General features: G+C 71.6%; 47 protein-coding genes and 2 pseudogenes (2 of these 49 running past the window's edge). 17 read left to right on the top strand and 32 right to left on the bottom strand.

What is annotated here, in order from left to right:
* The 5 genes from LXN57_RS03385 to LXN57_RS03365 form a co-directional block, all read right to left on the bottom strand.
* On the bottom strand, positions 1–685 hold the 5' portion of the coding sequence (locus LXN57_RS03385; protein WP_251796505.1) for a carbohydrate ABC transporter permease. It extends 344 nt beyond the left edge of the window; the window shows 685 of its 1029 coding nt (coding positions 1–685); its start codon is at positions 683–685; the stop codon falls past the left edge of the window.
* Positions 678–1910 (bottom strand): sugar ABC transporter substrate-binding protein, encoded by a 1233-nt coding sequence (locus tag LXN57_RS03380; protein ID WP_251796504.1) that lies wholly within the window; start codon positions 1908–1910, stop codon positions 678–680. The genes LXN57_RS03385 and LXN57_RS03380 overlap by 8 nt, the downstream gene beginning before the upstream one ends.
* 158 nt (positions 1911–2068) lie before the next feature.
* Entirely contained in the window at positions 2069–3115 is a 1047-nt protein-coding gene (locus LXN57_RS03375) for a LacI family DNA-binding transcriptional regulator (protein ID WP_251796503.1), read from the bottom strand.
* Positions 3116–3676: 561 nt separating this feature from the next.
* Positions 3677–4897, bottom strand: coding sequence for an alpha/beta hydrolase (locus LXN57_RS03370; RefSeq protein ID WP_251796502.1), 1221 nt, complete (start codon positions 4895–4897; stop codon positions 3677–3679).
* Positions 4898–5005: 108 nt separating this feature from the next.
* Positions 5006–5884 carry an RpnC/YadD family protein gene (locus LXN57_RS03365; protein WP_251796501.1) on the bottom strand — a complete coding sequence of 293 codons (879 nt, stop codon included), beginning with the start codon at positions 5882–5884 and terminating at the stop codon, positions 5006–5008.
* A 146-nt stretch (positions 5885–6030) separates the two neighbouring features.
* On the opposite strand from LXN57_RS03365, the gene LXN57_RS03360 reads away from it, so the two are divergent.
* Complete coding sequence (locus LXN57_RS03360) at positions 6031–6828, top strand: class I SAM-dependent methyltransferase (RefSeq protein ID WP_251796500.1); 798 nt, start codon at positions 6031–6033, stop codon at positions 6826–6828.
* Between the two features lie 45 nt (positions 6829–6873).
* Here the strand turns inward: LXN57_RS03360 and LXN57_RS03355 are convergent.
* The 5 genes and pseudogenes from LXN57_RS03355 to LXN57_RS03335 form a co-directional block, all read right to left on the bottom strand.
* A pseudogene (locus tag LXN57_RS03355) lies at positions 6874–7074 on the bottom strand (M4 family metallopeptidase); the annotation flags it as partial.
* Positions 7075–7135: 61 nt separating this feature from the next.
* A complete protein-coding gene (rph, locus tag LXN57_RS03350; RefSeq protein WP_251796499.1) occupies positions 7136–9676 on the bottom strand; it encodes a rifamycin-inactivating phosphotransferase in 2541 nt (846 codons plus the stop codon).
* A 154-nt stretch (positions 9677–9830) separates the two neighbouring features.
* The gene (locus tag LXN57_RS03345) at positions 9831–11213 is read right to left on the bottom strand and encodes a cellulase family glycosylhydrolase (RefSeq protein WP_251796498.1); all 1383 of its coding nucleotides are present in this window, start codon (positions 11211–11213) and stop codon (positions 9831–9833) included.
* Between the two features lie 141 nt (positions 11214–11354).
* Entirely contained in the window at positions 11355–12020 is a 666-nt protein-coding gene (locus LXN57_RS03340; protein ID WP_251796497.1) for a response regulator transcription factor, read from the bottom strand.
* Positions 12017–13306 (bottom strand): sensor histidine kinase, encoded by a 1290-nt coding sequence (locus tag LXN57_RS03335; protein WP_251796496.1) that lies wholly within the window; start codon positions 13304–13306, stop codon positions 12017–12019. The genes LXN57_RS03340 and LXN57_RS03335 overlap by 4 nt, the downstream gene beginning before the upstream one ends.
* An 87-nt stretch (positions 13307–13393) precedes the next feature.
* Between LXN57_RS03335 and LXN57_RS03330 the strand changes: the two genes are divergently transcribed.
* The 6 genes from LXN57_RS03330 to LXN57_RS03305 all read left to right on the top strand — a co-directional run bounded on the left by LXN57_RS03330 (position 13394) and on the right by LXN57_RS03305 (position 19748).
* Positions 13394–14110, top strand: coding sequence for an ABC transporter ATP-binding protein (locus tag LXN57_RS03330; protein ID WP_251796495.1), 717 nt, complete (start codon positions 13394–13396; stop codon positions 14108–14110).
* On the top strand, positions 14107–15591 hold the full coding sequence (locus LXN57_RS03325; RefSeq protein ID WP_251796494.1) for a DUF1349 domain-containing protein: 1485 nt from the start codon (positions 14107–14109) through the stop codon (positions 15589–15591). The genes LXN57_RS03330 and LXN57_RS03325 overlap by 4 nt, the downstream gene beginning before the upstream one ends.
* A gap of 136 nt (positions 15592–15727) precedes the next feature.
* Entirely contained in the window at positions 15728–16474 is a 747-nt protein-coding gene (locus LXN57_RS03320; RefSeq protein ID WP_251796493.1) for an ABC transporter permease subunit, read from the top strand.
* Between the two features lie 808 nt (positions 16475–17282).
* The gene (locus tag LXN57_RS03315) at positions 17283–17951 is read left to right on the top strand and encodes a response regulator transcription factor (protein ID WP_251796492.1); all 669 of its coding nucleotides are present in this window, start codon (positions 17283–17285) and stop codon (positions 17949–17951) included.
* Complete coding sequence (locus tag LXN57_RS03310; RefSeq protein WP_251796491.1) at positions 17944–19233, top strand: sensor histidine kinase; 1290 nt, start codon at positions 17944–17946, stop codon at positions 19231–19233. The genes LXN57_RS03315 and LXN57_RS03310 overlap by 8 nt, the downstream gene beginning before the upstream one ends.
* Complete coding sequence (locus tag LXN57_RS03305) at positions 19230–19748, top strand: PepSY domain-containing protein (RefSeq protein WP_251796490.1); 519 nt, start codon at positions 19230–19232, stop codon at positions 19746–19748. The genes LXN57_RS03310 and LXN57_RS03305 overlap by 4 nt, the downstream gene beginning before the upstream one ends.
* A 42-nt stretch (positions 19749–19790) precedes the next feature.
* On the opposite strand, the gene LXN57_RS03300 is transcribed toward LXN57_RS03305, so the two are convergent.
* From LXN57_RS03300 to LXN57_RS03280, 5 genes are all read right to left on the bottom strand, one after another.
* On the bottom strand, positions 19791–20102 hold the full coding sequence (locus tag LXN57_RS03300) for a DUF4387 domain-containing protein (RefSeq protein ID WP_251796489.1): 312 nt from the start codon (positions 20100–20102) through the stop codon (positions 19791–19793).
* Positions 20095–21447, bottom strand: a complete 1353-nt coding sequence (locus tag LXN57_RS03295) for an acyclic terpene utilization AtuA family protein (RefSeq protein ID WP_251796488.1) — start codon at positions 21445–21447, stop codon at positions 20095–20097. Before LXN57_RS03295 ends, LXN57_RS03300 begins: the two co-directional genes overlap by 8 nt.
* An 8-nt stretch (positions 21448–21455) precedes the next feature.
* Complete coding sequence (locus LXN57_RS03290) at positions 21456–23075, bottom strand: FAD-binding dehydrogenase (protein ID WP_251796487.1); 1620 nt, start codon at positions 23073–23075, stop codon at positions 21456–21458.
* Complete coding sequence (locus tag LXN57_RS03285) at positions 23072–24031, bottom strand: NAD(P)-dependent oxidoreductase (RefSeq protein WP_251796486.1); 960 nt, start codon at positions 24029–24031, stop codon at positions 23072–23074. The genes LXN57_RS03290 and LXN57_RS03285 overlap by 4 nt, the downstream gene beginning before the upstream one ends.
* Before the next feature lie 61 nt (positions 24032–24092).
* Positions 24093–25346 carry an MFS transporter gene (locus LXN57_RS03280; RefSeq protein WP_251796485.1) on the bottom strand — a complete coding sequence of 418 codons (1254 nt, stop codon included), beginning with the start codon at positions 25344–25346 and terminating at the stop codon, positions 24093–24095.
* 95 nt (positions 25347–25441) lie between these two features.
* Between LXN57_RS03280 and LXN57_RS03275 the strand changes: the two genes are divergently transcribed.
* Both LXN57_RS03275 and LXN57_RS03270 read left to right on the top strand, forming a co-directional pair.
* Positions 25442–26131: a GntR family transcriptional regulator gene (locus tag LXN57_RS03275; RefSeq protein WP_251796484.1), complete on the top strand. Its 690-nt coding sequence runs from the start codon at positions 25442–25444 to the stop codon at positions 26129–26131.
* Complete coding sequence (locus LXN57_RS03270) at positions 26128–27225, top strand: tartrate dehydrogenase (protein WP_251796483.1); 1098 nt, start codon at positions 26128–26130, stop codon at positions 27223–27225. The genes LXN57_RS03275 and LXN57_RS03270 overlap by 4 nt, the downstream gene beginning before the upstream one ends.
* Here LXN57_RS03270 and LXN57_RS03265 read toward each other — a convergent pair.
* From LXN57_RS03265 to LXN57_RS03255, 3 genes are read right to left on the bottom strand one after another with little or no spacing between them, the layout of a single operon-like run.
* The gene (locus LXN57_RS03265) at positions 27210–27683 is read right to left on the bottom strand and encodes an NUDIX domain-containing protein (RefSeq protein ID WP_251796482.1); all 474 of its coding nucleotides are present in this window, start codon (positions 27681–27683) and stop codon (positions 27210–27212) included. The two genes, LXN57_RS03270 and LXN57_RS03265, sit on opposite strands and share 16 nt — an antisense overlap.
* A gap of 45 nt (positions 27684–27728) precedes the next feature.
* On the bottom strand, positions 27729–28220 hold the full coding sequence (locus LXN57_RS03260) for an alcohol dehydrogenase catalytic domain-containing protein (RefSeq protein ID WP_369077271.1): 492 nt from the start codon (positions 28218–28220) through the stop codon (positions 27729–27731).
* Positions 28189–29463, bottom strand: a complete 1275-nt coding sequence (locus LXN57_RS03255; RefSeq protein WP_251796480.1) for an MFS transporter — start codon at positions 29461–29463, stop codon at positions 28189–28191. The genes LXN57_RS03260 and LXN57_RS03255 overlap by 32 nt, the downstream gene beginning before the upstream one ends.
* Before the next feature lie 78 nt (positions 29464–29541).
* Here LXN57_RS03255 and LXN57_RS03250 point away from each other — a divergent pair, with 78 nt between their 5' ends.
* Together LXN57_RS03250 and LXN57_RS03245 are read left to right on the top strand one after the other, a co-directional pair.
* Positions 29542–30189, top strand: a complete 648-nt coding sequence (locus tag LXN57_RS03250) for a GntR family transcriptional regulator (protein ID WP_251796479.1) — start codon at positions 29542–29544, stop codon at positions 30187–30189.
* Positions 30190–30340: 151 nt separating this feature from the next.
* Complete coding sequence (locus tag LXN57_RS03245; RefSeq protein ID WP_251796478.1) at positions 30341–31984, top strand: RICIN domain-containing protein; 1644 nt, start codon at positions 30341–30343, stop codon at positions 31982–31984.
* 189 nt (positions 31985–32173) lie between these two features.
* On the opposite strand, the gene LXN57_RS03240 is transcribed toward LXN57_RS03245, so the two are convergent.
* Together LXN57_RS03240 and LXN57_RS03235 are read right to left on the bottom strand one after the other, a co-directional pair.
* A complete protein-coding gene (locus LXN57_RS03240) occupies positions 32174–33166 on the bottom strand; it encodes a hypothetical protein (protein ID WP_251796477.1) in 993 nt (330 codons plus the stop codon).
* Between the two features lie 200 nt (positions 33167–33366).
* Positions 33367–34080 (bottom strand): hypothetical protein, encoded by a 714-nt coding sequence (locus LXN57_RS03235; RefSeq protein WP_251796476.1) that lies wholly within the window; start codon positions 34078–34080, stop codon positions 33367–33369.
* Positions 34081–34234: 154 nt separating this feature from the next.
* On the opposite strand from LXN57_RS03235, the gene LXN57_RS03230 reads away from it, so the two are divergent.
* Positions 34235–34738 (top strand): hypothetical protein, encoded by a 504-nt coding sequence (locus LXN57_RS03230; RefSeq protein WP_251796475.1) that lies wholly within the window; start codon positions 34235–34237, stop codon positions 34736–34738.
* A gap of 344 nt (positions 34739–35082) precedes the next feature.
* Here the strand turns inward: LXN57_RS03230 and LXN57_RS03225 are convergent, their stop codons facing one another.
* Complete coding sequence (locus LXN57_RS03225) at positions 35083–37326, bottom strand: helix-turn-helix transcriptional regulator (protein ID WP_251796474.1); 2244 nt, start codon at positions 37324–37326, stop codon at positions 35083–35085.
* 75 nt (positions 37327–37401) lie between these two features.
* On the opposite strand from LXN57_RS03225, the gene LXN57_RS03220 reads away from it, so the two are divergent.
* Positions 37402–37827, top strand: coding sequence for a hypothetical protein (locus LXN57_RS03220; RefSeq protein WP_251796473.1), 426 nt, complete (start codon positions 37402–37404; stop codon positions 37825–37827).
* A gap of 62 nt (positions 37828–37889) precedes the next feature.
* Positions 37890–37979 (top strand): annotated as a pseudogene (locus LXN57_RS03215) (IS5/IS1182 family transposase); the annotation flags it as partial.
* Positions 37980–38149: 170 nt separating this feature from the next.
* Here the strand turns inward: LXN57_RS03215 and LXN57_RS03210 are convergent.
* Genes LXN57_RS03210 through LXN57_RS03180 form a run of 7 tightly spaced genes read right to left on the bottom strand, consistent with a single transcriptional unit; the run spans position 38150 to position 45412 of the window.
* The gene (locus LXN57_RS03210) at positions 38150–40717 is read right to left on the bottom strand and encodes a tetratricopeptide repeat protein (protein ID WP_251796472.1); all 2568 of its coding nucleotides are present in this window, start codon (positions 40715–40717) and stop codon (positions 38150–38152) included.
* 20 nt (positions 40718–40737) lie between these two features.
* Positions 40738–41733, bottom strand: a complete 996-nt coding sequence (gene dhaK / locus LXN57_RS03205; protein WP_251796471.1) for a dihydroxyacetone kinase subunit DhaK — start codon at positions 41731–41733, stop codon at positions 40738–40740.
* Entirely contained in the window at positions 41730–42344 is a 615-nt protein-coding gene (gene dhaL / locus LXN57_RS03200) for a dihydroxyacetone kinase subunit DhaL (RefSeq protein WP_251796470.1), read from the bottom strand. Before dhaL ends, dhaK begins: the two co-directional genes overlap by 4 nt.
* Positions 42341–43105, bottom strand: coding sequence for an HAD-IA family hydrolase (locus LXN57_RS03195; protein ID WP_251796469.1), 765 nt, complete (start codon positions 43103–43105; stop codon positions 42341–42343). Before LXN57_RS03195 ends, dhaL begins: the two co-directional genes overlap by 4 nt.
* Positions 43102–43962: a class II fructose-bisphosphate aldolase gene (locus tag LXN57_RS03190; protein WP_251796468.1), complete on the bottom strand. Its 861-nt coding sequence runs from the start codon at positions 43960–43962 to the stop codon at positions 43102–43104. Before LXN57_RS03190 ends, LXN57_RS03195 begins: the two co-directional genes overlap by 4 nt.
* A gap of 27 nt (positions 43963–43989) precedes the next feature.
* Positions 43990–44985 (bottom strand): LuxR C-terminal-related transcriptional regulator, encoded by a 996-nt coding sequence (locus LXN57_RS03185; protein WP_251796467.1) that lies wholly within the window; start codon positions 44983–44985, stop codon positions 43990–43992.
* Between the two features lie 10 nt (positions 44986–44995).
* The gene (locus tag LXN57_RS03180; RefSeq protein ID WP_251796466.1) at positions 44996–45412 is read right to left on the bottom strand and encodes a DUF11 domain-containing protein; all 417 of its coding nucleotides are present in this window, start codon (positions 45410–45412) and stop codon (positions 44996–44998) included.
* Between the two features lie 62 nt (positions 45413–45474).
* On the opposite strand from LXN57_RS03180, the gene LXN57_RS03175 reads away from it, so the two are divergent.
* Both LXN57_RS03175 and LXN57_RS03170 read left to right on the top strand, forming a co-directional pair.
* A complete protein-coding gene (locus LXN57_RS03175) occupies positions 45475–47115 on the top strand; it encodes a DEAD/DEAH box helicase (protein ID WP_251796465.1) in 1641 nt (546 codons plus the stop codon).
* Between the two features lie 190 nt (positions 47116–47305).
* Positions 47306–49633, top strand: coding sequence for a putative bifunctional diguanylate cyclase/phosphodiesterase (locus LXN57_RS03170; protein ID WP_251796464.1), 2328 nt, complete (start codon positions 47306–47308; stop codon positions 49631–49633).
* A 20-nt stretch (positions 49634–49653) separates the two neighbouring features.
* Here LXN57_RS03170 and LXN57_RS03165 read toward each other — a convergent pair whose 3' ends face one another.
* The 4 genes from LXN57_RS03165 to LXN57_RS03150 are packed head-to-tail and all read right to left on the bottom strand — an operon-like array spanning position 49654 to position 57074.
* On the bottom strand, positions 49654–52362 hold the full coding sequence (locus LXN57_RS03165) for an FtsX-like permease family protein (RefSeq protein WP_251796463.1): 2709 nt from the start codon (positions 52360–52362) through the stop codon (positions 49654–49656).
* Complete coding sequence (locus LXN57_RS03160; protein ID WP_251796462.1) at positions 52359–55487, bottom strand: FtsX-like permease family protein; 3129 nt, start codon at positions 55485–55487, stop codon at positions 52359–52361. The genes LXN57_RS03165 and LXN57_RS03160 overlap by 4 nt, the downstream gene beginning before the upstream one ends.
* Positions 55481–56161, bottom strand: a complete 681-nt coding sequence (locus tag LXN57_RS03155) for an ABC transporter ATP-binding protein (protein WP_251796461.1) — start codon at positions 56159–56161, stop codon at positions 55481–55483. Before LXN57_RS03155 ends, LXN57_RS03160 begins: the two co-directional genes overlap by 7 nt.
* A gap of 37 nt (positions 56162–56198) precedes the next feature.
* Entirely contained in the window at positions 56199–57074 is an 876-nt protein-coding gene (locus tag LXN57_RS03150) for an ABC transporter ATP-binding protein (protein ID WP_251796460.1), read from the bottom strand.
* 147 nt (positions 57075–57221) lie between these two features.
* On the opposite strand from LXN57_RS03150, the gene LXN57_RS03145 reads away from it, so the two are divergent.
* Positions 57222–57671, top strand: partial view of a S8 family serine peptidase gene (locus LXN57_RS03145; protein ID WP_251796459.1) — the start only. Its footprint extends 1914 nt past the window's final position; the window shows 450 of its 2364 coding nt (coding positions 1–450); its start codon is at positions 57222–57224; the stop codon falls past the right edge of the window.

Below are 57671 nucleotides of genomic sequence, written 5' to 3'. Positions count from 1 at the left end.
CGCCGTAGAGGATGGTCAGGTTGAAGGGGATGCCGATCCAGATGTTCACCATGATCACCGCGATCAGGGCAAGCGAGGTGCTGGTCAACCAGCCGGGGTGCTCGGGCGCCAGGTGGATGGCGGCCAGGAACCGGTTCAGGGCGCCGTTGTCCTTGTCGAGGATCCAGCGCCAGACCGCGCCGGAGACGATCAGTGGGATCAGCCACGGGATCAGCAATAAGGAGCGGAGCACCCCGCCGAGGGGGAAGCGGCGCCGGAAGAAGACAGCCAGCCCCAGCCCGATGAGAAATTGCCCGAGAATCGAACCGGCGGTGAACAGTACGGTGTTGAGCAGCGCCTTGCTGAACACCGACGATGCGATCACGGCGCGGTAGTTGTCGAGCCCGGCCCACGGTGCTTCGCCGGTGTAGAAGGTGCTCGTGGAGTACTTCTGGAACGCCATCAGGAAGTTCTTGACCACGGGGTAGCCGAAGAACGCCACCATGTAGATCACGGCAGGAGCCAGGAAAAGCACTTGTGCCCACCGGTCCTGCCCGCGCCGCGACTCCCAGCGACGGACCCGGTCCGGGGGCGCCGGATCGGGCGGGGGCGGCGGATCCGCCGGGCGGTGCGCGGTGGTGGTGCCCCGGGATCCGGACTCGGATCCCGGGGGCAGTGAGCCGACCGAGGGCTCGTACTCAGCCATTCTGGGCTTGCTCCAAGGCCTTGGCCGGATCCGCCTGCCCGGTCAGCGCGGACTGGAACGCCGTGTAGATCTTCGTGGCCGCCTTCGGCCAGTCCGCACCGAGCTCACCGGTACGCGACCGTGCTGTCGGGATCTGGTCGGCAAAGCCCTTCGCGTTCGGGTTCGACGAGCTGAAGCCGGCCAGCAGGGCGGTCTTGGTGGGGATGGTCTGGTTCTGCTCGGCCAGGTTGATCTGGCTCTCGTCGGAGTTGAGGCAAGCCACGACCTTGGCCGCCTTGGCCTGCTTGTCCTTGTCGCCGGTCTGCGGGACGGTCCACGTCTCGCCGCCGAGGGGAGCGACGACCGGCCGGCCGGCGGCTGGGGCCGGTATCTGCACCACCGCATAGTGCAGAGCCGTGTCCGCGTCCAGCACGGGGAACTGCCACGGCCCGTTCACCATCATCGCGGCCTTGCCGGCCCGGAACTGGTCGTTGACGTCGGCCTGGGTCCAGTTCAGCGCCGACTTCGAGACCGAGCCGGCCGTCATCAGATCCACCCACAGTTGCAGGGCCTGCGCGGTCTCCGGCGTGGCGATGTTCTTCTCGTCGCCGCCGTTCGACCACATGAAGGGCAGGAACTGCCAGGTGCCCTCATAGTTGGCCGGCGCCGAGAACGCCAGTCCGTACTGGCTGCCGGAGGTCAGCTTCTTGGCGGCCGTCTTCAGTTCCGCCCAGGTCGTCGGCGGGGTGACGCCGGCCTCGGCCAGGGTGTCCTTGTTGTAGAACAGCCCGATGGTGTTGGTGACGGGTTGCAGACCGTAGAGCTTGCCCTGATAGGTCGAAGCGTCGACGACGCCTTCGGCGAAGCCGTCGGCATCGAGGCCGAAGGTGTCCAGCGGCATCAGCGCCCCGGTCTGGGCGATCTGCTGCAGGTCGGGGTTGTCGAGCATGAGCAGATCCGGAAGGGTCTTGGACGAGGCCTGCTGCAGAACCTTCTGGATGAGCGTCGCGCCCGGCACCGCCTCGCGGGAGATGGTGGCGCCGGCCTGCGAGGCGCAGGCCTCGAGGGCTTTCTGCCAGACCGCCTTGCCCGGTTCGTTGTTGTAGTAGTCGAGTACGCGCAGGGTCGCGGCGCCGCCGCTGTCCGAACCGTTGTCCGAGCCACCGCAGGCGGTGAGCGCCAGCGGGATGGCGAGTATCGACGCGAGTGCGGCCGGGGCTTTGCGTGAACGAGTGGACCGGAACATGTCGTGTGTCCTTTCGGAGCGCACCGTGGGCAAGCTTGAGGTCGTCGTCGATACGTATCGACAACCACGTTCGACAACGTCGTGCGGCGATCGCCCGTCGATACGTATCGATTACGGCACGGATGCGGCGGACCGATGTGGCGTGTTCGGATCTGGCTCTAGCTCGGGCGCGCCGCGGAGGCGGGCGCGGGCATCACGGTGCCCCGGCGGGTCAGGCGCGGTGCGACCAGGTCTACCGGCGGATGGCCCACCCCGGGACCGGGATCGAGCAGCCAGAGCAGGGTCTTCATCGCGCGCCGCGAGACGTCTCGCGGCTCCTCGGAAATGTTGGTGTACGGCGGCTCCGAGTCTTCCGCCTGGTGATCGGTGCTGATTCCGATGAGGGACAGGTCGCGCCCGGGCACGACAGCCCGGGCACGCAGCGCGTGCAGAAGCGGTCTGATGCTCGCGTTGTACGGCACCACGACGCCCGTCCGGCCCGGGCGTCGGTGCGCCAGAACGTGTTCGACCGCCGCCGCGGCCCCCGCCCGGCCCAAGGCGACCGGCTCGAGCACGGTGAGCGGGAGGCCCCGCATCTCCGCGTGGCGGCGCACCGACCGCAGGAACCGGCCGGCGAAGTTGAGCCGGCGGTCCGTCACCGCTGCCGGATAGCCGATGATGAACGCCTCGTCATGCCCGCTGTCCACGAGCTCGTCGACGGCGATCCGGGCGGCCGCGTCGAAGTCGAGATCCACGCAGTAGAGGCCGGCCGGATCGTCGGGCATGCCGACGAGCACGACCGGGATGGGTAAGGCGGCGGCCACCTGGACCCGCTCGTCCTGCTCCTGGATGTCCATCATGATGATCGCGTCGCACAGCGCCCGCCCGGCGAGGCGCCGTAGCCCCGCCGAACCCTCATCCGCGGTGACCAGCAGAACCTCGTAGTCGTTGGCCCGCGCGGAACTGGCGATGGTCTCGATGAACGGCAACAGCCCGGTCATCTCCGACATCGAGTCGAACGGCACGACCAGACCGACCACTTGCGTACGCCGCCCGGCCAATGCCCGCGCACCGGCATGGGGTTCATAGGTCAGCTGCTTCATGGCGGCCAGGACACGCTGCCGGGTGGGCTCGGAGATCTGACGTTTGCCGGTCATCACGTACGACACCGTGCTCTGCGAGACACCCGCGAGCCGGGCGACATCCTTGCTCGTGAACGCAGCCATGGGCGAATCCCGGGAGTAGTCGATGCGTATCGTCGAAGCGCTTCAACAACGAGGTGCTGCCAGGCTATGGCGGGCGTCACACCGGGCGCAAGACATCGCCACGCAACACTTTCGTAATCTTGTCGACCGGCGCAGCCGGCGACACAGAGTGATCTTGGCGAGTCACGGATCCACGGACGCCTGCCGGAAACACTGCAGGCTGTCATCTACCACGGCGAGCACGACGCCTACCGGCCACTGCAATGACGGGGCAGTCCGGGGAAGTCCAAGCCCAAGGCAGCAGGGTCGCCGATACCCGTCCGTGCTGACCGTCGACCTGCGTCACAGGATGGCTGGCCCATGTGGACAGGCCGGGATCCATCTGGCCGTGGCTCTCGTGGTGGCGAATTCGAATCGGGCGTCGGTGCGCTCACGGGCCTGGTAGCGAACATGTCCGTGATTGCCAAGCTCGCCCGGCCCGGGCAGGTCGGTAGCCAGACACCACTTCCGCCCCGTCGCCTGAGGGCGACGGGGCGGATTCACGAACAGAGTCCCGGACGGGGTCGGGCTTCGTCGGATCGATCAGCGGCGGGCCTTGAGCCAGCCTTGGATCTCGGTGATGACCTGCTTGTCGGGCTCGCCGAACTCCGGGGTGAACTTCGGGGTGATGTTCATGGTGTGCGCCATGCCCGGGTAGATGACGATCTTGTGGTCCTTGTTGCCGGCTGCGGCGACGGCGGCGTCGGCCACCAGCGCGGCGCGGGCCGGGGTCTGCAGGTCGTTCTCGCCGTTGAGCATCAGGGTCGGGCCGCCGAACTTGGGCAGCGCCTGCGACACGGTGGGGAAGCGGGCGATGTCGTTGACGTAGTCGATGACGGGCTGGTCGAGGTCGGGCAGGTTCGGGTAGTCGTCGATGTGGGTGATCTTCCGCAGCACCGGGCCGGCCTCGCCGTCGATCGCGATCTGACCGTCGCGGTTCCGGTCGGTGCTGGGCAGCACCTTCCGGCCGTCGAGCAGGATGGAGCGGTACTGGTCGGCGACCTCCTTCGGCTGCCCGACCAGGCCGTCGGCCGCCTCGGCGGCGGTCAGCCGGCCGTCGGCGTTCACGTCGAACTCGTCGTGCATCTGCAGCAGCAGCCGTCCGAAGATCTGCAGGGTCAGCAGCTGCTTGATCGGCAGGCCGACCACGCCCATCTCGACCACCCCGGCCGGCTTCGGGATGCCGAACTTCGCCGGCTCGGCCGCGAGGTTGGCGGCCACGTTGGTGCCCTCGCTGTGACCGAGCAGGAAGATCTTCGACGGGTTCACCCGGGGCGACTTCGCGGCGAACCGCACCACCGAGGCGGCGTCGAGCTGGATCTGGCGGTACGGGTTCTTCGGGTTCAGCTGGGCCGGGTCGGTGGTCTCGACCGGGCCGATGCCGGTCACGCCGCGCTTGTTGAAGCGCAGGGTGGCGAAGTTCTCGCGGCTCGCGGCCTGGGCCAGCGGCACGAACGTCGAGCCCTTGCCCTCCGGCAGCGTCTGGTTCATGTCGTTGTGCCCGCTGCCGTGCAGGAAGACGACCAGCGGCAGGCGGCCGTTCGAACCGGTCGGATAGGTCAGCTCGGCGTCGGTGACCCAGCCCTTGCCGAAGTCGATCCGCACCTGCTCGCGGGTGACGCCGTCCCACCCCGACTGCTGAGCCGCCGCCGTTCGGGTCTCGGCCTCGGGGAGGCCGGCGTTGGCGACCCCCACGCCCGCCGCGAGGACGGCGGTGGCGGTGAGGCCGATCGTCAGTGTGCGGAGATTCTTCGTCGTCGTCATGCCAAGAACGCTATGCACGCCAACGATCAAGATCGATCCGGCTAACTACCCTCTTGCCGGTACAGCCTGCTGTACCGGGCACCGGCCTGGCGGGGCCCCGGCCCCCGCTCAGGCACGCAGCTCCGCCAGGGTCGCGCCGGCGACGATGCGTGCGATGTTGCCGTCGTGGTCGCTGTCAACCAGTTGCCGGGCAAGGTCGTCCAGATCGGCGAGCTCGCCGTACCTCGCCCGCAGGAGCGCGCGCATCCCGTCGATGTGGCCCTGTTCCAGGCCCTGCTCCCGGTTCCGGCGAGCGATCTCGCGGCCCGACTCCGATTGCTCGAGAACGTCGTTCATGCCTCTCCTTCGCAGTGCTTCAAGAACTTGGAGTGCCAGTGAGCCTCCCACGAGCATACCGAGCTCGATCTGGACCAGCTGTTCCTCGATCGCGCTGGTCGCGGCGATCCGTTCGGCAACCCGTTCCGCCAGATCGCGCGGCGGTTTCAGCGACCACAACGCGAGCGGCGCCAGAGGGCTGGCCAGGAGCATGCCGGGGTCCAGATCGTCAGGCACGCTGACCGACCGGTAATCGAGCCGGACTTGATCACGTTCGAAACGGCCCGGGAACCCTGCGCCCAGCGGCCAGAGCACCACCTGGTGAATGCGGTGATCCGAGCGGCGGTACTTGAGCGCCAGAGCCGCCCAGTAGGCCACCATCCGCTCCTGGAAGTCGTCGGTGCGCTGGACCTGGACCTCGACGTGGTAGATGTCGGCGGGCACGCCGTCGCTGTTCCGGACCAGGAACACCTTGTCGCGTTGCCGGCTGCGTTGCCGCGGCTGCTCGGTCGGCCCGTCGAGGACCACCGCCCGGCCGTCGAGTCGTGCGCCGCACAGCAGGTGCAGCGCGTCGCGGGGGTGGGCCTCCAGCAGCGCCTTGTACAAGCCGTCGAAGTCGCGGGCCGGCTTCGAAGGCGGAGAGACGACATCGGCGGGCACGCTGTCGGTCATGGTTCCTCCTCCGCGCCGACCATCGGCGCGACGCACAGCATGCCGTGCGCGCGACTACTAGTCAAGAGACAGCTTGTCGACGGCTTGGAGCGGCGGCCACCGTAAACCGTTGGCCCGGGCACGGCCTGGCGTCGGAGGATGCCGGGATGAGTGAGCCGACGACCGAGATCGTCACCTTCTACGAGGAGCGATATTCCGAAGCCGCGCGACTGGACGGGCGGCCGCAGGCCCGCCTGGAGCGCCTCCGGACCCTGGAGCTGCTGCGCGAGCTTCTTCCCGCGGCGCCGGCCCGGGTGCTCGACGTCGGTGGGGGACCCGGCGCGTACGCCCGCGAGCTGATGGCCGACGGCCACCAGGTCCGGCTGATCGATCTCGTACCCGCTCACGTCGCTCAGGCGCGGGCCGGGACACCAGCGATCGACGCGGCTGTGGGCGACGCCCGGAAACTGCCTGAGCCGGACGGTGCCTGGGACGCGACCCTGCTGCTCGGGCCCGTCTACCACCTGCAGGATCGGGCCGACCGGGTGCGGGCGGTCCGGGAGGCGATCCGGGTGACCCGCCGGGGTGGCCCGGTTGCCGTGGCGGCGATCTCGCGGTTCGCCGGGCCGGTGGACTTCGCTTCCACCGGCCGGTTCGACGACCGCATGCTCGCCGAGTCGCGGCGGTTGATCATTGATGGCAACAACATCGTCGGCGGTGGCTTCACGCATGCGTACTTCCACCGGGTGCCCGAGCTTCTCGCCGAGTGCGCGGAGGCCGGCCTGTCCGATGTGACGCTGCACGGTGTCGAGGGCCCCGCTTGGTCGGCAGCCGAGGCGGCCGTCCACGGTCCGGCCGCGGAAGTGGTCTTCGGCGCCGCCTTGCAGTTGGCCCGCCTCTACAGCTCCGAACGAGACCTGGCCGCCGCGAGCTGCCACCTGCTCGTCACCGGAACCGCCCGCTGAAGAGGGGGACCGGGCCAGGCCCGGTCCCCCTCGCTGCGGAGCGGACTAGCAGGTGGGCTCGCCGGACTGGGCCGGCAGGCTGACCGCGTTCCACGCGGCCTTGACCGTGTTGAACTGGGTGCAGCTGCCCGGGTTCAGGTTCTTGGCCGCCTGCAGCGTCCACACGCGGTACTTCGCGTACGAGGAGCTGGAGGTCTTCAGCGGCATCGCGTTGTACATGATCTTCATCGCGTTCTGGATGCGGCCGGATGAGACACGAGTGGCGCTATATATGGCGGTCTGTCGACGTAATGGGGGAAACCCTCGTCTAGCGCAGAATCTCGACGAATCCACCGGTGCCGTGCACCCGGATCCGCTGCCCGTCCGCGATCAGGCGGGTGGCCTGCTCGACGCCGACGACGGCGGGCAGGCCGTACTCCCGGGCGATCACCGCGCCGTGGGTCATCAGGCCGCCGACCTCGGTCACCAGTCCCGCGATCGTGACGAACACGGGCGTCCAGCTGGGGTCGGTGTACGCGGTGACCAGGATGTCGCCGGGCTCCAGGTCGGCCTCGGCCAGGTCCCGGACGACGCGTGCCCGCCCCTCGACGGTGCCGGCCGAGACTCCCAGCCCGGCCAGCGCGCCCGGCGGCAGGTCGTCACGACCGTACGCGCCGGTGACGACCTCGCCGTCCGACGTGAAGACCCGCGGAGGCGTGCGGGCCGCATACGACTCGTACGCCTGTTTGCGCTCTGCGATCAGAGGCTTCGCGCTGTCCACGTCGGACAGTTCGTCGAAGCTCAGGTAGAAGACGTCCTCCCGGTCGTCGAGCACGCCCGCCGCCACCAGCCGGTCGGCCTCGGCCAGCAGTGCCTGCTTGTAGACGAAGTAGCGGGCGATCATGTGGTACTTCGGGTACTCGCGGTAGCCGCTGAAGGTCCGTACGCGGTCGATCATCCGCTTGGTCTCGTCGGCCTGCTTCTCGTCCAGGCGCGCCAGGAGTTCCCGCTCCTTGTCGAGCGCCTGACGGCGGCCCTGCGCGAAGAGCCGCTCGTGAGCGCCGGGCTCGAAGTTCCGGACGTTGCCCAGGATCAACGGCACCAGGGTGGACGGGCGCTCGCTCCACCGGGGCCGGGTGATGTCGATCTCGCCGGCGCAGCGCATGCCGTACACGTCGAGGAAGCCCCGGATCGCATCCCGGGCCGGGGCGGGCAGTTCGTCGAGGAAATCGTCGCCCTCCGCCCGTTCCAGAAGGGCAACGGCCTCGGGGTACGGGCGGACGGCGTCCGCGACGTCCAGCAGCGCCAGCCCCATCTCCGAGGTGATGTTGTGCGGCACGGACTGGCTGAGCGTGTCGGCCGCGTTGGTCTCGCCGAGCCAATCCCGCATGTGCTCGTTGAGCCACGCAGCTGCGGTCATGCCGGCCATGATGACCTGCATGCTGCGTGGCTCCTGCAGCGTCTTGCGCAAAATCGGCAGGTCGGCCCGGATGAAGTCGAGCAGCGCCGCGCCTTCCAGCGGGCTGATGTCGCGCTTGAGGACCGCCAGCGACTGCTCGGCCAGCTCGATCAGTTCGGCGACGACGGCCGGATCGGTCGCGATCGTCTCGGCTCCGCTGCCGGGCGGCACCCAGGCCGCCTTGCCCTCGTCCGGGCGTTCCGGCAGGAAGCCCTCGCGCGCGACGATGCTGCGCAGGGCGCCGCCGATCAGCGGATCCGACGTGCCCAGTGCGTTGATCAGGTTGTCCCGGCTCGAGGGCCGGGCCAGGATTTCGGTGACATCCACGAACAGCCGGCCTCCGGCCACGGCCATCGGCCGCGGGGTGGTCATCTGCCAGAACGACAGCCCGAGCGGCTTCATCGGGTCGGTCATCATCTGCTGGTGGCCGACCGAGACGTACACGTGCTTCTCGTCGTCGCCGGTCTCGGGAACGGGGAACAGGGTGGTGATCGGCCTGCTCTGCACGATCGCGAACCCGTCGTCGTCCCGGCACCACTCGATGTCCTGGGGGCGGCCGAAGTGAGCTTCGATGCGCCTTCCCAGCCGTACGAGGTCAAGAACCTCACCGTCGGTCAGAGCGGCCTGCTCCTGACGCTCCGGCTCGACCGCCCGTTCCTCGATGCCGCCACCCGCCACGGCATGCATCGCGACGCGCTTGGCGGCGACCGTGCGCGCGACGATCGTGTCGTCGCGGACCCGGTAGACGTCCGGGTTCACCAGGCCCGACACCAGGGCCTCACCGACACCGAAGCCGGCGTCGACCGAGCTGACCGTACGGTCGGAGGTGACCGGGTCGGCCGTGAACAGGATGCCGGACGCCCGCGGGTACACCAGGCGCTGCACGACGACGGCCATCCGGACCCGGCGGTGGTCGACGCCGTTGTGCCGGCGGTAGCTGATGGCCCGGTCGGTGAACAGCGAGGCCCAGCACCGCCGGAGGTGATCGAGCACGTCCGGGCCGGGCACATTGAGGTACGTGTCGTGCTGGCCGGCGAACGAGGCCGTGGGCAGGTCCTCCGCGTTCGCGCTGGACCGGACGGCGTACGTGTGCCGCATGTCCAGCCGTTGTCCGACGGCTGCGGCCAGCCCGTCGGGCAGGGTGGCGGCCCGCACGGCGTCGCGGATCTCAGCGCCGACGGCCTGGATCGCCTGCTGGTCCTCGATCTGCCGGCTCAAATGGTCGAGCAGGGCGCCGACCGGCGGTGTGTCCGCGATGGCCAGCGCGAAGGACTCGGTCGTCACGCAGAACCCGGGCGGTACCCGGACGCCGTCGATCCGCGTCAGTTCCCCCAGGTTGGCGCCCTTGCCGCCGGCGAGCGCGACGTCGGTCGGCCGGATCTCGGTCAGATCCAGGATGTAGCTGGTCATGGTTGGTCTTCCCCCTCGGCTTCGGGGAGATTGTGCGCGAAACCGGGGGTCTTGCTGCAAGACGGGCACTCCGCTATAACTTTAAGTGGGAGCTGGTGCGCATGTGCGCCGGGCTCCCTTTTTCCTGCGTACTCGGGGAGCCCGGCGCCTACGGTCAGGCGGCGGCGCAGCTGACTGCCGGGGCGGTGTTGGTCCCGGTCGTGGAGGCGGTGAATCCCCACGACGCGGCGGCGCCGGCCGCGAGGCTGCCGTTGTACGACATGTTCCGCGCGGTGACGGCGCTGCCCGCGGTGGTGACCGTCGCGTTCCAGGTGTTGCTGAACTGCTGGCCGCTCGGCCAGGTCCAGGTGACGGTCCAGCCGCGGATCGCGGCCGCGCCCGCGGTGACTGTCACCGCACCCTGGAAGCCGCTGCCCCACGAGCCGGTCACCGCGTACGTCGCCGTGCAGCCGCCCGTCGGGGGAGGCGTGGTGGGCGGTGTCGTCGGCGGCGTGGTGGGTGGCGTGGTCGGCGGTGTCGTCGGCGGGGTGGTCGGGGTCGTCCCGCCGTAGATGGTGGCCTCGCGGGCGGTGGCCTTGATGCCGTTCGCGCCGTTGAAGAGCCGGGTGCCCCACGAGGTCAGCGCGGCCGGGTTGAACCCGGTCACCATGTCCAGATATTCGACGCCGCCGCCGTTGCCGCTCCACGACCAGCCGAGATAGCCGATGCCGCGAGCCTGGGCGGTCGCCAGGATGGCGTCCTCGTCGGGGTTGCCGTCGGAATGGTTGTGGCCGAACTCGCCGACCACGAGGGGCAGCCCCGCGGTCTGAAACCGTCCGATGTAGTCGGTGATCTCGGTCGCGGTGTCGAAGACCCCGTACATGTGGATGCTGAAGATCGTGTTCCGCTGGGGGTCGGACGCGAACACGGAGGCGGCGTTGTCACGCATGATGAACTGCCAGTCCTGCCCCCAGTTGGGCGCGTCCACCATCAGCGCGTGCGCGAATCCGGCCGCCCGCAGCCGGCTGATGGCGTTCTTGGTGTCGGCGATCCAGCCGCTGGCGTTGGTGTTGCCGTAGGGCTCGTTGCCGATGTTCAGGACGACGTAGTTCTCCTGCCCGTCCAGCGCGCTCTTGATGCTGATCCAGTAGTCGGCCGCCTTCGCGAGAGTGGTGGCCGCCGCATCCTCGCCGTACCCGGTGGTGTCATGGGCTTCCAGTACGCAGATCAGCCGCAGCCGCTTGCACTCGGCGATCACCCGGCTGACGTCGGCGGCGTCGTTCTTGGTCCAACGGTCCCCGGTGCTCAGCACGACGCGTACGGTGTTGGCGCCCAGCGCCTTGATGTCGCCCAGCGACGAGAACCGATCGGCGTACCAGGTGTGCGCGTGGTTGACCCCGCGCATGACGAACGGATTGCCGTTACCTTCGAGGATCTGTGTGCCGCTGACCTTGATACCGGTCGCCGCGGCCGCGGGCTGGCCGGTGGCCGCCAGGGCCAGCCCGGCCACGACAACCGCAGCGGCCAGCCCACCCAGCCAACTTCTTCGCTTGCTCATGAGGTCACCTCTGGTCCGATGGTTTGGGAGCGCTCCCAGATTGCGTGACCGCTGACAGCGTTGTCAACCATTCGGAAACATCGATGTAATGCGGATGCCTGATGCCCGGATGCCGGGATGCCCGGATGCCGGACGCCGGTGTCAGTGCCGGCCGTTGATGCGGTAGCCGACGCTGGGCAGGGTGACGATGGCTGCGGGGTCGCCGAGTTTGCGGCGCAGGCGTCCGACGGTCACCGTGACCGTGTTGGTGAACGGGTCGGCGTTCTCGTCCCAGACCTGCTCCAGCAGGGCCTCGCTGCTCAGATAGCCGGGCGCGGCCCGCATCAGGGCCTCGAGCACAGCGAACTCCTTCACCGACAGGTTCACACCCGCGCCGCGACGGGTGGCGGTGCGGCGAACGGGGTCGAGCTCGAGGTCGCCGACGACGAGCGTGCGGGGTGTCGCGGCGGGGCGGCGGCGGGCCAGGGAGCGCACGCGCAACACCAGCTCGGGAAAGTGGAAGGGCTTGGCGAGATAGTCGTCGGCGCCGAGCGTCAGGCCGCGCACGCGGTCGTCGGCCGAGCCGGCGGCGGTCAGCATGAGGACCATCGCCCGCTCGGACCGCCTGGTGATCATCTCGCAGAGCGTGTCACCGCTCAGGCCGGGCAGGTCACGGTCCAGAACGACCACGTCGTACGCGTTGACGTCGAGCTTCGCGGCAGCGGTGAGGCCGTCGAGCGCCACGTCGACCGCCATCCCCTGATCCCGCAGCCCTTCGGCGACCACTTCGGCGAGGGCGACCGCGTCCTCCACCACCAGCACCCTCACCGGTCAGCCTCCCGCTCACCATTCGCTTTCGCGTTCAGATGCCCGCTGCCCTGCTGCTCCGTCGCGTCGGCCGGGGGTCTGTTGTCTTGTTGGGCGTGTGGCCCGCTGTCCTGCTGTTCGGTCGCGTCGGCCGGGGGTCTGTTGTCCTGTTGGGCGTGTGGCCCGCTGTCCTGCTGTTCGGTCGCGCTGGCCGGGGGTCTGTTGTCCTGTTGGGCGTGTGGCCCGCTGTTCCGTTGGGGTGATGGGCCGCCGCTCTGAGGTGGCTGGGTGCTGGGCGGCAGGCGGATCTCCACCCGCAGTCCGCCGGTCGGGCGGGCTTGCAGGCTCAGTGAGCCGCCGTGCGCCGACGCCACCGCGGACGCTATCGCCAGGCCGAGCCCTGTCCCGGCGCCGCCGGTGCGGGACACACCCAGGCGTCGGAACGGGCGGCCCAGCGTTGCCACCTCGCCCGGGTCGAGGAGCGGGCCGTCGTTCTCGATGAGCAGCGCGCCGGGGGAGAGGACCACCCGCATCCAGCCGCCGGGACGGCTGTGGCGGGCGGCGTTGTCGACCACGTTGGAGACCATCCGGGCCAGCAGCACCGGGTTGCCGACGGTGAGGAAGTCGTCGCCCTCGACCGGGGTGCCGGGTGGGATCAGCGAGCGCACCGCCATCGGCGTGCGGCCGTCGAGGGCGCCGTGCTGAGCGCGGGCCAGCACCATCAGGCCCTCGAGCAGCCGCTCCAACTGGTCGAGTTCGGTGCGTACGCGGCCGCTCAGCCTTACCACCTCGGGTGGCGGAGCCGGTTTGGCCGAGGCCACGTCGACCGCGGCGCGCATGGTGGCCAGGGGCGTGCGCAGCTCGTGGGAGGCGTCGGCCACGAAGCGGCGCTGGGCGGCGAACGACTCCTCCAAGCGCCCCAGCAGGTCGTCGATGGTGTCGGCCAGGTCCTTGACCTCGTCGGCGGGGCCGGTCACGGCCAGCCGCGAGTGCAGGTTGTCGGCGCTGATCCGGCGGGTGGCAGCCGTGATGGTGCGCAGCGGCCGCAGCACCCGGCCCGCGGCGGCCCGGCCGAGGAGCAGCGACGTCAGGAACATGAAGAGCAGGGCCACTCCCACGCCGACCGCCAGTTGCCGGTTGTGCGCCTGGGCGGCAGCGTCGATCTGTTGCAACGCCGCCGGATCCAGCGGCTCGCCGGCGGGGCGCGACGCCCGTACGGAGAAGGCCGCGACGATCGCCAGCAGCCCGGCCCCCGAGACCAGGAACAGCACGCCGTACAGAAGGGTGAAACGCAGCCGGACGCCCATCCGCACAGCATGCCCGGCCGGACGTGACAGCGGTATGACAGCTTCCGTCGCGCCCGGGTTAGGCGTTGCTGCGTAGAACTTCGCGGCATGACCACCATCGAAGTGAACGGATTGCGCAAGCGGTTCGGACCGTCGGTCGCCCTGGACGGGATGACGTTCGTCGTCCGGCCCGGCCACGTCACCGGCTTCGTCGGGCCCAACGGCGCGGGCAAGTCGACCACCCTGCGCATGATCGTCGGACTGGACCGGCCGGACGCCGGGACCGCGACCCTCGGCAGCCGCCGCTACGCCGACCTGCCGCGCCCGATGCGGCACGCCGGGGCGCTGCTCGACCCGCACGCGCTGCACCCGTCCCGCAGCGGCCGCAACCATCTGCGCTGGCTGGCACGCTCGCAGGACCTGCCGGACAGCCGGGTCGACGAGGTGCTGACCCGAGCCGGACTGGCTGCGGCCGGACGACGGGCAGCCGGCGGCTACTCGCTGGGCATGCGGCAGCGGCTCGGCGTGGCCGCCGCGTTGCTCGGCGACCCGCCCGTCCTGCTGCTCGACGAGCCGTTCAACGGGCTCGACCCGGCCGGCATCGTCTGGATGCGCGATTTGTTGCGCGGGTTGGCCGAAGATGGCCGTTCGGTGCTCGTTTCCAGTCACCTGATGAGCGAATTGCAGGACATGGCGGTGCATGTGATCGTGGTCGCTCAAGGACAGGTGATCGCCGACGCCGGCGTGGACGACCTGATCGGCGAGTACGTCTCGCTCGAGGCGGCCTATCTGAAGCTCACCGCGGGCGTCGGGGGCATCCGATGATCCTGCGGGCCGAATGGCTGAAGTTCCGCACCGTACGCGGGTGGGCCGCGGGCCTCGCGGCGGCCGCGCTCATCGTCATCGGGCTGGGCTGCCTGGCCGCGACGAGCGTCACGATGTCGTGCATGGCCGGCACCCGCGAGGTCGACTGCCCGGCGCCGCCGACCGACTCGTCCGGCCGTTCGGTGGCCGACCGGTTCACGTTCGTGCATCGGGCCCTGGACGGTGACGGGTCGATCACCGCCAAGGTCGGCCACCTCGACGGCACCATCACGTATCCGCCGCCCAACCACGACGAGATCGTGCGCGGCGTGGTGCCGTGGGCCAAGGCGGGCCTGATGGTCAAGGACGGGACGGAACCCGGCGCCGATTACGCCGCCGTGCTGGTGACGGGTTCTCACGGCGTACGCATGCAATCGGGTTTCACCCACGACAGGGCCTCGCTGCCGGTGCGCGAGGCCTGGCTGCGCCTCACCCGCGAGGGCGACGACATCACGGGGTACGTGTCGGCGGACGGCACAACCTGGCAGAAGATCGAGACCGTACGCCTGGACGACCTGCCCCCGACCGTGCAGATCGGCCTGTTCGTCACGTCGCCGAACGGCCTGACCGTCGAGGAGAACCCCCAGGGCGGCCATGCCGTGCAAGCCCGTTGGACTCAGGCGACGGCCCAGTTCTCCCAGATCAGCCCGGGTGGCGGGTGGACCAGCAGCCTGGTCGGCTACTCGGACTACCGCACCACCTGGGAACAGACCCATCCGCCGGGCCACACCGAGGCCGGCGGCGTGATCACGGTGGCCGGCGCGGGCGAGATCGGCCTCGACACCGAGGGTGGCATGGCGGTCGAGCGGGTGCTGACCGGGTTGTTCGCCGGGCTGCTGCCCCTGATCGTGGTGGCGGTGCTGTGCGGGACGACCGAGTTCCGGCACCGGATGATCCGCACGACGCTGGCCGCGATGCCGCACCCCGCCAGGGTATCGGCGGCCAAGGCCGCGGTGGTGGGCGCGGTGTCGCTCGCGGCCGGTCTGGTGGCGGTCGGGGTGACGCTGCCGGTGGCGACCCGGATGCTGCGGGCCAACGCCGTGGTCATCCTGTCCGTGTCGTGGCCGACGATGCTGCGGGTCGCCCTCGGCACGGCGCTGTTGCTGGCCCTGGCCGGCGTTTTCGCGTACGGCGTGGGTTCCCTGCTGCGCCGTGCCGTGCCCGCCGTCCTGGCGGTGACCGCCCTGTTGGTCGCGCCCCCGATCCTGGCCGTGACCTCGGTGCTGCCCGTCGACGTGGGCGCCTGGCTGCTGCGCCTGACGCCGGCCGCAGCGTTCGCGATACAGCAGAGCGTCGCCGCCTATCCGCAGCTGTCCCGCCCGCAGACGGTGGCGGACGGCTACTTCCCGCTGCCGCCGTGGGCGGGTCTGGCTGTGCTGGCTTTGTGGGCTCTGGCTGCCGTGGCCGCAGCGACCTGGCGGCTACGGCGGAGCGCGGCATGAGGGCCGCTCGGCGTTTGGCGGGGAGCGATGTGGTGGTGGCCTCGTGGCTGGCGGGGCGCGCTGTGGTGACAGGTCGGCGGCTGCGGCGGAGCGCGGCGTGAGGGCGGCCGGGCGTTTGGCGGGGCGCGCTGTGGCGGTGGCCTCGTGGCTTGCGGGGCCCGATGTGGTGGCAGCTCGGCGGCTGCGATGGAGCGCGGCGTGGCGGGCCGAGTGGGACAAGCTGCTCACCGGGGGAGCCGGCTTGGCAGTGCCGCTGGCGCTGGCGGTACTGCTCGTTGCCGGCGGCTTGGCGCTCGGCAGCAGCTCGGTCGACCCGGTGCAGTTGCGGCTGTTGGGTGTCCGCCTCGGCCAGGGCGCGGTGGCCGCGGCGGGCGTGCAGATCCTGGCCACCGAGTACGGCAGTGGACTGATCCGGATGACCCTGCTCGCCGTCCCGCGCCGGCTCGACGTGCTCGCGGCCAAGGCGGCTGTGCTCACCGCGCTGGTGGCCCCGGCCGCCGTGCTCGGCGTGGGCGTCGCGGTGCTCGGCCTGAGCCCGGACGGCGGGCTGCTGCGGGCCGCCTTCGGGTCCGTACTGCACCTGATCCTCATCGGCTTGCTCGGCCTCGGCGTGGCCGCCGTCGTGCGCAGCTCGGCTGCGGCCATGGGCATAGTTCTGTCCCTGCTCTACCTCATGCCCATGCTCCTGCGCATGCTCCCGGACCCCGACTGGCAACGGATCCTGTACCGCACGACCCCGGCAACGGCCGTCCAGGCCCTCACTACAACAGTCGACAACGCGATACTGCCCCTGGGCCCGTGGTCAGCACTCGGCGTCGTGGCGGCGTGGTCGGCCGGCGCGCTGGCCCTCGGCGCCTTGCTCCTGCACCGCCGTGACGCATAGGCCCGCTCCGCCGGCCGTGTCCGGCGTCGGACCTCAGCAGAACGTGGGAGGGAGTTCCGGCTCGCGAGCCGAGTAGCTGTCGAGGCTGCGGGACGGGGAGAAAACGCTTGACGACGCGGGTTGAGGGCTCGCTGCTGATCGAAGTCACGGCGCGCCAGAGCAGTCGATCGCGAAGACGGTAGGCCCGCGGAGCCACGGCCACCGCCACCGCCACGGCCACCGCCACGGCCACGGCCACGGCCACCGCCACCGCCACGGCCACGGCCACGGCCACGGCCACCGCCACCGCCACCGCCACCGCCACCGCCACCGCCACCGCCACCGCCAAGCGGAGCACCCAGGTCGCCGATCGCGCGCTGCGTGGGCCCCAGCACTGGCGTCGCGCACCGAGCCGCCCAGCACCCGGCACCCGGCACCCGTTTCCAGAACCCGGCTGCGGGCACCCGCCATGCGCTGGCAGCCGCCTACCGCCCGCCACCACCACACGGCACGCGGCAAAGCCCAACAACAATGAACTAGGTTCCTAGGATGGCCTACGGGCGGTGTCGAAGTCGATGGCCAGGCCGCGAAACAAGAGCGTCGGCGCGCCAAGCCGAAACACTGGAGGCCAGAAGGGAGCCAGGTTGGGGGAGCCACGCTGTCGCGGAGGTTGAGCGGGTTCGCCGCCGGCGGGAAGCACCGTCGGAACACGGGTTCTGCGTGCGAGTCCTTGATGTCAGTGGTCCGGCGGTGTGCGGCGGCGTGTTCAGGCGGCGTTCAGGGTGGGTGCGGGAGGATGGTGGACCGGCCGTTTTCTGGAGGTGTGTCGATGCGCGTCCTCGTCGTTGATGACGAGCAGCGGCTGGCCCGGTCGTTGCGGATCGGGCTCGAGGCGGAGGGGTTCGCGGTCGACGTCGCCCACAACGGGGTGGACGGGTTGTGGTTCGCGCGCGAGAACTCGTACGACGCCATTGTTCTTGACCTGATGTTGCCTGGTCTCAACGGGTATCAGGTGTGTGCGACGCTGCGGGCGGAACGGGACTGGACGCCGATTCTCATGCTCACGGCCAAGGACGGCGAGTGGGATCAGGTGGAAGGGCTCGACACCGGCGCCGACGATTATCTGACCAAGCCTTGCTCGTTCCCGGTGCTGGTGGCGCGGCTGCGGGCGGTGAGCCGGCGGGGCGCGCGGGAACGCCCGACCGAACTGGTGGTGGGGGATCTGCGGATTGACCCGGCCGCGCGGCGAGTGTGGCGGGACGGCGCCGAGATCGAGCTGACCACCCGCGAGTTCTCGTTGCTCGCCTTCCTGGCCCGGCATCCGGGGGACGTGGTGTCGAAGCGGCAGATCCTGGACGGGGTCTGGGATGCCGACTTCGAGGGCGACCCCAACATCGTCGAGGTCTACATCCGGCACCTGCGGAACAAGATCGGCCGGGATTCGATCGAGACGTTGCGCGGCGCCGGTTACCGGCTGGGCGGCGGCAACGGTGGCTGACGTCCGATGGCGTACGACGGTTGCGGCCGTCCTGGTCGTGTCGGCCGCCCTGCTCGTGGGGGCCTTCGCCCTGGTCCTGATGGTGCGTGGATCGCTGCGGGACGGGTTGGAGGCGACGGCTGAGCAGCGGGCCTCGGCGATCCTGCAGCAGGCCGAGCGGCCGCCACCGGACGACGACCTCCTCTGGCAGATCACCTCGCCCGACGGTGCCGTCCAACGGTCCGGCGTCCCGCTTCCGGACAGCGCCGCCGACCGGGTGCGCCTGCCCGGGGCCGACGACCCGTACCTTGTGGTCACGGAAAACGAGGACGGTTACCGGGTCTCGGTCGCTGTCTCGCTCGAGGACGTCGACGAATCGACCGACGCCCTGATCACCCCGCTGGCCGTCGGGCTGCCGCTGCTCGTCCTGCTGGTGGGCGGGGTGACCTGGGTGGTGGCTTCGCGGGCGCTGGCCCCGGTGGAGCGCATCCGGCGCGAGGTGGAGGAGATCACGGGGGACCGGCTCGACCGCCGGGTGCCCGAGCCGCAGTCCCGCGACGAGATCGGGCGGCTGGCTCGCACCATGAACCAGATGCTGGTACGGCTGGAGGATTCCCGCGACCGGCAGCGCGCCTTCGTGGCCGACGCCTCCCACGAGCTGCGGTCCCCGGTGGCGAGCATCCGGCAGGTGGCCGAGGTGGCGCAGGCCCATCCGGCCGCCCTGCCCGACGGTGAGCTGGCCGGGACGGTGCTGGAGGAGTCGGCCCGCCTGCAGCGGCTGGTCGACCAGTTGCTGCTGCTCACCCGGGCCGACGACGGCGGAGGCAGCCGCGTGCGCCACGACGTCGACCTCGACGACCTGGCCCTGGCCGAGGCGCGGCGGGTCAGCCGTACGGGATTCGCCGTCGACACCAAGGACGTGGGACCCGGCCGCATTCGTGGGGACGCCTCGGCCCTGGCTCAGGTGGTCCGGAACCTCACCGACAACGCCGCCCGGCACGCGGTCGCCGCCATGGCCGTCGGCGTCCGGCAGAGCGGCGGCACGGTGGAGCTCACCGTCGACGACGACGGCCCGGGCATTCCCGACGACCAGCGGGAGCGGGTCTTCGACCGGTTCGTGCGGCTGGACGAGGCACGGGCCGCCGACGCCGGTGGCAGCGGGCTCGGCCTGGCCATCGTCCGGGAAATCGTGACCGCGCACGGCGGGACCGTGGCCGTCACCCGTTCGGCGCTGGGCGGCGCCCGATTCACCGTGCGCTTTCAGGCTGGCTTCAGCGAGCCTCCCGCAAGCTCTGGGGCATGAACACAACGAAACTCCGTAGCAAGCGCGTCATTGTCACCACCGCGGCCGTCGCCGCTCTTGCCGTGGGCGGCGGCGTGTGGGCTACCGCGGCCAACGCGGACCCGGATGTCAGCGGCAGCGATCGCGACCGGGTGGGCAACGCGGCCGTCCAGGCGGTCGGGGGCGGAACCGTCCTCGACGTCGAGGCCAGTGACGACCAGGGCGAGGCGTACGAGGTCGAGGTGCGCAAGCAGGACGGCAGCGAGGTCGACGTCACGCTCGACAAGGACCTCAAGGTGCTCACCCAGCAGGCCGAGGCAGCCGATACCGGTGACGCCGCACTGCCTGACGCCGAGCGGACGTCGGCCGAGAAGGCTGCGCTGGACGCTGTCGGCGGTGGCACCGTCCTGGATGCCGAGAAGAGCGACGATCAGGGTGTCGCTTACGAGGTCGAGGTGCGGGCGGCCGACAACACCGAATGGAACGTCGAGCTCGACGCGGCCTTCAAGGTGCTCGCCAAGAACGCCGACGACTGACAGGTTGAGCGGCCTGCGCGCCACCTGGTGGCGCGCAGGCCGTCAGGCAGTGACCGGCAGCTGGGCCAGCGGCACGTGGTGCTGGCCGGCGTGGATGTCGCGGTCGCGCAGGCTGCCCTGGGAGACCGGGCGCGGGAACGAGATCTTCACGACGTTGAGGGCCGGGATGCGGAAGATCTGGATGGTGGCCGGGTCGACGCCGTAGAGGCGGGCGACGACCGGGGCGTCCAGGAAGGCGATCTGGTCGTAGCCGGCCTTGTCGCGCAGGAACACTTCCATCGTCACCCAGAACGGTCCGGCGTTCTTCGAGCGGACCTCCAGCGCCAGATCGGCGATCGTGCGGGTCTCAGGCATCGGTGGCCTCCAGCCGGTGGATGCGGAACAGGGCGGTGGGGGAGTCCACGTCGACGGCGTGGTTGAGCACGAACTCGTAGGCCGGGCCGCGCTCGGTCTCGGCCGGCGAGGTCGGGAAGGCCAGGCTGGGCAGGTAGTTCATGTCCGGCGTGGGCAGGTGCAGCATGAGCGGGTTGACCACTTTGGCCACCGCGGTCGCGGTCTGCTGGTCGGCCGCGTGCACGAGCAGCATCACGCCGACCTCCTTGGGTGGGCCGCGGTCGGGCTCGATGCCGTCGAGGATCGCGTCGTAGCCGTACAGCCGCAGGTCGAACTCGTAGTCGCCGTCGCCCAGCCCGAGCGTGCGGGCCACCCACTCGCCGATCATCTTGCGCAGCAACGCCGCCCACGTGTCGATCTGGCCGAGGATGTGCGGGTCGCGGATCGCGGTGAACGACATCGTCTCGTACCCGGTGATGCGCGCGCCCTCCAGCTTGATGGTGTGCTGGTCGGCCGGCTCGAAGCGGGATCCTTCCACCCGTACGCGCCGGTGGTCGAGCGCGGTGTAGGTCGCGTCCGACACGACGATGGTGCCGGCCGGCTCGCGCATCGAGTGCGGGTTCACCGTCTCGTAGAGCATGTGCGCGGCCACCGTGTACGGCGTGCAGGAGTTGCCCGGGTCGAGCGGCTCGATCGTGAAGCCGTCCTCGTCGATGGTGGCCAGCACCCCGCCCGCGCGCGGGTTGGTCGTGCACTGGCCGCCGCACTCGACGATTTTCGCCGCGTGCCAGGCCGGGCCGGCCGGCAGGCCCCTCATCAGTGGGAGGGCGGCCGCGATGGCGGTGTCGGTGGCCCGCCCGGCCAGCACCACGTCGGCGCCGCCCTCGAGCGCGGCGACGATCGGCTCGTGGCCCATCATGCCGACGATGTGGGTGCAGCTTTCCAGGGTTGCCGGGTCGAGCGGGCCGGACGGCGGCAGCGGACGGATCCGCTCGATATCGAGGCCGGCCGCCTGCTGTTCGCTGTAGATGACGGCGATGCGCAGGTCGAGGCCCTCGGCGGCGAGGATCTCGCGGGCGATGCCGGCCACCCAGTCCACGCCGGAGTCGGTGCCGCTGGTGCCGCACGAGCCGACGATCAACGGGATCCGGGCGCTCGCGGCCGCGCGCAGCAGCAGCCGCAGATCCTGGGCGACGGCCGCGGCGGCCGTCTTGGCGGTGCCCGAGCCCAGGTAGTACGGCCCGGAATCGGTGGAGCCGCCGTCGACCGCGATGACGTCGGCGCCCAGTTCCAGGCCCCGCGTGACGGTCTCGGGCGGGAAGCCCGCCCCGAGCATGCCGGTCGGCGTGAGTACGCGTACTTCCATCGATGTCCTCATTTCGTGAGCGAATTGAGCGCGCGTGCGACCTGACGGCCGGAAAACAGACAGCCGCCGAGGAAAGTGCCCTCAAGTGCGCGATAACCGTGCATGCCGCCGCCCCCGAAGCCGGCCGCTTCGCCCGCCGCGTACAACCCGGGCACCGGCTGGCCGTTGGTGTTCAGAACACGACCGTCCAGGTCGGTGTGCAGGCCACCCAAGGATTTCCGGGTCAGAACGTGCAGCCGTACGGCGATGAGCGGCCCGGCCGACCGGTCGAGCAGCCGATGCGGCGCGACAGTGCGCATCAAACGGTCACCGCGGTAGTTGCGGACGTTGCGGATGGCCGCGACCTGCAGATCCTTGCCGAAGCCGTTGTCCAGTTCGCGGTCGCGGGCCTCGACCGTCCGCCGCACGTCCGACGGGTCGAGCAGGGGCTCGGCGGTCACCGCGTTCATGCCCTTGACCAGCTCGTCCAGGTCGTCGGCGACCACGAAGTCGGCGCCGTTGCGCTTGAACGCCTCCACCGGCGCGGGCGCCCCGGCCCGGATGCGGCCGAGCACCTGGCGCACGCTGCGCCCGGTCAGGTCCGGGTTCTGCTCGGAGCCGGAGAGCGCGAACTCCTTCTCGATGATCCGCTGCGTGAGGAGGAACCAGCTGTGGTCGTGGCCGGTCGTGCGCAGGTGGGCCAGCGTGCCGAGGGTGTCGAAGCCCGGATAGAGCGGCGCCGGCAGGCGGCGGCCGAGCGCGTCCAGCCACAGCGACGACGGGCCGGGCAGGATGCGGATGCCGTGCCGCTCCCAGATCGGGTCCCAGTTCTCGATGCCCTCGACGTAGTGCCACATCCGGTCCGGGTTGATGACGGTCCCGCCGGCGTCGGTGGCGATGCCCAGCATCCGCCCGTCCACGTGGGCCGGCACGCCGCTGATCATGTGCTCGGGCGGCGTCCCGAGACGAGCGGGCCAATGGCGGCGTACGAGGTCATGGTTGCCCCCGATCCCGCCGGAGGTCACGACGACGGCCTGAGCCGTGAACGCGAACTCCCCCGCCTCGCGACGCGAACTCGCCTGTCCCCGGGCGGCGTCGCTCGGCTCGAGCACCCGCCCGGCGACACCGGTGACCATGCCGCCGCTGGTGATGAGCGAATCGACCCGATGGCGGTGCGCGATGGTGACGCGATCGCTCGCCAGGGCAGCCGCGATGAACGGTTCGAGGACGCCGGGCCCCGTGCCCCAGGTGATGTGGAAGCGCGGCACCGAGTTGTTGCCGCGCTCGGCCCAGCCCACGATGGGGAACAGCTTGATGCCCTTCTCCCGCAGCCACGCCCGTTTTCCGCCGGCCGCCCAGTCGACGTAGGCCTCGGCCCAGCGTCGCGGCCACTCGTCCTCGGGCCGGTCGAAGCCCGCGTTGCCCAGCCAGTCCTGCCAGGCCAGCTCCTGCGAGTCGCGGATGCCCATGCGCCGCTGCTCCGGCGAATCCACCAGGAACAGCCCCCCGAACGACCAGAACGCCTGCCCGCCCAGACTCTGCTCCGGCTCCTGGTCGACCAGCAGAACCGATCGCCCCGCAGCCGCCAGTTCGGCCGTGGCAACCAGCCCGGCCAGCCCGGCCCCCACCACGATGACATCGGCGTTCATGCATCCTCCACGCTGTTGGTCGGCCCTGTGTGCGAGACGAGACGTCTCGTCTCGCTCGGGCTGGGGACGGGGTGGTTCGGCTTGCCGGCGAGAGCGGCCACCAGTTCGCGGGCGCCGAGCAGGCCGGCGTCGCGGCGGGCCTCGGCGGTCTGACCGGCCATGTGGGAAAGGACAGTGATGGTGTCGATCCCGCGCAGCATGCTGTCGGCGGGCAGCGGCTCGTTGTCCACAACGTCGAGGGCCGCGCCGGCGATCAGTCCCGTTCGGACGGCCTCGGCCAGCGCGACCTCGTCGACGATCGGGCCGCGGGCGGTGTTGATCAGGTGGGCGGTCGGCTTCATCCGGGCCAGGGCCGCGGCGTCGATCAGATGGCGGGTCTTCTCGGTGAGGGCGGTGTGGATGGTGACGAAGTCGGATTCGCGCAGCAGCTCATCCCATGGTTCTTGGATGACTGTCATACCGAAGGCCTCGGCCAGCGGACGCACCCGCTGGGCAACCGCGCCCCGGCCGATGACACCCAATGTCTTGCCCCGCAATTCGAAGCCGTCGCCCCGGGGCCACCCACCCCCGGCGACCCCGGTGGCCAGCCCCACCAGATTTCGTGCCTGCACGAGCAGCAGCCCGATCGTGTACTCGGCGACCGCGTTGGCGTTGATGCCCGGCAGGTTGCTGACGCTGATGCCCAGCGCGGCCGCCGCCCCGACGTCGATCGAGTCGTAACCCACGCCCGTACGCACAACCGCGCGCAGCGACGGCGCGCCGCGAAGCACCTCCGCCGTCATCGGCTCGTTGGCGATCAGCGCGCCCTGCACGCCGTCGAGCGCCGCGATCAGCCCGGGGGCCGATCGCTTGCCCCGCAACGGATCGTGCCGGGTCGTGAAGCCCAGTCCGGTGAGGTAGGTGTCCACCTCGTCGCCCGGCGTCAGATAATCGGTGGTGATGAGAATGGTCGGCATGCGGTCCTTCATCTCGGAGTCGGGATGTGCGTGCGGTTCCCGGGTTTGAGCAGGCTGCTCCTCACTTCAGAATCGGGGCTTCGGTGCGGGTCTGGAGGCGGCCCAGGCGGACGAGCACGAGGATGGCCAGGACGGCCAGCACGGCGATGTCCAGCAGCATGCTGTCCCAGCCGGCCAGGTCGACCACGCCGCCGATCAGCGCGGGCCCGGCGAAGCCGCCGAGATACCAGGTGACCGCGTACAGGCCGGTGTAGGTGCCGAGCACCCGGCTCGACGGCGCGAGGTTCCACAGCACGACGGCCGCGTTGATGAGGAAGGCGGCCGCGCCGACGGCGGCGACGCAGAACACGATGACCGTCGCGGTGGCGGTCTGCACGACCGATCCGGCGGCCAGCGCGGCGGCGAAGACGGCCATGCCCACGCCCATGGTCCTCAGCCGGCCGTAGCGTTCGGCCAGCAGCGCGACCGGATAAGCGGCGATGACATAGGCGATCCCACTGGGCAGCGTCAGCCCGCCCGCTTCGCCTCGGGTGAGGCCGAGCGCTTCCATCCCGTACGGCGTGATGAGCGACCGCGACGCGAACCAGGCGCCGCCGAACAGCATGACCGTGAGCAGCAGCAGAACGCGGCGGCGGTCCCGGTCGGTGGCGATGTCCGTGACGACCTGCCGGAACGGCACCCGCGCCTCGCCCGGCCCGGCGTTCGCGTCCTCGGCCAGGGCCTCCTGATAGCCCGTGGACCGGCTGTCGCGCACCTTCACGACCATGACCACGGTGACGACCAGCAGGATCACCGACGGGATGGCGAAGGCCGCGTGCGGATGGTCGTCGACGACGAGCAGGCTGATCAGCGAGGCGACGATGATGGTCAGCGCGGCCGCGATCTTCACGACGGCGTTGGCCCGGCCGCGCCGTTCGGGCGGGATGAAGTCGGGCACCAGCGACTCCGCGAGCGGCCGCATGGTGTTGGCGACCAGCGCGTAGCCGACCATCACGGCGATCAGCATGGTGGCCGAGGTGGTCCAGGGCAGGAAGACGAAGAGCACCGCGGCCAGCGGCATGCCCACCGCGAGATACGGCACCCGCCGGCCCCACCGGGTGCGGGTGTTGTCGGAGCGGTTGCCGATCCAGGGCTGGATGAAGATCCCCAGCAGGTTGTCCATGCCCATCAGCGCGCCGACCAGCGCCGCGCTCGTGACGTGCTCGCGCAGCAGCACGGGCACCTGGTTGTCGTAGAAGTTCCAGGTCGACTCCTGCGCGAACAGCGCGAGAGCGATGAAGAACGTGATCCTCCGGTGGCTTCTCACCTCGGCCATGTCGCCTCCTGTGTCCGGCGTCACGTTAAATTGCTATAGCAAAAACGTCAACAGTTGCATCGCTTCTTAAAGATGGCATGCGTTAGAGTGCCGTCATGCCCGCAGCCGAGACGCTCGCCGACCAGGCCTACGGTCACCTCCGCACCGCCATCGCCACCGGCGAACTCGCTCCGGGCGCAAAGGTGACCGAGCGGGGCGTCGCCGAGCGGCTGGCCATCAGCCCGACCCCGGTGCGCGAGGCGCTGCGCCGGCTCGAGCTCGACGGCCTCATCGAACGCATCGGCCCGCGTACGGTCCTGGTCGCCGCCATCCGCGACGCCGCCATCGACGACCTGGCCGAGGTCGAGGTCGGCCTGCGCGGCCTGGTCGCCCGCTTCGCGGCCCGGCACGCCACCCCGGCCCAGCTCGACGCGCTCGACACGATCCTCGACCGCGCGGACGACCTGCTCATCCTGCTCAAGGAACGCCGCCGAAACGAACAAACCGTTGAGCGACATCTGCACGAACTGCTCGACACGATGCTCGAGTTCAACGACACCGTGAGCGCTTGCGCGCACAACCCGGTGCTCATCCGCATGCTCGAGCAGAGCCGGGTGTTCAGCCGGCCCCGACGCCGGGAACTGCTGCTGCGCAAGGTGGCCGAGGACGATACGTTCGGCATGGAGAGGTACACCAGCCACCGCGCCCTGGTCCGTGCCCTGCGCGCCGGCGACTCGGCGGCCGCCGAGCAACTCGCGCTGGCCGACGCTCAAGGTGGACTGGCCGCACTGAGGGAGGCCCCGTGACCACGCATCGCATCGCCGTGATCCCCGGTGACGGCATCGGGAAAGAGGTCGTACCGGCCGGGATCGAGGCCTTGGAGGCGACCGCCGGCCGCTTCGGCATCGGGCTCGAGTTCGACACGTTCGACTTCGCCAGCGCCGACTACTGGCAGCGTCACGGCACGATGCTGCCGCCCGACTGGGAAGAGACACTGCGGGCGTACGATGCGATCTACTTCGGAGCGGTCGGGTGGCCCGAGGTGGTGCCCGACCACATCTCGCTGTGGGGCAGCCTGCTGCAGTTCCGGCGCACCTTCGACCAGTACGTGAATCTGCGCCCCTGCCGCCTGATGCCCGGCGTCCGCAGTCCGCTGGCCGGGCGCGAACCGGGCGACATCGACTTCGTCGTCGTGCGCGAGAACACCGAGGGCGAGTACTCGAGCATCGGCGGCCGCATCTTCGAGGGCACCGACCGCGAAACCGTGCTGCAGGAGACGGTGATGACCCGAGTCGGCATCGACCGCGTGCTCCGCTTCGCCTACGAACAGGCGGCCCGCCGCCCCGAGAGCCACCTGACGTCGGCCACCAAGAGCAACGGCATCTCCATCACGATGCCCTACTGGGACGAGCGCGTCGCCGCCATGCAGGAACAGTTCCCCGGCGTACGCGTGGACAAGTTCCACATCGACGCCCTGGTCGCCCTGTTCGTGCTGCACCCCGACCGGTTCGACGTCGTGGTGGCGAGCAACCTGTTCGGCGACATCCTGTCCGACCTCGGCCCGGCCTGCACCGGCACGCTGGGCATAGCCCCCAGCGCCAACATCAACCCGGAACGCGACCACCCCAGCCTCTTCGAGCCCGTCCACGGCTCGGCCCCCGACATCGCGGGCCGGGGCATCGCCAACCCGATCGGCCAGATCTGGTGCGGCTCGATGATGCTCGACCACCTGGGCCACCCCGAGGCCGCGGCGCACCTGCTCGGCGCGATCGAGGACGTTCTGGCGTACGGCCCGGGGGAGGCTCCGCTGACACCCGACCTGCACGGCAAGGGCACTACGGCCGAACTCGGCCACGCCATCGCCGAGCGCGTCCGCAGCCGCGATCAGGCGACCGGGTAGCCGTTCTCCAGATAGGCCGCCGTGCCGTCGTCACGGGCGCGCCGGGCCGCGACGATCCGGCGGGCCAGCAGCTCCGGCAGTCGTTCGCCCGCCGCCCGCTCGTCGCACCACGCCCAGCTGAGCAGTTCGGCGGCCGGCAACCGGATCCGTGCCGCCTGCTCCGGTGCGAGCACGCCGCCGTCGAACAGCAGCATCACGCCCTCGGTCCGGCCGGGTCGCGGTGGCACCCAGTCGGCCGCCAGCAGCCGCCCCGGGTCGATGGTCAGGCCCAGCTCCTCCTCCAGCTCGCGCACCACCGCCGCGTACGGCGACTCGCCCGCCTCCACGACGCCGCCCGGAATCTCCCACGAGTCCTTGTAAGCCGGCTCGACCAGCAGCACCCGGCCCCGGTCGTCGGACAGCAGCGCCCCCGCGCCCATCCGCTTGCGCGGCAGCGTGGCCGTGAAATCGTCGCTCATGGGGCCAAGGTAATCGGCGCTTTCAGGCCGGCTTGACGGCCACCTTCAGGGCCGAGCGGGCGGCAGCGTCGGCGAAGACGTCGTAGGCCTCGTCCATCTGGTCGAACGTGATGGTGTGGGTGCCCACAGGCCGGTGGTGAGGATCGCGGCCAGGCCGGCCGCGCCCGCGCCGACCACGGCGGCCGTGTGGCCGGGGCGCACCTCGCCGGCCAGCACGCCGACCTCGTAGCCGGTGGGCAGGGCGTCGGCCAGGAAGACGGCCTGCTCGTCGGTGACGCCGGCCGGCACCGCGTGGAGCGACGTGTCGGCGTACGGCGCCCGGACCAACTCGGCCCGCGTCCCGTCGATGACGTGGCCGAAGATCCAGCCGATCCCGCGCACGGTCTCGCAGTGCGAGGGCAGGCCGCGCTGGCGGTACCCGCACCGCCCGCACGTGGTGATGGCGGGCACCAGCACGCGGTCGCCCGCGGTGAACCCTTGACCGCGCCGCCGACGGCCGTCGGCGCTAGGGGCGCGGAACGGCCCCGGGCGTCGCATCCTGGGACGGCCGGCGCTGCCAGACGAGGACCGGGATCAGCAGCAGGGCGAGCAGCCCGCCGGCCAGCGACAGGGTGGCGAAGCTGGTGGCGTCGGTGATGACGGCCGAGGCCGCGCCGCCGCCCGCGCCGGACAGCGCGATGAGGACGTCGACCGAGCCCTGGGTCCGGGCCCGGGTCTCGGGCGTGGTGGATTCGACGATGTACGTGGTGCCGCTGATCAGGCCGAAGTTCCAGCCCAGCCCGAGCAGCATCAACGCGATCGTCAGACCGGCCACCGAGTCGCCGGGCGCGACGGCCGCCACGACGCCCGCGGCGAGCAGGGTGACCGCCGCGGCCACGGCCACCGGACGGCTGCCGAGACGGTCGACCAGGCGCCCGGTCACCAGCGAGGGCAGGAACATGGCGGCGATGTGCAGGCTGATGACCAGGCCGATCTGCCCGAGGCCGCGGTCGTGGTGGCGCATGTGGACCGGCGTCATGGTCATGATCGCGACCATCGCCACCTGGGTCAGCACCATGACGGTGGCGCCGACGACAACGCCTTTGTCGGGCCCGGCCGGTGCCGTGCTCTCGACGGCGGGCGGACCGGCCAGGCGCTGGGCGACGAGGTAGGGATCGGGCCGCAGGAAGACGAACAGGACCAGCCCGGCCACCGCGAACGCGACCGCGGCCAGGACGAACGGGCCGGTGAGAGCGGGCAGGCCGGCGGACACGGCGAACTCGCCCAGCAGGTCGACCGACAGCGGCCCGCCGACCGCTCCGGCTGTCGTGGACACCAGGGCGATCGACACCGCGGTGGCTCGCCGGCCGGGTGGCGCGAGGTCGGTTCCGGCGTAGCGGGCCTGCAGGTTGGTGGCGGTGCCGGCCCCGTAGACGAACAGCGACAGGAACAGCAGCACCGGCCGGTCGGCCACGGCCGCCGTCACGATCCCGACCGCGCCCAGCGCGCCGGCGGCGAACCCGGCGGCCAGCCCGCCCCGGCGGCCGGTCCGCTGCGTGAGGCGCCCGACGGCGAACGCGGTCAGCGCCGACCCGAGCGTGAACAGCGCGGTCGGCAACCCGGCCAGGCTGTCGTTGCCGAGCATGTCCTGCGCGAGCAGCGCGCCGACGGTGACGCCCGCGGCCAGGCCCGCGCCGCCGAAGACCTGGGAGACGACGACCACGATCAGCGAGCGGCGGTAGAGCGCGTGCCGGGCTTCGTCGGTGAGGGACGGATCCGTGGCGGAGGGGGCGGACGGCATGGGTGCTCCTTCCGGGAACAGCGGCGTGCCGACTCGCACCCTACTTGTATCCCAGTTGGATGTCAGTACGATATGCGCGTGAGCCTCGCCCAGCAGGGAGCCAGCGCGGCGGACCGCGCGCACTCGCACATCCGCGCCGCCATCATGCGCGGCGACCTCACCGCGGGCAGCATGCTCAGCGAGAACGAGCTGGCGGCCACGCTGTCGATGAGCCGCACGCCGGTCCGGGCCGCGCTCACCCGTCTTCAGGACGAGGGGTGGGTCACCATCTATGCCCAGCGCGGCGCCCTCGTCCGCGAACTGACCGCCGACGAGGTGCGGGAATCGGCCGAGACCAGGCACGCTCTGGAGTCCGCGGGGGTCCGGCGGGCCGATCCGGCTCGGCGCGAAGGGCTGGCCGCGCGTCTCGCGGACAACCTCGACCGTCAGGAAAGCGCGCTGCTGAGCGGCGACGTCCAGGAGTTCGCCGTCCTGGCCATGCGGTTCCATCGCGCCTTTGTCGAGCTCGCGGCGAACAGCATGATGCTCTCGATCTACGACCGGCTCCAGGACAGGCAGTACCTGTCGATCCTGCGCAGCGCCGACCGCATCTTCCGCGAGCCGCAGCAGGCGATCGCCGCGCACAGGAACCTGCTCGGGCACGCCCAGCGGGGCGATTGGGTCGCCTTCGCGCAGGCGCTCGACGACCATCAGGAACGCGGTCACGGTCTCGACGCGACCTGGTAGGCGGGCGGGCGCCGCAGCGGTGGGGCGCTGTGTAAGGTGACCTCGGTCAGATCGATGGACGTGACTTCTCGGTCACCCATGGGTCTGGTTGTCGGCGCGGGACGCCGGCCGCTGTCGCGGCCGCGTCCCCGGAACACGGGGGAACCACATCATGTCTGCATTGTCTGCCTGGAAGTCTGTCCGGAAGCGGAAGGCGGCCGCGTCGGCCCTGGTCGCCGCGTCGGTCGGGCTGCTGGTCGTCGGCCCGTCGCCCGCGGCGGAGGCGGTGCCCGCCGCGGAGGCCTACAAGGTTGTTTCCAAGGTCCAGTTCGGGACGCCGGGGGTCGCGGGCAGCACCAGTTGCTCGGCTGTCCTGGTCGCGCCGCGCTGGGTCGTCACCGCCAAGGCCTGTTTCCGGCCGTCCGGTCAGGTAGTGGCCGACGGGCCGCCCAGCAAGAAGACGACGGCCCTGATCGGCTGGCCCAACCTGTCGCAGGCGGCCGGCGGCCAGACCGTGTCCGTGGTCCGCGTCGTGCCGCACCCGGACCGTGACGTCGCCCTCGTCCGGCTCGCCGTGGCCGTCAACGACGTGGCTCCGGTCGCCCTGGCCACCACGGCCCCGGCCGCCGGCGAGGTGCTGACGGTCGCGGGCTTCGGCCGTACGGCGTCCGACTGGGTTCCCGACCGGCCGCATCTCGGCACGTTCACCGTCGATGCCGTGGCTCCGGCCACGCTGGCGCTCACCGCGACCGACTCGGCCCAGGTGGGGCCGTGCAAGGGCGACGCCGGCGGCCCCGGCCTGCGCGAGTCCGGCACCACCGTGCAGCTTGTGGCGATCACCCATGCCGCCGACGGTCAGGGCGGCTGCCTCGGCGCCGAGCAGGACGCGACCCGCGGCGGCTCACAGACCCGGGTCGACGACCTCGGGTCCTGGTTCGGCCGGTACCTTCCCGAGCGCCAGGTCAGCACGATCCTGAACGACAACAGCAACCTGTGCCTGGCCATCAACGCCGGCTCGACCGAGAACGCGGCCCGCGCGATCCAGTGGGGCTGCCAGGGCGGCACCGAGCAGGACTGGCGCCTGCGGCAGCGGCCGAGCGGGGCCTACGAGATCCGCAACGACCACAGCGGTCAGTGCATGGCCATCGGCGGCAGCTCGACCGAGGAAGGCGCCGAAGTGCTGCAGTGGCCGTGCGCCGGCGACACCCACCTCGAGCAGACCTGGGCCATGATCCCCGACGGCACCGGCTACGTCGCCCTGCAGAACGTCAACAGCAAGCAGTGCCTGGCCATGGGCGCCGCCTCGACCACGGCGGGCAAGATCGCGATTCAGTGGCCGTGCCGCGGCGCCGGCAACCGCGAGCAGCAGTGGAAGGTCACGACCCGCAACGTGGGCACGCGCCTGATCAACCAGCACAGCAAGCTCTGCGCGAGCAACGACGGCGTCCTGACCAACGGCGCCGGCCTGGTCCAGGCCACCTGCAACGACGCCAACCACGCCGAGTTCCACCTCACCGCGAAGGCCGGCGGCTACGCCCAGATCCGCAACGACCGCAGCGGCTTCTGCCTGGCCATCGGCGGCGGCACGAGCACCGAGGGCCAGCGCTCCCTGCAGTGGACGTGCGGCGACAACACCCACGGCGAGCAGCAGTGGACCATCGACGCCGACCCGGCCGGCTGGACCCGCCTGCGCAACAAGACGACCGGCAAGTGCCTGGACATCGCCGACGGCTCCAAGACGGCCGGCGTCATCCTGACCCAGCAGACCTGCTCGGCGACCGACCCTGGCCAAAGTTGGCAGCTGGTCGACAACTGACAGAGCGAAACGAAGCGAGGCGGGACGAAGCGAGGCGGGACGAAGCGAGGCGGGACGGTCCAGGCCGTCTCGCCTCGCGCTGCTTATTCCGTACGACCGATTCACCCACCCGGATCCGCCGGGCGCCCCGTTCCGGCCGCTTCCCGAGTTCGCCGGACCACCCGCCGCGCGAGGTCCGATCACTCGCCATCAAGGCAGCGGCGCTCGGCGGCGCATCAGGCCGCGGTAGACGGCGGCCGCGGCGGGCACCTGTTCCAGGCTCAGATCCTGGTCGTCGGCGTCCAGCGCGCCCCACCACTTGACGAACAGCGCCGGCGGCATCCCGGCGTAGCTGGCGTCGATCGTGGCCGGGTTGCGGGCGGCCCGGGCGATCCGCCCGACCCACGCGGTGAAGCGCGTGCCGTTGCGGTCCCAGGCCCGCTCGACGCCCTTACCCTCGCCGTCCTGGACGATGGTGCCGATCTCGCCGACACCCCACGGCAGTCCGAACTCGTTCCAGGCGTCGCGGGCGTACTGGAAGAAGTCGTGCGGGGTGGCGTAGTGACCCTGCCTGGTCGGCATGCCCGGGAACGAGTAGGTGTCCCACGAGAGCACGTCGGCAGGGTCGTTCCGCTCGACGTACCGGCGCCAGTCGCTCTCCGGCTTCGTCTTGACGTGGTGGTACTGCCAGAACCACATGAGGTTCTTCTCGAGGGTCACCCGCTCGCGACCGGGGTGGGCCTGGATGACGGCCTTGTAGGCGCGGTAGGTAGCGCGGTAGACGTCGGGCCGGGCACCCTCCCGGCCGTCCTGGAACCAGTCCGGCTGAGCCTCGTGCCGATAGATGATCGAGAGCCGGAGCTTCCGGGCGTGCGCCCAGTCGAGCAGCCGGCGCAGGCGCGCGTCGTCCCGCGTCTTGTGCGAAACGGTGATCGTCTCTTCGGGATGGTCGTTCGCGGCCCACGCCAGCAGACGGCCGGGCCGGTTGTTGTCGGTGGGCAACGGGGGCCGGCCACCGGAGAAGATGCGGATCCCGATCGGGCCGCCGTAGTTGGCGCGGTGCCGGTCGTACTGCCGGATGTGCTCTTCCGGCGTGTCGGGCGGGGAGCCCTGCGTCGAGGCGATGACACCGAAAACCGGGCCGGCATCGTCGGCTCGGGCCGGGGCGGGGAAGGCCGCCACGACCGCAACGGCCAGCAGCATGCCCCAACAAGATCGACGCCTCATGTCGCAACTCTCACATAACGGACCAGCCATCACCGTCGGGTTCTGTGCGCGTCACCCCAGTCAAGCGGTCCTTCTGTCACATTCGCTGACCTGCGGCCCGACGGACCCGCTGTCTCCCCCACGGCCCGTCAGCGCGCCTTGTCGGCGGCAAATCCGGACGCGTCGGCCGGAGGCGGTCATCCCTCGTGCCTGGCCTGGAGCTCCACTCGATGTCGGAGGTAATCGTCGTTGGAGGTGCGGGCTATCTGAACAGCTCGAGCGACTTGGTCGCGCATCTGGCTTGGGTACATCTGTGGATCCAGGGTGAGGCCCGGAAGTACGCACCGGCGCAGGTCGAGGTCGTCGTCGGCCAGAAAGCGGCGCAATGCGGTAAGGCGGTAACGCTCGCGCAGGTCACCGGCCTCCGCGAATTCAGCGGCGCTTTCTGGGGTCATGGTCGTCGTTCCCGGTAGGTACCTGACTCCTACCGAGGTCCAGTACCAGGCACGGGCCGCGCCTGCCGCGTCGGCCGGGGCACCGGTGTCGAGGTAGTCCAGCAGCGCGACCTGGACACGACGGCGGCCGAACGCGGCGATGGCGGGGCCGACCAGCTGCCGGCTGAAGCTCGGATCCGGCTCGTACACCGCTGCTCGGATCAGCAGTTCGAACCATTCGTCAGACGTGCTGTGAGCGCTGGTCGGGTGTTTGGCCCGGCGTGTCACGGTTTCACCGATCGACCGCCGTGCACGGTGCCGCCAGAACAGGCGGTCGCCGGGCTCGTCGACGTCTGGAAATTCGGCACCGACGAGTGCGAGCAGCGCCCGTAGCAGGTCGTGATAGGACGCCGATCGATCAGCCGTACGCCCTGGTAGGGGCTGGAACGTCGCGGGCGTCTCGTTCGTGGATGCCATGGGCGACGATGATAATCGGTGCTCCCGGTCCCGACCTCGCCCGTAATTCCGGCCCCTTGGCCGGTGAACTGCCGTTAGCCAGAGCGAAGTCCGGAATGCGGCGTGACCGGACGCCGCTCCCGAGCCGTGGACGTCGACGACCCGAGGCTCAGCCGTGTTTCTGCTTCATCGGCATGTCGCCGACCCCTTCATGTGGTTGAGCGATTACCCGGAGGACCAGGTCGACCGGAACGCTGTGGCTTCCGTCAAGCAGGATCTCGGCTGGGTAAACGGCCGACTTCCGGCCGGGCCACGCGGGCCGCTGCTCTTCGACGCTCCGGACGAGGAAGTGCTGAAGCGCGTCACCGGCTTACTGGTGGACTTCTCGTGGTGGCTCGAAACCTGCTCGGACGAAGATGTCGACGAGTGGGTGGCCGGAAATCTGCAGGAGGGCACCGCCTGCCTCATCGCCGAGATGGCCGACGAACAGCGCAGCCGGCTACTGGAGATTCTTGACGAACTCGCCGTCGCTGAGCAGCACGACAGCCGGCGGTACGAGATGCGGTTCTTCCCATTCGCGGTGGGTCTGATCGAGACGGAACCCGACGAGGCGAAGCCGCTCCATCGCCGATGGGTTCGGCCTCAGGACCGTATCGCCGGTCAGGTTGTCGGAGAGTGAGCCTGCCCGCGCGTCCTCGAGGTACCGCGCGATCGGCGGCTGGATATGACGTCTGCTGTTGCGCCGGGCCGATCCGATTTCCTGAGGACAGCTTGACCTCAACCTGGGTTGAATTCCTAGCGTGCCTGGCATGCATGGCACATCTCGTTCCTTCCCGACAACGCCGAGACGCTATCTGCGCAGTCGTCTTGGATTCTGCGAACATGGTCGCGGCCTGGATCCGGACCTTCTCCCGCCGGACCCGGGCTGACGCTTCATGCCACCACCAGCCGGATACCTCACACCTCCGGCCTACCGAGCCCATCGACATCGATCACGTAGACACGCCGAACGGCCTCAGCTTTTCAACCTCTGTAGCTCTCGGGGGTGGCGACCCAGCTCGCGATCTGGGTACGCGAGTGGAAGCCCAGCTTGTTCAGGATGTTGCGCACGTGGCTCTCGACCGTGCGTTCGGAGATGAACAGCCGCGCGCCGATGTCCTTGTTGCTCAGGCCTTCGGCCACCAGCCCGGCGACATCCTTCTCACGCTGTCGCAACGGACCGTCCGGGCTCGGGGCAGCCACCTCGCGCAGCGCCAGCCGCAGCGCGTCGGCACGGCTCATCCGCAGGCCGTCGCGCAGCGACGACTCGAAGCGCGCCGGACCGAGAGCGGCCCGCACCGATGCGGTCGCCGACGACAACGCGGGCGCCATTCCACTGTTGACGGTCGCACCCACCTCGACACGCAGCCCTTCCATGGCCCCGAGCAGCTGGGCCGCACGCTGTGGGTCGCGAACCGATGCGGCGCACGCGCCGACGCCGCCGAGCAGATAACACTGCGCGACCCGGTCGTCTATCCGGCGGGCGATCGGCAGCGCCTCGACGAACCGGCGCTCCGCCTCGTCGGCGTCACCGGAGCGCAGGGCGGCGAAGCCCTGGTTCAGCAGCATCATCGTGAGACTGTACAAATCGCCCGCCCGGCGACTCAGCCGCGTGCCGTCGGCGGCCGCGGAACTGGCAGTGTCGAGATCACCGTCTCCGAGTGCGTTGAGGGTCCGCGCCTGGTGCACCATCAGCGTGGCACCGACGTCGTCCCGGTCGGCGGACAGGGCTACCGCTTCGTCGAGCAGCCGTTCGGCGGACGGGCGGTCGCCTGCCATGTTCGCCGCGATCGCCGCCATCGCGAGCAGCTGGCACAGGGCGTCCGGCTGCCCGGCACCGCGAGCGGCGAGCACGCCACGCTCCAGCACCGGCACGGCGACGACCGGGTCGCTTTGTAGCACGGCCAGGTAGCCCCGGGCGAAGTAGGTCCACGGCGCCGACGCCGCGGGAGCCAATTCGTCGAGCCATCGGACGCCCTCGGTCGTGGCGCGGGTGATCCAGTACCAGATCAGGCTGGTGGCCAGAGCGACGCCGCGCACGTCGTCGGACAACGCCCGCAGCAAAGCCCGGACGTTGTCGATCTCCGGCTCGATCCACGTCAGCCACTCCACCAGCCGGTACCGGCCCTCGGCGCCGAATCGTGCGCATCGTTGCAGGTAGTGGTCCGCCCAGCGCTGTTGGAGGCCATCCGGGGAACGCGTCGAGCCGGCGTACTCGCGCATGCTCTCGTGCAGGCGGTAGACCGCCGTGCCCGCAGCGGGCTCTCGCTGCAGCAGCGACTTGTCGACCAGCGAGGACACCAGTTCGACGCTCTGCGCCGCCGGCACGTCACCGAAGCAGCACACCGCCTCGACGTCGTCGAGCGTGAACCGGCCGGCGAACACCGAAAGCCGGGACAACAGCGTCTGTTCGGCCGAAGTCAGCTGTTCGTAGCTCCACTCGAGGGTCGTGCGCAGCGTCTCGTGGCGCGGCAGGGTCGCCCTGGTGCCACGGGCGAGCAGCGCGAACCGGTCGTGCAGCCGGTCGAGGATCTGTGCGGGGTCGAGCGCCCGGGTCCGGACCGCCGCCAGCTCGATCGCCAGGGGCAATCCGTCGAGGCGCCGGCACAGGTCCACTACAGCCGCCCGGTTGGCGTCGGTGAGCTCGAAGTCGCCCGATGCCGCCGCTGCGCGCTCGACGAAGAGCCGAACCGCCTCGTTCTCGCGCAGACGATCCAGCGGATCGTCCGCCGGGAGCGACAACGGCGACACCGGCAGCACGTGTTCCCCAGCAGCCCGGAGCGGCGCCTGGCTGGTGGCGATCACACGAACCGCCGGCGCCGCTCGGAGCACCTCGCCGATCAACTCGGCCGCGGCGTCGATCAGGTGTTCGCAGTTGTCGACGACGAGCAGCAACTCGGCGTCGCGGAGATGCCGGAGCAGCAGTTCACGCGGTTCGGAGGCGGCCTGGTCGCGCAGGTCGAGGGCCGCCATCGCGGTGTGGGTAACCAGCGACGGATCGCGCAGCTTGCCGAGTTCGACCAGCCACGCGCCGTCCCGGAACCCGCGGGCGAGATCGGCGGCGAGACGGACCGCGAGGCGCGTCTTGCCCACGCCACCGGGCCCGACCAGGCTCACCAGACGCCCGTCGGCCAGCTTCTTCCTCGCCTCGGCCAGCTCACGGCGGCGACCGACGAAGCTCGTGGCCTCGGCGGGGAGGTTGCCCGGTCGTCGACTGCGGTTGGCCACAGGACGACGGTAGCTCAGTACCGGCTCCGCAATTCCACTGATGAGCGTCGACCACGTTCTTCCTACCGTTGGCCCATGACCCCGAATACCCTGGTGGAAGATGTCGACGTGTCATTGCCGCGCCTACACGCGCTGCGTTTCGGATACTCCGTCCTCGCGATCGGGCTCGCGATCGAGGCGTGGCCTGCCGTCCTGCACCACGACTCGTCCTGGAGAGGGATGGAGAGCATCGTCTACTGCATACTGGCGGCGATATCTCTCCTGGCATTCGTTGGCCTGCGCCACCCCGTGAAGATGCTCCCGCTGCTCCTGTTCGAGTCGGCCTGGAAGCTGATCTGGCTGAGCGCGGTGGCGCTGCCCGCGTGGCTCTCCGATCGGATGGACGACGAAACGTGGGGGTACACGCTTTCGTGTCTTCTCGTCGTCATCTTCCTGGCGGTGGTGCCGTGGCCGTACGTCTTCCGGCAGTACGTCCTCGCCCCTGCCGAGCGGTGGCGCTGAGGTCGTCCAATGCTGAGGTCGTCCAATACAGCCATTGCCGTGTTGCGGCCGTTCAGGGCGCCGAGCTGCGCTGCTGTCCCCGCCGGGCGACCGTGATCGTGGCGGCCGTCCTCGTCTTACACCTCGTCGAAGCGGACCGCTACGCAGGATGAACGTCTCGACCCGGAAGCGCGTTCACCGCCCGCCTCTGCGTCCAGCCGCTCGGCTCGTAGCGCCAGCGCCGGGCACGGACTTCAGCTTCGAGCCGGGTCGAGCCCGACGACGCATGACAACCACCAACATCAGGATGCTTGGCACCCTCCGCGTGACGCCGGTCCGAATGTCAGATGGTGTCCTTCCCTCCCAGGTGGGTGCGCACCTGCTCGGCCTCGGGCACGCCCAGATCCTCGTACAGGGAAAGGGCCTGCTTGAAATGGAGCAGCGCCTCGGCCTCGTCACCCAACGCACGGTGGGCGTGACCCAGGCCGGTCACCGCGCGGGCCTGCTGGTAGCGGTTCTCGATGGTGACGGCGATGGCGCGGGCCTCCGTGTGACGGGTGAGGGCCTCGGCGGGCCGGCCGGCCGCGAGGGCCACCTCGCCGAGGCCGTTGAGGGAGAAGCACTGGCCCTCCTGGCTGCCGATCTCGCGGAAGAGCGCCAGCGCCCGGTCGAAACAGCCGGCCGCCTCGTCCAGGGAACCCAGACGGGTGTGCAGCATGCCGAGGCTGTCCAGGGCGCTGCCCTCGCCGAGGCGGTTGTGCAGCCGGCGGCGCAGCACCAGGCACTGCTCGAGGTGGTCGCGGGCCGGCTCGTACCGGCCCGCCCGCATCTCGATGTTGGCCACCACGTCCAGGGCGTAACCCTCGCCGTGCTCGTGCCCGACCTTGCGGGCCTGGGCCAGCGCCTGCAGGCCGGCCTCCATCGCCTCGTCGGTGCGGCCCAGCCGGTCGAGCGCGACGGCCAGGCTGCCCAGGGTCGTGGTCACGTTGACCTCGTCGCCGGCCTCGCGGTAGCAGGCCAGGCATTCCCGCAGCAGGTCGACGGAGGACTGGAAGCGGCTCGCCCGTTCCTCGATGGCGGCCAGGCTGAACAGCGCGCGGCCCTGGCTGCGGGGATGGCCGATCCGGCGCCAGAGCTCCAGGGCCCGCCGCAGGTGGTCGGCGGCCGGGTCGTACTGCTCGGCGTAGAGGTACGAGATGCCGAGGTTGGTCAGGGCGGCCGCCTGCCCGGCGAGGTCCGCGCTGCCGAGGGCGGCGTGATGGGCGTTGGTGTAGGCGGTGAGCGCCTCGCTGTGGTGGCCGCCGCCGATCAGGTAGCGGAACAGCACGCCGGACAACCGGGTCGTGTGGCTGGGCCAGCCGTGGGTCGCGGTGTGCACGGCCACCGCGACCAGCGTGTGCCGTTCCGCGTCGAGCCAGGCGACGGGCGCGCCGGGGCTGGTCACATCGGGGACGGGGCTGCCGGACGGCTCGATGGTGGGGTGCAGGTGGGCCTCGGACGGGTGCAGGGCGTTGATGGCGGCCGCGGTGGTGGCCAGATAGTGGTCGAAGAGCCGGGTCAGGGCGGCGCGGCGGGCGGCCGGCGGGTCCTCGTCGCGGGCGCGGGCGTCGGCGTAGGCGCGTACCAGGTCGTGGAAGGTATACCGGCCGGGCGCCGTCTCCTGCAGCAGGTGGTCGCGGCACAGATGGGCCAGCGACGCCTCGGCGGTGGACAGGTCGGAGCCGGCCAGCGCGGCCGCGGCGTACGCGTCGAAATCCTGCCCGGGGTGCAGCGAGGCGAGCCGCAGGAGCTGCCGGTGGGCGGCTGGCAGGTGCTGGTAGGACAGCCGGAGGGCGAGTTCGACGCCGGAGTCGAGGCGCCGCTCGTCGTGGCGTTCGTCGAGCCGGTCGGCGTGGTCGGTGAGGGTCCAGTTCGGGGTGGCCCGGATGTGCCCGGCGATCAGGCTCAGGGCCAGCGGCAGGTGGCCGCAGCGGCGGGCGATCCGTTCCAGGGCGGTGGGATCCGGGCCCACCGGCGCCTCGGGCAGGGCGCCGGCCAGGAAGGCGACCGCCTCGTCGGGGGTGAACACGTCGACCGCGATCCGGCCGGCGGACGGCAGCTCGACGAGGCTGCGCCGGCTGGTGATCAGGGTGAGGCAGCCGGGCCGCTCGGCCAGCAGGGGCCGCACCTGCTCGGCGGTGGCGGCGTTGTCCAGCACCACCAGGGCCCGGCGGCCGGTCAGCCGCTCGCGGTAGGCCGCCGTGCGGGCGGCCAGACCGTGCGGCACCTGGTGCCCGGGCAGGCCCAGCAGGCGGAGGAAGCCGTCGAGCACAGCGGCCGGGTCGGCCGGCGGCTGCGCGGGGTCGGGGTGGAAGCCGCGTAGGTTGACGAACAGCACCTGGTCGTACGCGTCGTCCCGGAGCAGCCGGTGTCCGGCGTGGACGGCGAGCTGGGTCTTGCCGACGCCGGCCATGCCCTCGATCGCGGTGATGACGACGGATCCCGTGGCGGCCCGCAGGGCTTCGGCCAGCTCGTCCTCGCGGCCGGTGAATCCGACCAGATCCTGGGGCAACTTGTCCTGCACCCGGGCCTGCGAGACCGCCTCGGCCTCACCCGCGAGCACCCGGAGCGCTTGGCGCCACTGGGCCACGTAGCCCGTGTCGGGGCACAGCGCCCGCACCACGGCCAGGACGAGGTCGGTGTTCAGGCGGCGGCGGCCCGGCAGGAAGCAGTTGGCGACGGTCGACTTGATCGTCAGCTCCCCGGCGGGCCGCCCCTCGGCGGTCCAGGCCGCGTTGACCCTGCTCTTGATCTTGTCGTACGAAGGGTCGCCCGCCCACACCTTCAGCCGCCGCAGCCGCTCGACCAGTTCGTCGATGTCCCCAGCCGTGGACGGGTCCGGGAGCGTGTCGAGATCGTGCGGCACAGACATGCACGAAACCCTATAGGTGCCTAGAAGACGCGGACGGCGGCCTCCGCCGGCGCCGCCAGCAGTCCTTCGATCTCGTCGTCCAGGCGGACCAGGGTCAGCGAGGCGCCGGCCATGTCGAGCGACGTGCAGTACTCGTTCACGTAGCTGCGGCCCACGGTGATGCCCCGGTCGGCCAGCCGCTGGTGGGCGCGGCGGAAGAGGATGTAGAGCTCACTGATCGGGGTGCCGCCGAGGCCGTTGATCATCAAGGCCACGCGGTCGCCCCGGTCGTACGGCAGGTCGGTGACCACGGCCTCGAGCAGGTCGTCGACGATCGCGTCGGCGTCCTTCAGCTTGCGGCGTTCGCGGCCCGGTTCGCCGTGGATGCCGACGCCGAACTCGATCTCGTCGGCGCCCAGCTCGAACAGGGGTGAGCCCTTGGCCGGCGGGGTGCAGGCGGTGAGCGCGACCCCCATCGTCCGGGTGACGTCGTTGACCTTCTTCCCGACCCGGATCACCTCGTCGAGCTCGGCGCCCTGCTCGGCGGCGGCGCCCACGGCCTTGATGACGAAGAAGTTGCCGGCCACGCCACGCCGGCCCACGGTGTACGTGGAGTCCTGCACAGCGACGTCGTCGTTGACGGTGAGGATCTCGGCGCGGACGCCGTCGGCCTCGGCCATCTCCTTGCCCATGTCGAACGCCATCCGGTCGCCGGTGTAGTTGTTGACCAGCAGCAGCACGCCCTTGGGGGAGGACAGCAGCTTCGCCGTCTCGTAGACGTAGTCCATCGGCGGGGCGGCGAACACGTCACCGGGGCAGGCCGCGTCGAGCATGCCCTTGCCCACCGCCATCACGTGGGCCGGCTCGTGCCCGGAGCCGGAACCCTGCACGATGGACACCTTGTTGTCGTTCGGGGCGTCCGACCGCATGATCAGGTTGTAGGCGGGCACGTAGCGCAGGGCGCCGGGGTTGGCCAGCGCGACACCCTCGAGCATCTCGGCCACGTAGTTCTTGGGGTCGTTGACGAACTTCTTCACGATGCGTCTCCTTGCTGGGGCCAGGTCTCGCTGATCCGTTCGACAAGCACCGCCACCGCCATGGCGCCGGCGTCGACCGAGCCGCGGCTGCGCTCGCCCGTGTACGCCGCCCGGCCGCGCTTGGCGACCATCTCCGCGGTGGCGTCGGCCGCCTCCCGCGCCGCGACGGCCGCCGCCGGAAGACCCCCGGCGGCCAGCGCGTCGGTCATCGGCGCCAGCGCGTCGAGCAGCGTCTTGTCGCCGACGTCGGACTGCCCGCGCGCCTTGATGCCCTCGATGGCGGCCCGGAGCATCGCGACCACCTGCCCGGCGGTCAGCTCGGCCGCGTCCCCGGCGGCTGCGCCGGCCCGGAGGAATCCGGTGCCCCAGATCGGGCCGGACGTGCCGCCGATGCGCGACGTGATCACGATGCCGCACTTCTTGAGGAACGTTCCCGGGTTGGTGCGGTCGAGGTCGTCCCAGCCCTCGAGCAGCTTCTCGAAGCCGCGGGCCAGCGAATAGCCGAAGTCGCCGTCGCCGACCACCGAGTCCAGGTCGCCGAAGTACTTCTCGTTCTCGATGGCCGTCTCGGCGATCACCCGGACGACGAACTCGGTCTGCCGCATCGTCATGCCGGCCCTCCCAGACAGGCGCGCAGGTCGTCGAGCGTGAGATGGAGCCCGGGCCGCGCCGCGCCGCGGTTGGCCAGCACCTCGACCGGGGGACGGCCGGGGTCGCCCAGTCCCGAGACGACCAGGACCGCCTCGCCGAATTCCTCGTCGCGGGTGTAGTCGTTCACCGTGACCACGCAGGCCAGCCCGGCCCGAGTGGCGGCCAGCAGGCCGTTGCGCGAGTCCTCGACGACCAGCGTCTCGGCCGGGTTCAGGCCGAGGTTCCGCACGGTGAGCTGGTAGATGGCCGGGTCGGGCTTCTTGGCCGGCACCACGTCGCCGGCGAAGACCGGGATCTCGGCCGCCGCGGAACCGACCGCGTTCGCGAGCACCGCCCGCACGGATTCCTCGGCCGAGGTGGAGGCGACGGCGACGGTCCAGCCGGCCTCGAGCGCACCCACGATGATCCGCTTGATGCCTGGCCGGACCGGAATCTTCCCGTCCGCCACGAGCTGCTGGAAAGCCGCCGTCTTGGCCTTGTGCCAGGCCACGAGCTTTTCCGTACGATCACCCGGGCCGGCCGCGGCGGCGAACGCCGGGTCGTCGAACAGGCTCGCCATCCGTTCCTTGCCGCCGCCGATTCGCAGCTTCCGGCCGTACTCCTGCTCGCTCCACCGCACCGGCAGCCCGAACTGCTCGAAGGTGGCGTTGAAAGCGGGCAGGTGCCCGTAGCGCTCGGTGTCGGCCAGAACCCCGTCACAGTCGAAGATCAGCGCGGTCACCAGGCCCGCCCCGATCCGCCGAACAGCCGGATGTGCCGCCGGGCCATCTCGAGCACCGCTGTTCGTTGGTGCCGGAACAGTGACGGCGGATCCCACTTGTCGCGCTCGGCCGTCTCGCGCAGGAATTCCAGGCCGGACTTCATGAACGTCTCTTTGAGCGCGGTCGAGATGTTCACCTTGGCGCAGCCCCGGGCGATCAGGTCGGTGAACTGGTCGTCGGAGAGCCCAGTGCCGCCGTGCAGCGCCATCGGGACGCCGGTCGCCGCGACCAGATCGGTGATCCGCTGGGCGTCGAGCACGGGCGCCTGCCGGTATTGGCCGTGGGCGTTGCCGATGGCCGGGGCGAAGCAGTCGACCCCCGTACGTTCGATGAAGTCGATCGCGACCTCGAGGCTCTGCACCCGCGGCGCGTCGTCGGAGCCGACGTCGTCCTCGACGCCCTGGATGCCCTCGATCTCGCCCTCGACGTGGGCGCCGGTCTTGCGGGCCTCCGCCACCACCTCGGTGGTCTGCCGCAGGTTCTCGGCGACGTCGAGCTCGTGCGCGTCGAACAGCACGGAGTTCCAGCCGCCGTCGAGGCAGTCCGAGATCACCGTACGGTCGGGACAGTGGTCGAGATGCAGCGTGACCGGCACGTCGGCCTCGCGGACCAGCGCCTCGACGATGTCGTGGAGCTGCCACCGGCCGTACTGCCGGACGGTCTTGACCGAGGTCTGCAGGATGACCGGCGCCCGTTCCTCGGCGGCGGCCGCGACGACGGCGTCGATGGTGAGGTCGTTGATGATGTTGATGGCGGCCACGCCGTACCGCTCGGCGAGCGCACGGTCCAGGATGTCCTTCAGCGCGACGATGGGCACGGGGCTCAGTCAAGCCGGTGGCGCCGGTCACCGGTATGGGGGAATCCACCCGTTGTCGAGGGCGTGAACCACAGCTGCCGTCCGCCGGGTCGTTCCGGTTTTCCGCAGCACGGCGGCGACGTGCTTCTCGACCGTCTTGGGCGAGACCACCAGGCGTGCGGCGATCTCGCGGTCGGTCAGGCCCTCCCGTAGCAGGGTGAGCACCTCGGCCTCGCGCGGCGAGAAGGGCGGCGGTTCCAGCGCGTACGGGAATTCGGCGCGCACCAGCACACCCCAGCCCGGCACCTCCTCGACCGTGACGCCCTCGCGGCGCAGCTCTTCGTCCGCGCGCAGGCCGCCCTCCTGCTGCACCAGCAGCCGCAGACCGTCCTCGCCGTAGACCAGCGCGACCCGCTGCTGCGACCCCTGCCCGGCAGCGCGCGCGGCGGCGGCGACCAGGTCGGTGGCGATGCGGGCGACCGCAGGCGAGACGGGCCGCACGGCGCCGGCCTCGGTGACCGTGGCCGGCACCCGCCGGGCGATCAGCGCGGCCAGCGACGGGTCGTGCCGTCCCGACATGACGATCGCGGCCGCCGCCGTCTGGGCCAGAGCCTCCAGGTCGTCGACCGCGCCCGCGCTGAAGTCGCCGGCATCCGGCGCGAACACCACGTCGACCGCGATGACGTCGCCCCGCCACCAGATCGGCACGGCCACCGCCGCGCCCCGGCTGGCCGGATCGGTGCCGGCCAGATGCCCCGCGCGCAGCCGCCCGTAGTCCGGGATGACCACCGGCCGCCGCCGGTCGAACGCCCGCCCGGTCGCGCCCTCGTCGAGCGGGAACCGCTGCCCGAGCCGGCACCGCGCCCCGATCTCGGCCGCCTTCACGTACTGCCCACGGGCCGCGTCGACCAGCGAGATGCTGCCCGCCGCGGAGCCGGTCAGCCGCCCGCTGTGCCGCAGGAGCCGCCGCAGCACAGGCGCCAGCCGCAGGTCGCCGTACACGTCGGCGACCGCCGTCTCCAGCCGAAAACCCTGCCCGGGCATACTCCGGAATCTAGGTTCGCCGCTCTCCGGAAGCAACCGCCGGTCGGGTCAGGCGCTCACCCGGCCATCTCGTGTCAACGAAGCGTGCGACGGCGGCCGAACCGTAGGGCGGCGAGGCCCGCCAGCAGAACCTGACGCCCGGCCCTTCGGCCATGCACGGCCCGGAGTTGCGGCCACCTTCGACCGTGTTCACCGCGCCCGGCTCGGCCGACACGTAGGTGACGCCGGTCGGCAGCGTCAGCGTGGCCTCGACACCGAGTGCCTCCTGGTCGGACGCCTGCATGGTGAAGACGGCGGTCCGCCCGACGGCGACGCTCCCGGGCCCGCTGAGATGCAGCGTCCGGTCCTGCGGGGCTGCCGCCGCGCCCAAGCCCGCTCCGCCCCCGACCAGCAGGGCCAGCACCACAAGATATCGATGTACGCCCATGGCTGCGCAGTATGGCACGGGGCCCGGATTCCCGGAAGTTCCCGGCTCGTATCCTTGTCGTCATGGACGAAGACCTGGTCGAGTCCGAGGTTGGCTTCGCGGGATTGGGGCTTCGACCGGAGCTGCTGCGCGCGCTCCTGAGCCTCGGCTATGAAGAGCCCACCCCGATTCAGCGCGAGGCGATCCCGCCCGTGCTGGCCGGGCACGATCTGGTGGGGCAGGCTGCCACCGGCACCGGCAAGACCGCGGCGTTCGCGCTGCCGATCCTGCAGTCGCTCACCGGCGACCGGACAGCCGGGCCGCAGGCGCTGGCCCTCGTGCCGACCCGTGAGCTGGCCGAGCAGGTCTCCCAGGCGGTCCACCGGTACGGGCGCGAGCTGAATGTCCGCGTGCTGCCGGTCTACGGTGGCCAGCCGATCGGACGGCAGCTGCAGGCCCTGCAGCGCGGCGTGCAGGTCGTGGTGGGCACGCCCGGTCGCGTGCTCGACCACATCAGCCGCGGCACCCTCGACCTCAGCGACGTGCGGACCGTGGTGCTCGACGAGGCCGACGAGATGCTCGACATGGGCTTCGCCGAGGACATCGAGGCGATCCTGGCCGAGACCCCGGACGAACGGCAGACCGTGCTGTTCTCGGCCACCATGCCGCCGCGGATCGACGCCATCGCCCGCCGCCACCTGCGCGAGCCGGTCCGGATCCGGATGGGCCGGGAGGACTCCGCGCCGGGCGAGATGCCGCTGGTGCGCCAGAGCGCGTACATCGTGGGCCGTCCGCACAAGGCGGCCGCGCTCGGCCGGATCCTCGACGTCGAGGCGCCCACGGCGGCGATCGTCTTCTGCCGTACGCGCGAAGAGGTCGACCAGGTCACCGAGGCGCTCAACGGGCGTGGTTACCGGGCCGAGGCCCTGCACGGCGGGATGAGCCAGGACCAGCGTGACCGGGTGATGGGCCGGCTGCGCGGCGGCAGCACCGAACTGCTCGTGGCGACCGACGTCGCCGCCCGTGGGCTCGACGTCGAACAGCTCACCCACGTGATCAACTTCAATGTGCCGTCCGCGCCCGAGGCGTACGTGCACCGGATCGGCCGGGTCGGCCGGGCCGGGCGCGAGGGCGTCGCGATCACCCTGGCCGAACCGCGTGAGCAGCGCATGCTCAAGGCCATCGAGCGCCTGATCGGCCGCCGGATCCCGATCGAGCGGCTGCCCACGGTGACCGACCTGCGCGCGCGCCGGCTCGAACTGACGCGCGCCTCGTTGCAGGCCGCCCTCGAGGACGACGGCCTCGAGCGTTTCCGCGTGGTGATCGACTCGCTGACCGACGACTACGACATCGAGAACGTCGCCCTGGCCGCGGTGAAGCTGCTGCACGAGGCGGCCGGCGGTGATGTCGACGAGCCGGAGATCCCGTCGCCGGCCCCGGCCCGCCGCGACAAGGAGACCCGGCAGCGGCCCACCGACTCGGGGGTGACCCGCCTGTTCGTCGGTCTCGGCCGCCGCGTCGGGCTGCGCCCGCAAGACCTGGTCGGCGCCATCGCCGGCGAGTCCGGGCTGCCCGCCCGCGAGATCGGCGCGATCCAGATCACCGACCGCTTCTCGCTGGTCGAGGTGCCCGACTCGGCGGCCGAACGCGTCATCAAGGCACTGTCCCAGGCCACCATCCGCGGCCGCCGTCCGACGGTCCGCCGGGAGCGTCCCGGCCGCTGACCGGGCGGTCAGTTCCGGGCGGCCCAGCCGGGTGTGCAGCCGGGCGAGGCTTTCCAGCGTGTCGGCCTCCCCGAGGCGGTTGCCGAGCCGGCGGAACAGGACGCGCGACATCCGGGGTGTGCGACGCCTTGAGCGGCGCTGAAACGCCTTTTCAGAACAACGGGGCACGCGTTCTGCGAGGGTGAAGACTGTGGGGGACGAGTCGGCGCGGCTGCCTGGTGGCCGCGCGGCGCTTTTCATGTGGGCCGGCGTGGTCGTCACGCTGGTGCTCGTCGCTGTCGGGTTCCGGGTGTCGTCGTTCGATGGGCTGGCTCTGCTCATGCTGGCCAGCGCAACCCTGGTGCTGGCGGCCGTCGCCGGTGGGGTGCGGCTGCACCGGCCGCGGTTCGCGCGGGGCTGGTGGCTGATCTTCGCCTCGGTCGGGCTGGCGCTGGCCGGCAACGTCATCGTCGCGACCCTGTTTCCCCCGGCGGTGGCGACCGGTGGCTTCGCCATCAATGTCATCTACGGGATCACCTACCCGATCCTGTGTGCGGGCGTGGCCCTGTTGCCCAACCACGGGCGGCGGGGTGCGGCGACGATCGGCTTGACCGAGAGCGCGATCATCGCGTCCGGCGCCGCGGTGATCTGGTGGATGGTGTTCGTCGACCCGGCGCTCATCGACACCGGCCTCATCCACAGCCAGGCCTACCTGCTGGTGGAGCCGTTCCTCGACCTGGTGCTGCTGACCTTCGGCGTACGCCTGCTGCTGCTCAGCGACTCCCGGTCGGTGTCGTACTGGCTGGTCGCGGTGTCCTGCGGGGTGCGGCTGACCGCCGATACCGCCTACCTGACGGTGGGCAGCGGCGCCGGCTTCCCGACCGAGGTGAGCATCGTCGGCTGGGTCGTCGGCAACGGCCTGCTCACCGTGGCCGCCCTGCACCCGTCGATGAAGCGGACGGTACCCCTCCCGGCGGGCCAGGACTCGCTGAGCCGGCACGGCGCGACCAGGATCTACGTCGGCACCGTGGTCGCGACACCGGTCCTCACCGGTCTCTTCCTGCTGCGCGAGGGCCTGGCGGGCACCCTGGGCAGCCTCGACGTGGTCGTGCCGATGATCGCCACGGCCTGCACGTCGGCGCTGGTCGTGCAACGCATGCGCCAGCTCAACGGGGTGGCCGCCCAGCGCGCCCGTGACCTCGAGCAGGCCCTGCACAATCAGGCCGAGCTGCAGCGGGAGCTGCGGTTCCGCTCCGAGCACGACGTGCTGACCGGTCTGCCGGGCCGGACCGTGCTGCACGACCGGCTCGCCGCCGCCCTCGGGAGCGACCGGCCCGGCGCGTTGCTGCTGCTCGACCTGGACGGCTTCAAGGACGTCAACGACCGGTTCGGGCACGCCGTCGGCGACGACCTGCTCGTCGAGGTGTCGGCCCGGCTGCGTGCCCTGTTCGACGGCGCGCTGGTGGCGCGGCTGCACAGCGACGAGTTCGCCGCGCTGCTCGAGGGCGCCTCGCTGACGGACGCCTGGGCCACCGCCGAGCGGGTGCTGGTGGCCATGCGGCGCCCGCTGCCGGTGCCGGGACACGAGCTGTTCGCGACGGTCAGCATGGGGCTGCGCGAGTTCGAGGACGGCCGCCGGGCGGCGGATGTCGCGCGGGACGCCTACCTGGCGCTGCATGCGGCCAAGGAGGCCGGGCGGAACCAGTTCGTGCTGTACGACGAGCAGTTGCGCGAGCGGCGGCTCGAGGCGGCCCGGACGGTCGAGCGGCTGCGCGAGGCCCTCACCCGCGACGAGTTCCTCGTGTTCTACCAACCGCTGATCCGGCTGGCCGACGAGCACATCGCCGGCGTCGAGGCGCTGATCCGGTGGCAGCCGCCCGGCGAGGCGATGGTGCTGCCGGACCGGTTCATCGGCATCTCGGAGGACAGCGGGCTGATCGTGCCGATCGGCGCCTGGGTGCTGCGTGAGTCGTGCCGGGTGGTGGCCGGCTGGCACCGACGGCACGGCACAGTGGTCTCGGTCAACGTGTCGCCGCGGCAGCTGCGGGAGCCCGGCTTCGGCCTGATGGTGCTGGACGCGCTGGATTCGTCGGGCCTGCCCCCGGAGGCGCTGATCCTGGAGATCACCGAGGGCGTCCTGGTCGACTCGGGCCTGGTCACCGAGCAGGCGATCAGCCACCTGAGCATGCTGCGGACCCACGGCGTGCGGGTGGCGGTGGACGACTTCGGCACCGGGTACTCGTCGCTGGCGTACCTGCGCGACCTGCCGATCGACCACGTCAAGATCGACCGCTCGTTCATGCCCGCGCCGGGGATGCCGGACCCGGCCGCCCGCGTCGTGGTCAAGGCGATCGTCGACCTGGCCGCCGGGTTGCGGCTGGGCACGATCGCCGAGGGCGTCGAGACCGCCGAGCAGGTGGAACTGCTGCGCGAGCTGGGTTGCGAGCGGGCTCAGGGTTTCTATTTCTCGTGCCCGGTGCCCGAGGCGGACGCGGCCCGGCTGATCGGCGAGTCCCGTGAGCGGCTCACGAGCGGCTGACCGCCGCCGATGGGCAACCGCTAGGACGACACGCGCAGCACGTCGCCGAGCCTTCGCTTCCTTCGTACGGACGACTCCGTGGCCACCACGGCCGAGAGCACCGCCGTGAACGCCACCAGGGTCACCAGTTCGGCCGTCCACCACGGCACGACCGTCACCGGCACGGCCACCTGGCCGGTAAGCACGCTCAGAGCCAGCGGCTCCACGGTGAGCCGGGCGAGCAACGCCCCCAGCAGCGGCCCGAAGACCACGGCGACCACGGCGACCGGCAGCAGCTCGCCCGCTGCCACCCGGTGCGCGTCGCGCGGCCGCAGCCCCAGCGTGCGCAACCGGGCCAGGGTCTCCCACCGCTCGGGCGCGCTGGCCGCCGCCGCGAGCGCGAAGCCGAGCAGCCCGAGCGCGAGCAGCGCCCCGGCCGCGATCAGCTGCAGCCGGACCAGACCGGCGGTCAGCGGAGCCGTGCGACGCTCTTCGAGCACTTCGGCCCGGGTCGTCAGCCGCCCGTCGGCGCCGGTGGCCCGGAACGCCTCGGCCGCGCCGGGGCCGGTCGCCCACACCGTGTTCGGCGCGGATTCCAGCCCCGCCGCCCGGGCCGTGGCGACATCCACCACGATCACGTCGTCGCCGTTGCCGACGGCCGGGGCCGCGCCGATCGCGGCCATCGGGATGGCGCTGTTGGTCCGCAGCGGCAGCCGGAACTGCGTGCCGGGCCGCAGGCTGCCGTCGCCCGTGCGCACCAGCGCGGGTACGGTGCCGTCGTTCGTCGCGGCCAGCCCGGCCGGGTCCGGCAGCCCGGGCAGGGGAGTGGCCGCCAGCAGCCGCCGGAAGGCCGCGGTGTCGACGACGACCAGGCGGGCCACGATCGAGGTCTGGTCGGCGATGAACCGCTCGCTCTCGACGACCCGGGCCGTGACCACCGCGCTGACCCCGCGCGCGGCGGCGACCTGTCCGGCGATCGCGACGGTGGAGCCGGCGGCCTCGGAGCCCACGGTGAGCCGGGCGTCGGCGCCGACCGCCTGCCAGGCGCCGTCCGACAGCCCTCGGTCGGTGGTGGCGTGCAGCGTGACCGCGAACGAGGCGAGCGCGATCGCGGCCGTGACGGTGAGCGCGGGCAGCAGCCGGGACGCGGTCGCGGCGGCCCGGGCGGCAACGAAGAGCACCAGGGGGCGCCGGGACCGCAGGGCCAGCCGCAGGGCGCCGCCGGTGCCGCGAGGCAGCAGGCGCATGAGGAGCAGAGCGGCGGCGAGCGCGCCGAGGGTCGGAGCGGCGGCGGGCAGACCGACGTCGCCCTCGTCGGTCGATCCGATGCCTCGCTGCCGCAGCGCGACCAGCGCGCCCACGGCGAGGGCGACCACGGCGACGTCGACGGCGACCCGGCGCAGCAGCGTGGTGCGCGAAGCCCACCGGCGCGCGCTGCGGTTGGCCGGCGACCGCTTGTCGCGGGTGGCGCGGGCGGCCGCGAGCGTCCCGAAGACGGGGCCGACGGCGGCCGTGAGCAGCAGGAACGGCAAGACCCAGGCCACCGAGGCGCTGCCGGCGAGCGCGGCGGCCAGCGCCAGCCCGAGCGCGGCGGCCGGGACGACCACGGCCACCGACTCGATGGCCAGTTCGGTGGCGATCGCGGGCAGCGAGGCGCCCCGCTCGCGGGCGGTGGTCAGCGACCGCGCCCGGCGCCGGGTCAGCAGGTCGGCGGTCAGGCTCACCACCAGCAGGGCTCCGGCCAGCACCGTGAGGAGCAGCACGGTGGCCTGGGCCGAGGCGGTGGCGATCTGGTCGCGCAGGTCGCGCAGCACGCTGTCGAGCTGGGTGGCCCACTTGAGCGAGGTGTCGCGCTCGGCCGAGACGGCCGACTGCCCCTTGAGGGTGGCCACCGCGGACGCCAGAGCCTGGGCGGACTCCCACGTCAGCCGGTCCGGGTCGGCGTCGAAGCGGACGCTGCGGCGCAACTGGTCGGACCGGAAGGCCAGCCGCGCGTCGGGCAGCGACTCGTCCGAGAGCAGGCCCCCGAAGCGGGTGCTGCCCAGGCCGTCCCGGTTCGCCGCCGGCTGCAGCAGCCAGGGCGCGAGCTGCCAGGCCGGATCGGCCGGGTCGACCGGCCGGAAGATGCCGCTGACCCGGACGTTGTAAGGGTTCCGGCGTTCGTCCTGGACCGGGATCCTGTCGCCCGGGCGGGCGTCGAGCACGGCCGCGTCGGCCTCGGACAGCCCGATCTGCATCGGCCACGGGGCGCCGTTGAGCGGGATCTCGGCGAACTGGTCGCGGGTCGAGGGCCCCGGGGCGCGCCCGGCGATCCAGGTGACCTCGGGGCCACCGGACTCGGTGCGCAGATATTCGAGCTGCAGGCGGCGCTGCACGCTGCCGTCCGTGACAGCCATCGAGATGCTCGAAACGGTAGCCACCGGGGGCCGCAGCGCGGACCGCAGAGCGGGATCGAGGTCACTCGCGGCCAGGGAGGACAGGCCGGCGACGTCGTCGGCGAGCCGCGGGGCACGCAGGCGGCCACCGGTCGGCCCGTAGTCGTCCGGCCACTCCGCCTCGACCCGCACGGCGGCGTCGTCGGCCGCCCGGCGTACGGCGTCGCGGGTGGCCTCGTCGGAGGTCGAGCGCAGCATCGGCGGGGTGGCTCCGACGAGCACAGCCACGACGGCGACCACCACGGCGACCAGCAGCAGCGGGCCGGCGTCGGCCCGGGCCCGGCCCCGGATGCTCGGCCAGTGCAGGCCCGTCATGACGCCACCCGCAGATGCGCGGCGTCGGCCCGGCCGACCTGGATCAGGACCGCGACCCCGGCGGCCAGGGCACAGGCGCCGGCCAGCCCGGCGAGCAGCAGGATCTCGGCCGCCCAGGGCCAGTACGCGACCGCGACCGGCACAGCGGCCGCGCCGGTGTCCGAACGGATCAGCAGCGGCGCCACCAGCCAGGTGGTCAGCGCGCCGACGCCGGCCCCGGCCACCAGCAGCGGCAGCACGACAGCGGCCTGCTCGCCCAGCAGCGCGGCCCGGATGCCCCGCCGCGAGACGCCCAGGCCGCGCAGCCGGGCCACCTCGACCGAGCGCAGCTGCATGTCGCAGGTGACCTGCAGCAGGACGCCGCCCAGGAGCAGGACGGCCGCGGCCACGACCAGGACGCGCAGGACAGCCGGGAAGGAGGCGCGCAGCGGGCTGCCGGTCAGCCGCTCGGTCTCGGCCGCGCGGGTGGTGACGGTGCCCAGCCGCAGGTCGCCGACGTCGGTGCGGGCCGGGCGCCCGACCCACCAGGCCGTCACCGGCGAGTCCACGTTGCCGCGGACGGCCAGGGCCCGGCTCAGCAGGTCGACATCGGTGAGCAGCGCGGCCGCGCCGGGCGCCGACGGCACCTCGGCCACGATCGCGGCGACGGTGGCGTGCACGGGTGTCTGGTCGACGGCGAAGGTGATCTCGGAGCCGCGCCGGGCGCCGACCTCGGCCGCGAACCGCTCCGAGACGACGACCGGCACCGGTCCGGGATCGGCGAAGGCCGTGGCGACCAGCACCCGGGTCGACGGGGTGGTGTCGGCGAAGCTCGCGACGGCGCTCAGGCGCAGCCGAGGGCCGTCCGCTTCGACCTTCGCATCGCTGAGCTGGTTGGACTCCGGCGCGGCCGACCGGACGGTCCAGGCCGAAGCGGGCGCCTCGGGCAGCGTCACGGTCGCGTCGATCGCGCTCACGTGCTGGATGCCGGACTCGCCCAGGACCGACAGCGTGACGCCGACCAGCCGCAGCCCGGTGACCGGCACACAGCCCGTCACCGCGTGGGCCCGGCCGTCGAGCGGGACCGGGTCGCCGTCGCAGGTCGTCCGCAGGCCGGTGTCGTCCTGGAGCATCAGGTGCGGGGTGACGGCGATCGGCCGGTCGCCGGTGGCCGTGCCGGTGACGGCCGGGGAGCTGCCCCGGGGCAGGGCGACACCGGTCACCGGGGACGGTGGGACGAGCGTACGGGTGACCCCGGCCCACCCGGCCTCCGGCCCGGCCCGGCCGCGCAGCAGCGACCCGGCCTGCCGCGTGTCGATCGCGACGAGCTGGGGCGCGGATTCCGGGCCGCCGAGCCACTGGCCGACCACGATGTTCTGCCGGGCGACCGGGCTGATCACGCCGCCCGTGGCCGCCGCGACCCGGGCGCTCTGGCCGGTGACGGGCGCCGTGGTGAGCGAGATGGCGAGGTCGGTGCCCACCGCGAGGTCGGCCTGCTCGCGCTGTGAGGTCTGCCAGGTCGAGCCGAACGCCGTGCCGAACGTCGCGGCCGCGCAGCCCAGGCAGATCAGCAGCCCGGCGGCGAGGGCCTGCGGGCGGCGGGCGGCTCCGGCGGCGGCCAGCGAGAGTGTGAAGCCGCGGGACCGCCCGGCCAGCCGTTCGGCGCCGCGCAGCAGGGGTGGCAGGGCACGCAGCAGCAGCGCCGAACCGGCGGTCAGGATCAGGGCGGGGGCGAGGATCCGGACGGCGTCGGCGCGCGATCCGGCCGCCGCCGGCTGGGCCCGCAGCTGCCACCAGCCGACCGCGGCCAGCGCCAGCAGCAGCAGGTCGAGCCCGGAGCGGGCGAGCAGTTCGCGGTGCCGGCGGCGGTCCCCGGGATCGGCCGCGGGCCGGGTCGACAGCGCGACGTGCAGGGCGGCCAGGGCCACGGCGCCGGCGGCCACCACCAGCACCTGCGTCCAGGTGACGGTCACGGGAGCGCCGAGCCCCGCGCCGGCCAGCGGAGGCAGGTGGGTCAGCCCGGCGAACAGCAACGACGACAGGGGCACCGACAGCGCGACGGCGAGCGCCGCGATCGCGCCCGCCTCGGTCACGGCGACGGCGGTGAACTGCCCCCGGCTCGTGCCCAGGGCGGCCAGCAGATCGAATTCGGTGGTACGCACCCCGGTGGTCAGCCGTCCGGCCAGGGTGAGCGCGATGGCCGTCAGCACCAGGCCGATCAGGGCCAGCGCCAGCACCGCCCCCGAGGTGAGCTGCTGCTGGTCACGGGCGTCGAGCAGCAGCTGGGGGAGCGGCGACGAGACGCGCTGGATCTCGACACGCTCCCCGAGCGTGCCCTCCAGCTTGCGGTTGGCCCCGAGCAGCGAGGCGGTGAGCTCGTTGAGGCCCCGCTCGGTGGGCGCCGACAGGTCGGGGCGCGCGGTCACCTCGATCCGGCTGAGCGCGTTCCGCCCGGAGAGCAGGGTGTTCAGGTCGACCAGGAACGGCCCGTACGCGTGGATCTGGCGGGCTGAGGTGCTCTCCAGCGGGTCGGGGTCGAACCCGTTGCCGCCCAGGGGATCGCGGTCCCAGCCGGAGTCCGGGAGGGGCCGGACGATGGCGACCACGGTCACCGCGACCGGGCCGTTGGGCGAGCGACCCAGCTCGGGCCCGAGCCGCACCCGGTCGCCGACCTTCAGGCCCAGCAGCCGGGCGGTGCTCTGCAGAACCGCGGCCTCCGTGGTCGCGGCCCGCGGCCAGCGGCCGGTGATCAGCGCGGACCGCGCCGGCAGGTCCTCGACCGAGGACAGGTAACCGCCGCCCTCGACGCCGTCCGACTCCCCGTCGGCCAACGGCAGCCGGCGCAGCGCTCCCGAGGCGCGGGTGGCGGTGGTCGCGGTGAACGGCGCGACCGCCGCGAGCAGCACGTCCCGGGAGTCGGCGGCGACCGAGCGGGCGTTCGCGGCGGCCACAGCACCGACGTAGGCGGTGACGGTGACGTCCTCCGGGTCGGCCCGCGCGGCCGAGACCTCCACCGCTCGCTCCGAGGTGCGGGTGACCAGCAGCGTGCTCGTGCCCAGCAGCGTCGCGCCGACGACCAGGATCGTGAGCAGCGAGGCCAGCAGCGGCCAGTGCGCCCGTGCCCGCCGGGCGACCAACCTCAGCACGCGGGGACTCGGCCGTCGCTGATCTGGATGACCCGGTCGGCCAGCGCCATCATCACCGGGTCGTGCGTGGCCACCACGGCGGTCACGCCCTCGGACTCGACCACCCCGCGCAGCAGCCCCATGACGGCCAGCCCGGTCTCGGCGTCGAGCTGGCCGGTGGGCTCGTCGGCGATCAGCAGCCGGGGCGAGGCGGCCAGGGCGCGGGCGATGGCCACGCGTTGCTGCTGGCCGCCGGACAGCTCACCGGGCCGCTGCTGGGCGTGATCGGCCAGGCCCACCAGGTCGAGCAGCAGGTTGACGCGGCGCTCGCGCTCGGCCGGCTCGGACCGGGCCAGCCGCAGCGGCACGCCCACGTTCTCGGCCGCCGAGAGCACCGGGATCAGGCCGAACGTCTGGAACACGTACGAGACCTTGTCGCGGCGCAGCTGGGACAGGCCGTCCTCATCGAGGCCGGTGACCTCGAGCCCGTCGACCACGACCGAGCCCGCGTCGGGCCGGTCGAGCCCGCCGATCACGTTGAGCAGGGTGGTCTTGCCCGATCCGGACCGGCCGACCAGGGCCACCATCGTGCCCGGCTCGACGTCGAACGACACGTCCCGCAAGGCGTGCACGGCGGCCGCTCCGGAGCCGAAGGTGCGGTTCACCCCGCGTACCGTCAGCAGCGCGCCCGTCATGCTGTGCCCCCGGTTGAGTGCCGCTCGGTGCAGGCGATCATGCGTCGGGCCGGATCGTGATGTGGTCGGGCTCCAGGGCCAGCCGCACCCGCCGGGTCAGGGCGAGCGCCTCGCGGTAGTCGCGGGGCACCTGGATGCGCCCGGCCCGGTCCATCACGGCGTACTCCTCGGCTATGACATGCGTGCCGCCGTCGTCGGCGGTGGCCGTGCGGCGCAACACCTCGCTGCTCGTCCGGCCGTCGCGAATGGACACCGTGCGCTCGACCTGACCGCTGACCGCGGGATCGTGGGTGACCACGACGACGGTGACGCCGAGGTCGCGGTTGACGTCGCGCAGCGCGCCGAACACCTCGGCCGAGGTGGCCGTGTCGAGCTCGCCGGTGGGTTCGTCGGCCAGCAGCACGTGCGGCTGGTTGGCCAGGGCGACCGCGATGGCCACGCGCATCTGCTGCCCGCCCGAGAGCTCACCGGGCCGCCGCCCGGCCAGGGCGCCGACGCCGAGCGCCTCGAGCAGGTCGGCTGATCGCTGGCGGCGCTCGCGGGCCGGGGTGCGGGCGGCGGTCATCGGCAGGTCGACCATCTGCTGCGCGGTCAGGTACGGGATCAGGTTGCTGGCCGTCTGCTGCCTGACGAAGCCGACGGTGTGCCGCCGGTATCGCACCCGGTCGGCCCGTGACATGGTCAGCAGGTCCCACTGCTCGACCCGGGCCCGCCCCGCGGTCGGCGCGTCGACCCCGGCCAGGATCGACAGCAGCGTCGACTTGCCCGAGCCGGAGGCCCCGACGACGGCGACCATCTCGCCCTTGTCGACCACCAGGTCGAGCCCCTGCAGCGCCTGCACCTCGACCGGCCCGGTCTGGTAGATGCGAACCAGGCTCTCGCACACGATGAGCGCCGCGGCGTCCGCCGACATGATTCACCTCCGCCCGTTTGGTGATCACTGTTATATCCGATCAGGTGGTTGCCGTGTCGTCCTGCCGACTTCCGGATAACCGCGCGGCGGGCGAGGACTCCACTGACAGGGACGAGGTCTTCGACGACCCGACCAGGGAGGACTGCCATGGCCACCAAGATGCTCGTGACACTGCTGGAGCCTCGGGACGCGGCAGCCGTCCGTGCTGCCGGGGTGGAGGTGCTCGCCGAGTATCCCGACTCGATGCTCGTCCGGGGCTCCGCCGACCAGCTGGCGACGCTGACCACCGGCGGCGTCGAGGCCACGGCCCTGCACGACGAGGTCACCCAGGTCGCGGGCTCGCGGTTCGCCTTCGCCGACGCCGTCCGGGCGCAGGACGAGGTGCCGCTCGAACAGGACGCCGGGCGTACGGCGTACTACCTGGTCAAGCTGGCCGGTCCGGCGGCGCCGGAGTGGCTCGGCGTGGTGCAGTCCCTCGGCGGCGCCGTGCGGGACAGCGTGCCCGGGTTCACGCTGCTGATCGGGATGCTGCCCGAGCGCGTCCCGGAGCTGGCCGCCCAGCGCTGGGTGGAGGACGTCACCCCGTACCGGCCGGCG

Source organism: Paractinoplanes hotanensis, assembly GCF_023717965.1.
Lineage (GTDB): Bacteria > Actinomycetota > Actinomycetes > Mycobacteriales > Micromonosporaceae > Actinoplanes > Actinoplanes polyasparticus.
Note: the sequence above shows the minus strand (reverse complement) of the source record. Positions and strands in the feature narration are given on the sequence as shown.

What these genes read in the sequence shown, in the direction of transcription:
- LXN57_RS03380 (WP_251796504.1), bottom strand. Translation starts at nt 1,910, where the DNA reads ATGTTCCGGTCCACTCGTTCACGCAAAGCCCCGGCCGCACTCGCGTCG.
- LXN57_RS03375 (WP_251796503.1), bottom strand. Translation starts at nt 3,115, where the DNA reads ATGGCTGCGTTCACGAGCAAGGATGTCGCCCGGCTCGCGGGTGTCTCG.
- LXN57_RS03370 (WP_251796502.1), bottom strand. Translation starts at nt 4,897, where the DNA reads ATGACGACGACGAAGAATCTCCGCACACTGACGATCGGCCTCACCGCC.
- LXN57_RS03365 (WP_251796501.1), bottom strand. Translation starts at nt 5,884, where the DNA reads ATGACCGACAGCGTGCCCGCCGATGTCGTCTCTCCGCCTTCGAAGCCG.
- LXN57_RS03360 (WP_251796500.1), top strand. Translation starts at nt 6,031, where the DNA reads ATGAGTGAGCCGACGACCGAGATCGTCACCTTCTACGAGGAGCGATAT.
- rph (WP_251796499.1), bottom strand. Translation starts at nt 9,676, where the DNA reads ATGACCAGCTACATCCTGGATCTGACCGAGATCCGGCCGACCGACGTC.
- LXN57_RS03345 (WP_251796498.1), bottom strand. Translation starts at nt 11,213, where the DNA reads ATGAGCAAGCGAAGAAGTTGGCTGGGTGGGCTGGCCGCTGCGGTTGTC.
- LXN57_RS03335 (WP_251796496.1), bottom strand. Translation starts at nt 13,306, where the DNA reads ATGGGCGTCCGGCTGCGTTTCACCCTTCTGTACGGCGTGCTGTTCCTG.
- LXN57_RS03330 (WP_251796495.1), top strand. Translation starts at nt 13,394, where the DNA reads ATGACCACCATCGAAGTGAACGGATTGCGCAAGCGGTTCGGACCGTCG.
- LXN57_RS03325 (WP_251796494.1), top strand. Translation starts at nt 14,107, where the DNA reads ATGATCCTGCGGGCCGAATGGCTGAAGTTCCGCACCGTACGCGGGTGG.
- LXN57_RS03315 (WP_251796492.1), top strand. Translation starts at nt 17,283, where the DNA reads ATGCGCGTCCTCGTCGTTGATGACGAGCAGCGGCTGGCCCGGTCGTTG.
- LXN57_RS03305 (WP_251796490.1), top strand. Translation starts at nt 19,230, where the DNA reads ATGAACACAACGAAACTCCGTAGCAAGCGCGTCATTGTCACCACCGCG.
- LXN57_RS03300 (WP_251796489.1), bottom strand. Translation starts at nt 20,102, where the DNA reads ATGCCTGAGACCCGCACGATCGCCGATCTGGCGCTGGAGGTCCGCTCG.
- LXN57_RS03295 (WP_251796488.1), bottom strand. Translation starts at nt 21,447, where the DNA reads ATGGAAGTACGCGTACTCACGCCGACCGGCATGCTCGGGGCGGGCTTC.
- LXN57_RS03290 (WP_251796487.1), bottom strand. Translation starts at nt 23,075, where the DNA reads ATGAACGCCGATGTCATCGTGGTGGGGGCCGGGCTGGCCGGGCTGGTT.
- LXN57_RS03285 (WP_251796486.1), bottom strand. Translation starts at nt 24,031, where the DNA reads ATGCCGACCATTCTCATCACCACCGATTATCTGACGCCGGGCGACGAG.
- LXN57_RS03280 (WP_251796485.1), bottom strand. Translation starts at nt 25,346, where the DNA reads ATGGCCGAGGTGAGAAGCCACCGGAGGATCACGTTCTTCATCGCTCTC.
- LXN57_RS03275 (WP_251796484.1), top strand. Translation starts at nt 25,442, where the DNA reads ATGCCCGCAGCCGAGACGCTCGCCGACCAGGCCTACGGTCACCTCCGC.
- LXN57_RS03265 (WP_251796482.1), bottom strand. Translation starts at nt 27,683, where the DNA reads ATGAGCGACGATTTCACGGCCACGCTGCCGCGCAAGCGGATGGGCGCG.
- LXN57_RS03260 (WP_369077271.1), bottom strand. Translation starts at nt 28,220, where the DNA reads ATGCGACGCCCGGGGCCGTTCCGCGCCCCTAGCGCCGACGGCCGTCGG.
- LXN57_RS03255 (WP_251796480.1), bottom strand. Translation starts at nt 29,463, where the DNA reads ATGCCGTCCGCCCCCTCCGCCACGGATCCGTCCCTCACCGACGAAGCC.
- LXN57_RS03245 (WP_251796478.1), top strand. Translation starts at nt 30,341, where the DNA reads ATGTCTGCATTGTCTGCCTGGAAGTCTGTCCGGAAGCGGAAGGCGGCC.
- LXN57_RS03240 (WP_251796477.1), bottom strand. Translation starts at nt 33,166, where the DNA reads ATGCTGCTGGCCGTTGCGGTCGTGGCGGCCTTCCCCGCCCCGGCCCGA.
- LXN57_RS03235 (WP_251796476.1), bottom strand. Translation starts at nt 34,080, where the DNA reads ATGGCATCCACGAACGAGACGCCCGCGACGTTCCAGCCCCTACCAGGG.
- LXN57_RS03220 (WP_251796473.1), top strand. Translation starts at nt 37,402, where the DNA reads ATGACCCCGAATACCCTGGTGGAAGATGTCGACGTGTCATTGCCGCGC.
- LXN57_RS03210 (WP_251796472.1), bottom strand. Translation starts at nt 40,717, where the DNA reads ATGTCTGTGCCGCACGATCTCGACACGCTCCCGGACCCGTCCACGGCT.
- dhaL (WP_251796470.1), bottom strand. Translation starts at nt 42,344, where the DNA reads ATGACGATGCGGCAGACCGAGTTCGTCGTCCGGGTGATCGCCGAGACG.
- LXN57_RS03185 (WP_251796467.1), bottom strand. Translation starts at nt 44,985, where the DNA reads ATGCCCGGGCAGGGTTTTCGGCTGGAGACGGCGGTCGCCGACGTGTAC.
- LXN57_RS03180 (WP_251796466.1), bottom strand. Translation starts at nt 45,412, where the DNA reads ATGGGCGTACATCGATATCTTGTGGTGCTGGCCCTGCTGGTCGGGGGC.
- LXN57_RS03175 (WP_251796465.1), top strand. Translation starts at nt 45,475, where the DNA reads ATGGACGAAGACCTGGTCGAGTCCGAGGTTGGCTTCGCGGGATTGGGG.
- LXN57_RS03165 (WP_251796463.1), bottom strand. Translation starts at nt 52,362, where the DNA reads ATGACGGGCCTGCACTGGCCGAGCATCCGGGGCCGGGCCCGGGCCGAC.
- LXN57_RS03155 (WP_251796461.1), bottom strand. Translation starts at nt 56,161, where the DNA reads ATGACGGGCGCGCTGCTGACGGTACGCGGGGTGAACCGCACCTTCGGC.
- LXN57_RS03150 (WP_251796460.1), bottom strand. Translation starts at nt 57,074, where the DNA reads ATGTCGGCGGACGCCGCGGCGCTCATCGTGTGCGAGAGCCTGGTTCGC.